The organism is Paracoccus nototheniae (assembly GCF_004335005.1).
Taxonomy (GTDB): Bacteria; Pseudomonadota; Alphaproteobacteria; order Rhodobacterales; family Rhodobacteraceae; genus Paracoccus; species Paracoccus nototheniae.
The window spans coordinates 1-45320 of sequence record NZ_RQRT01000034.1 but is presented as its reverse complement, the minus strand read 5'-3'; the positions used below and the strand labels follow the sequence as shown (position 1 = coordinate 45320).

Here is a 45320-nt window from a genome sequence, read left to right as displayed (position 1 = left end):
TTGCGCCCCATCTTGCGGGCCGCGCAGATGCTCGATGGTCACGATATGGGTGGCATGGCAGGCCGCCAGCAGCCGGATGCAGGCATTCACCGGCTCATAGACCAGACCGTCCGGCGTCAGCCGCCCCGACAGCACCGTGCAGGCCCCGCAATCACCCTCGGCGCAGCCCTCCTTGGTGCCGGTCAGGCGGCGGACCAGACGCAGATGGTCCAGAAGCGTGTCCGAGGCCCCCACATCGCTCAGGCCCACCGGGCGGTCGTTCAACAGAAACTGCAGCTGCGTCATCGCGTGGCCTTTGTCGCATCGCCCGGGCCAATAAGCCGGAGCTTGGGTTGAGGGGCCGGATCACCGGGCCGGTCGATCGGGCCCGGAACGGAGGGGCCCGGAAGACGGAGGGGCCCGGAAAACGGAGGGCCCGGAAGACAGGGGGCCCGGGTGGCTGGCCCCAGTCAATGCACCCCAGTCAATGCGCCCCGGTCGGCAAGCCCGGCCGCATCCGGCGCCCGTGACGCGTGGCCCTAGGCAATGCAGCCGCTCGGACAGACCAAGAGATCGCCCCCATCCCTGCCGCCCGGGCGGCACCAAGATCGCCGTCCCACACCCGATGCTAGGCCCAAATCCACCCTTGCGAAATCCGCCCCAACATAGAAGACTTTACACGTCTCATTGAAAGCGGACCAGTTCCATGTCCTATCTCGAAAGCCTCCGCGTCTTCGTCCGCGTTGTCGAACTCGGATCAATCACCGCAGGAGGACGCGATCTGCGGCTGTCCCCGGCAGTTGCCTCGAACCGCATCAAGGATCTGGAAAACCGCTATGGCGTGCGGCTGCTGAACCGCACCACGCGCAAGCTGACCCCGACCGAAATCGGCCGCGCCTTCTATGACCATGCCCGCCGCGTGATCGAGACCCTGGACGAGGCCGAGGCGCTGGTCTCGGGCTTTTCCGGGCGCCCGCAGGGGGTGATCCGGCTGACCGCGCCTCTGGGCTTGGGGCGACGGCTGATCGCGCCGCTGATCCCGGCCTTTTGCGCGGCCAATCCCGGCGTGGACATCCGCCTGCGTCTGTCGGACCGCAGCGTCAATATCGTCGAGGATGCCATCGATCTGGCCTTCTTTCTGGGCGAGCCAGAGGATTCGGCCCTGAAATGGCGCCGCATCGCGCCCTGCCCGCGCGTGCTGGTCGCCGCACCCGCCTATCTGGAAGCGGCGGGCACGCCCGCCCATCCCGACGATCTGGCAAGCCATAATTGCCTGCTGCTGCGCTATCCGCGCAGTCCGGAATATTACTGGACGCTGCAGACCCCCGAAGGGCCGCGCAAGATGATGGTGCAGGGCCGCTTCGACACCGATGACGGCGATGTGCTGACCCATTGGGCACTGGAGGGCCACGGCATCGCCAACCGCCCCGCCTATGAGGTCAGCGCCGATATCGAGGCCGGGCGACTGGTCCGCGTCCTGCCCGACCATCCGCCCCTGCCCTCGCAATTCGGCTGCCTGACCCCGCATCGCCGGTTGCAGGATCCCAAGGTGCGCCTGTTCGCCGATTACGCCATGCGCGAATTGAAACCGCTCTTCTGACGGCCGGTGCGCAGGCCTTGGGAACCTTGCCTGGGGCGCGGATCATCGGCGCGGGGGATCGCCTCCCGCGGCTGCGCCTGACGGAGAGGGGAGGATCAGGGGCTGCCGCCCCCATCGCGTTTCGCGATCCCCCGCGGATATTTAAGTGAAGAAGAATGGGGCCCGGCGGCCTTTCTTCTTCACTCAAATATCCATCTTGTCAGGTCGCGCCAAAAAGCCCCCGGCATTGTGCCGGGGGCTTTCGTCGTCACGGGCCCCGATCAGGCGGCGGCCTGGCGCCGTTTCGCGTCCCTAAAGCCCTGCGACCCCGGCGGCGCCGACCTGCCGGAACCAGCGGCGGATCAGGGCGCGTTCCTCATCCTCCATCCCGGTGATGTTGGCGGGGGGCATCGCATTGGTCAGACCGGCCTGCACATGGATCTCTCGTGCGGCACGGGCGATGTCCGAGGGGGTTTCCAGCAGCAGGCCCTTGGGGGCGTGATGGATCCCCTCCCACACCGGTTCGCGGGCATGGCACATCGAACAGCGCCCGATCACCGCATTCGCGGCCTCCTGAAATTCCGGCGCTTCGGCGAACCGCGCCTCGACCCCGGTCAGCGGGCGGGCCATCGCCTCGTCATAGCTGTCGCGGTTCGCGCCAAGCGCCGACAGCCACATCACCGCCACGAACAGCATCGCCGTCACCGCCCAGGTCCACCAGCGATAGCCCCCCCGGGCATGCATCGTGTTGAAGAAATGCCGGATCGTCACCCCCATCAGAAAGATCAGCGCCGCGATCAGCCAGTTGTATTCGCTGGCAAAGGCCAGAGGGTAATGGTTCGACAGCATCAGGAAGATGACCGGCAGCGTCAGATAGTTGTTATGGGTCGATCGCAGCTTGGCGATCTTGCCGTATCTGGGATCAGGCGCCCGGCCCGCCTTGAGATCGGCCACCACGATGCGCTGGTTGGGCATGATCACCAGAAACACGTTCGCGGTCATGATCGTCGCGGTGAAGGCCCCCAGATGCAGCAGCGCCGCGCGGCCTGTGAAGACCTGATCATAGGCCCAGCCCATCGCCACCAGCGCCGCGAACAGCAGCAGCATCAGCGCGGTGGGCCGGTTGCCAAGCGGCGATTTGCACAGCCCGTCATAGATCAGCCAGCCCAAGGCCAGCGACCCCGCCGAGATCCCGATCGCCTGCCACAGCGCCAGGTCGGCCTTGGAGGGCTCGATCAGATAGAGGCTCGCCCCGGCCCAATAGGTCACCATCAACAGCGCCGCGCCCGACAGCCAGGTGGCATAGCTTTCCCATTTGAACCAGGTCAGGTGTTCGGGCATCCGTTCGGGCGCCACCAGATATTTCTGGATGTGATAGAAGCCGCCGCCATGGACCTGCCATTCCTCGCCATGCGCGCCGGGTGGCAGATGCGCGCCCTTCTGCAGCCCCAGATCCAGCGCGATGAAATAGAACGACGAGCCGATCCAGGCGATCGCCGTGATGACATGGGTCCAGCGGATCGCGAACGCCACCCACTCCCACAGGATGATACCGTCGGGGACCATCTCAGCTGCCCCGATAGGTCGAAAAGCCGAAGGGCGAGACCAGCAGCGGAACATGGTAGTGGTCGTCCCGCGACATTCCGAAGCGGATCGGGATCACGTCCAGAAAGCGCGGATCCTCGGCCGGAATGCCGGTCGTGTCCATCCAGTCGCCGGCGTGGAATTCCAGCTCGTAGATGCCGGTCGCGAAGGCATCCCCGGGCAGGATCGGGCCGTCGGTGCGGCCGTCCTGATTGGTCACCATCCGGGCAACCTCGCGGCGTTCATGGCCAACCAAGGCATGCAGGACCACAACCATCCCCGCCGCGGGCAAACCCCGCGACACGTCCAGAACATGAGTCGTCAGATATCCAGCCATCGCAAATCCCTCGCTGTCCGTCAAAGCCCGCCCGACCATAGCCGATCGCGGGAAAGCTGCGACCTCTGTCATCGGAAAGGCATTCTTTAGAAAATCGGTGTAATCGATCGGGGGTCCGCTGCCTAATGATCGGACAGGCGCCCGGCTTCGGCCAGCTCGGCCTCGTCCGCGGGGGCCGCGCCGTTATAGAACCAGTTCAGCGCCACCGCCGAGACCGCCGCCAGAAGAATGCCCGAATGGATCAGCGGATGGATCGCATGGGGCAGCCATTGTTTGAAATTCGGCGCGACCAGCGGGATCATCGCCATGCCGATGCTGATCGCCACCACGAACAGGTTATGGCGGTTCGCGGTGAAATCGACGCGAGACAGGATGCGCACGCCGGTGGCCGCGACCATGCCGAACATGACCAGACCCGCGCCGCCCAGAACGGTCGTCGGCAGGCTTTCGACCAGCGCGCCCATCTTGGGGATCAGCCCCAGCACGATCATGATCGCCCCGCCCGCCACGCAGACAAAGCGCGACCGGATGCCGGTGACGCCCACCAGCCCGACATTCTGGGAAAACGAGGTATAGGGAAAGGTGTTGAAGATCCCGCCCAGCATCGTGCCCAGACCATCCGCCCTCAGACCCGCCGCCAGCGATTTCGAATTGACCGGACGCTTGCACATGTCCGACAGGGCCAGAAACATGCCGGTCGATTCGATCATCACCACGATCATCACCAGCACCATCGTGGCGATCATCACCGGATCAAAGGTCGGCAGGCCGAAATGGAACGGCTTGATCAGCGCGAACCACTGGGCCTCGCCCACCTTGTCGAACTGCATCAGCCCCATCAGGGCCGCCGCGATCCCGCCCACGGCGATGCCCAGAAGCACGGCGATATTGGCCATGAACCCCCGGCCAAAGCGCGAGATCGCCAGGATCGTGCCCAGCACCAGCACCGCGATCATGATATTGGTCCCCGAGGCATAGGCCGGGTTCTGCACGCTCGGCGCCAGCCGCAAGCCTTCCGGCGCGCCGCCTTCCGCCACGGCCTGATCCAGCCAGGCCTGCTGCGCGGGATCGACCAGCAGGGGCGCCGTCGGTCCCGCAGGCAGACCAAAGATCCAGTTGATGCCGATGGGCATCAGGCTGATGCCGATGGCCAGAATGACCGTGCCGGTCACCACCGGCGGAAAGAACCGCAGCACCCGACCGATCAGCGGCGCCAGCAGCATGGCGATCAGCCCCGCGGCGATCACCGCCCCGAAAAGCGCGCGCGCGCCCTCGGTCCCCGGCTCTTGCCCGGCAATGGCGACCATCGGCCCCACGGCGGCAAAGGTCACGCCCATCATCACCGGCATGCGGATGCCGAAATACTGCGTCATCCCCAGACTTTGGATCATCGTGGCCAGCCCGCAGACGAACAGATCGGCCGAGATCAGGAACGCCACCTCTTCGGGCGGCAGCTGCAGGGCGCGGCCCACGATCAGCGGCACCGCGATGGCGCCCGCATACATGACCAGCACATGCTGGAACCCCAGGGTGATCAGCCGCCCGGCGGGCAGCATCTGATCGACCGGATGGATGCCGGTCGGCGCTGGATGATCTGTCATGGTGTCTCCCCTTTGGATGATGGCGGTTTGGGACCGCTCTGTCTTCAGGGCTAGCCTCAGTGGGGCAATTTCCGAAATTGATTTTCACCGCGGACCTTGCGCATGCCCCCCGGCTGCATGAAAAGATGGCATGAAAATGGGCCATTTCACCGCTGCCGGATTTTCCATTCGCACAAGGAAAACCGCGCCCGGACCTGAAAGCCCCATCAAATCGGGGCCTTGGCTTTTCCACTTGCGAGCGGCGATTTTCGCCCGCATCTAAAGACAGCATTAACAAGGGACGCAGAATGGCTGAACCCATCCGCCGCCGTGGGCGCCCCCCGAAGGTTGGCGCCCTGAAAGCCGACCCCGAGGCACCCGGAACCGTGCAGGCGCTGAACCGCGCGCTGGACCTGCTGGACCTGCTGGCAGCCCATCCCGGCCTGACCCTGTCCGAAGTGGCCAGCGGCGCCGGTCAGCCCGCCTCGACCGTGCACCGCGTTCTGCACACGCTGGCGCTGCGCGGGATGGTGGAAAGCGATCCGGCGACGCAGGCCTGGACGATCGGGCCGCAGGCCTTCCGGCTTGGCGCGGCCTTCATGCACCGCGCGGGCATCGTCGACCGCGCACGCCCGATCCTGCGCGCGCTGATGGATCACACCGGAGAGACCGCCAATCTGGGCATCCTGCAGGGCGACAGCGTGCTTTTCCTCAGCCAGGTCGAAACGACCGAGACGATCCGGGCGTTTTTCCCACCGGGCACCCGCGCGGCGCTGCACGCCTCGGGGATCGGCAAGGCGCTGCTGGCCTTTGGCCGCCCGGATCTGTTCGACATGGTGACGGCGCGCGGCCCGCTGGCGCGGTTCACCGACCAGACCCTGACCGATCCGCAGGCCCTGCAGGCCGATCTGGCCCGCATCCGCCATCGCGGCTTTGCGCTGGATGACGAGGAGCGCAGCCGTGGCATGCGCTGCATCGCGGCCCCGGTCTTTGATCTGGGCAGCGAGGCGGTGGCGGGCCTGTCGGTCAGCGGGCCCGCCCATCGGATCGGGGCGGAACATGTCAAGACCCTGGGCGCCGTGGTCACCGCCGCCGCGACCGCACTGACCGAGGCGATGGGCGGGCGGATGCCCTGACAGGCGCGCCCGCCAATCCGTCCCGCCGCTGCACCTTTGGCAAGCGCCCACGATCTTAGCGAAATCCTTGATACAGCATTCGCCGCCTGCCCGCTTGCCGTCGCGCGCGTCCCGGGCTTTTGTGGCATCACGACATTCACGCCCGGAGGCCCCGATGCGCTACAGCCGCGATCTGACAGGATATGGCGAAACCACCCCCGACCCGCGATGGCCCGGCGGTGCCCGGATCGCGGTTCAGATCGTGGTGAATTACGAAGAGGGCGGCGAGAACAGCATCGAACATGGCGACCCCGCCTCCGAGGCGTTCCTGTCCGAGATCATCGGCGCCCAGCCCTGGCCCGGCCAGCGGCACTGGAACATGGAATCGATCTATGATTATGGCGCGCGGTCGGGTTTCTGGCGGCTGCACCGGTTGCTGAAAGACATTCCCGTCACCGTCTATGGCGTCGCCACCGCGCTGGAGCGCAGCCCCGCACAGGTCGCGGCCATGCAGGACGCGGGCTGGGAAATCGCCACCCATGGCCTGAAATGGATCGATTACCGCAACGTCCCGCGCGAGGTCGAGGCCGACCATATCGCGCAGGCCGTGGCCCTGCACGAGGCGGTGACCGGCGAACGCCCCCACGGATTTTATCAGGGCCGCACCTCGATGAACACGGTCGCGCTCGGCTGCGAGGAAGGCGGCTTTGCCTATCTGGCCGACACCATCGCCGACGATCTGCCCTATTGGCACGTGCATAACGAACGGCCCCAGCTGATGGTGCCCTATACGATGGACGCCAATGACATGCGGTTTTCGTCGGGTCAGGGGTTCGGCACCGGCACAGATTTCTTCGACTATCTGCGCGACAGCTTTGACATGCTGTATGCCGAGGGCGCGGCAGGTGCCCCCAAGATGATGTCGATCGGCCTGCATTGCCGGCTGGCAGGCCGTCCCGGTCGCGCCATGGCAATCCAGCGCTTTCTGGATCATGCCCGCGCGCATGAGGGCGTCTGGTTCGCCAGCCGTCTGGACATCGCCCGCCACTGGGCCGAGGAACATCCGTTCCAGCCCCGCCTGCGCCCCTCACAGATGCCGCGCGCCGATTTCGTCGCCCGCTTTGGCAGCATCTATGAACATTCGCCGTTCATCGCCGAACGGGTCTGGGACGCCGAGATGGGCGCCGTCCATGACAGCGCGCAGGGTCTGGCAGCCCGCATGGCGCAGATCTTTCGCCAGTCGTCCGATGCCGAACGCCTTGGCGTGCTGAACGCCCATCCCGATCTGGCAGGCAAGCTGGCACAGGCTAAGCGCCTGACCGCAGACAGCAGCGCCGAACAGGCCAGCGCCGGTCTGGACGCGCTGACCGACGCGGAACGGCAGGATTTCACCCGACTGAACGACGCCTATGTGGCCAAGCACGGCTTTCCCTTCATCATCGCGGTCCGCGATCATGACAAGGCGGGCATCCTTGCGGCCATGCAGACCCGTCTGGACAATGACACCCGAACCGAACGCGCCACAGCCGAGGCGCAGGTCACCCGCATCGCCACCCTCCGCCTCAAGGAACTTCTGACATGACCGACACCGGCCCCCACCAGACTGGCCCCAAACAGACCGGCCTCATCCAGACTGGCCCCGCAGGCGCCCCCACCGGCGACATCGCCCAATTGCCCGCCGAAGATGCGACCACCGCGCGCATCCGCTATGCCGGTCCCGTGGCGGGACTGCCGCCGCAGACCGGCATGACCACCGACACGGCGGTCTTCACCGATGCCTATGCCGTCATCCCGCGCACGGTGATGCGCGACATCGTGACCAGCTATCTGCCGGGCTGGCAGGGCATGCGGCTGTGGATGCTGGCCCGGCCCCTGACCGGCTTTGCCGAAACCTTCAGCCAGTACATCGTCGAACTGGCCGAAGGCGGCGGCAGCGACACCCCCGATGACGATCCCGAGATCCAGCACGCGATCTTTGTCACCGGCGGCGACATGCAGGTCGTCATCGACGGCACCGAACATCGGCTGACGCCCGGAGGCTTTGCCTATATCCCCCCCGGCACGCCCTGGCAGATCCGCAACCGCACGGCGGGGCCTGCCGGCTTCCACTGGTGGCGCAAGCGCTGGCAGCCCGCCGCAGGGACCGACCGGCCCGACCCGATCGTGGTGCAGGAACAGGATATCGCGCCCTCGATGATGCCCGACACGGATGGCGCGTGGGGCACGACCCGCTTCATGGACCCCGCCGATCTGCGCCACGACATGCATATCACCGTGGTGACGTTCAAACCCGGCGGCTCGATCCCCTTTGCGGAAACCCATGTGATGGAACACGGGCTTTTCGTGCTGGAGGGCAAGGCCGTCTATCGCCTGAACCGGGACTGGGTCGAGGTTGGCCCCGGCGATTACATGTGGCTGCGCGCCTTCTGCCCGCAGGCCTGCTATGCGGGCGGCCCCGGTCCGTTCCGCTATCTGCTTTACAAGGATGTGAACCGCCACGCGACCCTCTGGCCGCATCGATAAAAGCGCGCCGCTCCCTCTCGGCCCCGATATCCTGCGGGGGTCGCCGGCTGGTCCGCCATCGGACCAGCCGGCGACGGGGCACACCCCCCCCCAACCTCCGCGCGGCGCGGGAAACTCCACCCCGACCTGTGCGTTTCTTCCCGACATGCACAGAAAAAGGCCGGTCCCATGATCCGCACCCTCGCTGCCACGATGCTTGCCATTCTGCCGGTCACCCCGTTGCTGGCGCAGGATGTGGCGCCCTATCTCGACGACCGCTCGACGGCAGAACGGGTGGTAGCGTCGCTTTACAACGCCATAGACCGTCAGGAATACCTGCGCGCCCACAGCTATTTCGACCCCGAGACCGCACCCGATTACGACGGCTTCCGTCAGGGCTATGCGACCACGCAAAGCGTCCGGCTGCGCCATGGAGAACCGATCTCGGATGGCGCTGCGGGCACGCTGCACCACGCCCTGCCGGTGGCCATCGAGGCGGTCACCGACGAAGGCACGACCGTCTATACCGGCTGTTATCGCCTCAGTCAGGTCCAGCCCGCCGCGCAGGAACTGCCGCCCTTTCGCCCCATAGCCATCGATGCCGGGGATCTGACGGAAACCGACGCCCCCTTCGACACGGCGATGGGCACCTGCGATCTGTAACCCCGGCAAGGCGGCGCGACGCCGGTCTCAGATCTTCGTCGCGCCCACCGCTGGCGTCACGGCCCGCGCCCGCACCCGCGCCTCGCGCCAGGTGATATAGCTGATCGCCGCGATCATCAGCCCGCCGCCCAGAATGACCCACCCGTCCAACGGCTCGTGAAAGACCAGAACCCCCACCAGACTGGCCCAGATCAGCTGCAGGAAGGTCACCGGCTGCGTCACCGCCAAAGGCGCCGCCGCAAAGGCCCGGGTCATTGTGTAATGGCCGGCGGTGGCAAAGACCGCAACCAGCCCCAGCCAGCCCACCTGCACCAGACTGGGCGGCACCCATTGCGCGATCGCCAGCGGCGCCAGCCCCACCGAAACCATCAGCGACATCATCGCCACGACCACCGCCGCAGGCACCCGGCCCGACAATTGCTTGGCCACCAGATAGGATGCCCCGAAGGCCACCGAGGCAAACACCTGCGACAGATGTCCCGGATCCAGTCCGCGCAGCCCCGGCCGCAGCACGATCAGCGCGCCCAGCAGCGCCACGCCCACAGCCGCCATCCGCCGCGCCGCCAGCCGCTCGCCCAGAAACAGCGCCGCGCCAAGCGTCACGATGATCGGGTTCAGAAACCCGATCGCCGTCACCTCGGCCACGGTGATCCGCGACATGGCATAGAACCACGCGACCACCGCCACCACATGCAGCGCCCCGCGCAGCGCGAACAGACCCCAGATGTCTTTGGGAAACCCGCCGCGCAGCGCGCCGACGATCACCGGGGCCAGAAACACCATCCCGAACAGAAACCGGATGAAGGCCGCCTGCGCCGCAGGCAGCGCGCCCTCCAGCCCCCGCACGATGGTGTTGACGGCAACAAAGCAAAAGCCCGTCGCCAGCATCCAGCCCATGCCGACCAGATCCCGGCGCGTATGAGGTTCAATCTGCATCATCTGCAAATGTCGGCTTTTCCCCGCCGAAGCAAGCCCCAGAAAGCGCCCCCGCGCCCATTCACCTTGGCGATCAATATCCCGGGGTGAGCCGCGTCCGCAAAAAGGTCCGGTGGACCTTTTTCAACGGCGAACGGGCAGAGCCCCGGTTCCCAAGCGTCACAACTGCGCCGCAACCTCTTCCGAAATGTCGAAATTCCCGGTCACGGTCTGCACATCGTCATCGTCTTCCAGCGTGTCGATCAGGCGCATCAGCTTTTGCGCGGTCTCCAGATCGGTGACCTCGGTCGGCGCCTGCGGCTTCCAGATCAGCTTGGCGGTCTCGGATTCGCCCAAGGCTGCCTCAAGAGCAGACGACACCTCGGCCAGCGCCGTATCCGCGCAATAAATCCAATGACCCTCGTCATCGCTTTCCACATCGTCGGCGCCCGCCTCCAATGCTGCCATCATGACCGTGTCGGCATCCCCTGCCGAGGCCGGATAGACGATCTCGCCCACCCGGTCGAACATGAAGCTGACCGATCCGGTCTGACCCATATCGCCGCCCGACTTGGTGAAATAGCTGCGCACGTTCGACGCGGTGCGGTTGCGGTTGTCGGTCATCGCCTCGACCACCAGCGCGATGCCATTGGGGCCATAACCCTCATAGCGGATCTCGTCATAGCTTTCCGCGTCGCCGCCCTGCGACTTCTTGATCGCGCGGTCGATCACGTCCTTGGGGACCGATTTCGCCTTGGCCTCCTTGACGGCCATCCGCAGACGCGGGTTCTTTTCGGGATCGGGATCGCCCATCTTGGCGGCCACGGTGATTTCTTTCGCCAGCTTGGAAAACAGCTTGGAGCGCAGTTTATCCTGCCGCCCCTTGCGATGCTGGATGTTGGCCCATTTGGAATGACCTGCCATGTCGGGTCGTCCTTCGTCATGCGGTAAAACAGGAATGTCGCGCGCTTTTAATCCAGCCTGCCCCCCCATCGCAAGGCGAACCGAAGCGCGGGTCGCAGCGTTCCCCAGAACGGTGCCTCGCCCTGATGCCCCCGACCCCAATCCGGAGCCATGATGACCACAGACCAGATGATGCTGTTCGCCCTGCTGGGCGCGATCGTGGCCCTGATGCTGTGGGGGCGGTGGCGGTATGACCTTGTCGCCTTTGCCGGGCTGATGGCGGCGGTGCTGTTGGGTCTGGTGCCGACCACCGAGGCGTTTTCCGGCTTTGGCAACCCCACCACGCTGATCGTCGCGCTGGTCCTGATCGCGACGGCGGGGCTGACGCGGTCGGGCGCGGTGGCGCGGCTGGCGCGCCTGATGTCAGGACGCGACCGGGGCACGACCGGCCATATCATGCTGTTCGGGGGCGTCGGGGCGCTGCTGTCGGGCTTTATGAACAACATCGCCGCGCTGGCCATGCTGATGCCGGTGGATCTGCAGACCGGGCGCAAGCTGGGCCGCGCGGCCGGGCTGACGCTGATGCCGCTGGCCTTTGCCACGATCCTTGGCGGCATGCTGACGCTGATCGGCACACCACCGAACCTGATCGTCTCGGGCTTTCGCGCCGATGTGCTGGGCGAGCCCTATCGCATGTTCGATTTCCTGCCCGTGGGCGGCGCGGTGGCGCTGGCGGGTCTGAGTTTCATCGCCCTGATCGGCTGGCGCCTGATCCCCCGCACGCAGGATGACGAAGGCGGCGGCGACAGCGACGGGCCGCAGCGCCGCTATGTCACGACGCTGGTGGTGACCGAGACCAGCCTGACCGCCGCGCGGCTGATCCGCGACGCCCGTACCGAGGCCTCGGGCGCCGGGGTGCGCATCACCGGCGTGATTCGCCGCGGCCATGACATCGAAGGCCCGCTGGACGATCAGATGCTGGAGGATGGCGATATCCTGATCCTGCGCAGCACCCCCGGCGCGCTGGACGAGTTCCGCTCGACCTCGAACCTGGCCTTTCCGGACGGGCGGCAGGAGCCCCGCGCCCGCAAGGATGCCGAGGGGCAGCAACTGATCGAATGCCTCGTCTCGGTCGCGGCCGAGATCGCGGGCCGCTCGGCCCAATCCTTCGGCCTGGCCAACCGCCATGACAGCGTGCTGATCGGATTGCGCCGCGACGGGGTGGCGTTGCGGCGCGGTCTTCCGCGGCAGGAACTGCGTGCGGGCGACATGATGCTGATGCTGGTCCCGGAAAGCCGGGTGGACGACATGCTGGCCGCGACCGGCCTCTTGCGTCTGGACGGCGGCAGTTTGCCGGTGCAGCGCGAACGCCATATGCGCACGGCGCTGTTGATCTTCGGGCTGGCCGTGCTGGCCGCCACCTTCGAGCTGACGACCATGCCCATCGCGCTTGGCTGCGTCATCATCGCCTATGTTCTGTTCGGCGTGCTGTCGGTGCAAGAGCTGTATGATCACGTGGACTGGCCGATCATCGTCCTGCTGGGATCGATGATTCCGCTTGGGCTGGCGCTGGATGCGACGGGGGGATCGGCGCTGATCGCACAGGCACTTGCGCAGGTCACGCAAGGCTATCCGGCCTGGATGGCATTGGCCCTGCTGATGGGCGGTACGATGTTCCTGTCGGACGTGCTGAACAACAATGCCACCACGATCATCGCCGCCCCGGTCAGCATCCGTCTGGCCGAACAGCTTGGCGTGAATCCCGATGCCTTCCTGATGGGGGTCGCGGTCGCGGCGTCCTGCGCGTTCCTGACCCCGATCGGACATCAGAACAACACGCTGATTCTGGGGCCGGGAAATTACCGGTTCGGCGATTACTGGCGGATGGGTCTGCCGTTGGAGATCATCGTGATGATCGTCGCCGTGCCCCTGCTGCTGATCGTCTGGCCGCTGTGATGGGACGGGGCGCGGGTTCTGACAGATCAGCCATCCGACGCGGCCCACCCCGAAACGCAAAACGCGGCCCCCCGGGGGCCGCGATGCAGCGGGGCCTTTTGGCCCGATCCGTACAAAGACGGATTACAGTGCGGCAGCGCCGCCCAGAATGCGACGGACTTCGCCGTCACGCGTCAGGCCTTTGGCCGACAGGTCTTCATCCGACAGCTGGCTCAGACGGTTCAGAGCCTTCATCTGCGGGCTGGCTTCGGCCAGCATGATCATGAAACGTCCGACGGCGCGGAACGGTGCCAGCAGTGCGGAACCCGAAAAGCCATTGGACGGACGGTCGACAGAAGCGATGGTTGCCATGTGGAAACTCCTTGCAAAGCAGAAAGGTCGTTTCCTCCCCTGACACCTAGATCGGCTTTCCGCGGCCGAATCACAACCGACGATGCTGCATGGCAGCATTGCGGCTGGATCAACTGCGACAGCATGGCTTACCCATGCAGCGGCCAGACCAGCGGGATCACGATCGCCGCCACCAGCGCCATCAGCAGGTTCAGCGGCAAGCCGACCTTGATGAAATCGGCAAAGCGATAGCCGCCCGGACCATAGACCAGCGTGTTCGTCTGATAACCGATCGGGGTGGCGAAACTGGCGCTGGCGCCCATCATCACCGCCACGACCAGCGGACGCGGATCGACCCCAAGCGTCAGACCCAGACTGATCGCCACCGGGGTCACGATGACCGCGACGGCGTTGTTCGTAACCGTCTCGGTCAGGACCGTCGCCAGCATATAGACCGCCAGCACCAGCGCCCAGGGCGGCAGGTTGACCATGCCCGGCGCGACCCAGTTCACCACCAGTTGCACCGCGCCGCTGCTTTCCAGCCCAGCCCCCACGGCCAGCATGGCAAAGATCAGCGCCATCAGGCGGCCGTCGACAAAGGACAAGGCCTCATCCGCATCGATGCAGCGCGTGCCCAGCACGACCGCGACACCGATAAAGGCCAGCAGCAGGATCGGCGCGATCTCAAAGGCCGACAGAACAACCACGCCCAGCAGCACCCCCACCACGATGGGCGCATGGCGGCGGCGATAGGCGCGGTCGGACGGCGCGTTGACCTCGACCATCTCCATGTCGCTGGCCAGACGCTGAATATCGGCCGAGGCCCCCTCCAGCAGCAGCGTGTCGCCGACGCGCACGACCAGATCATCCAGTTGGCGGCCGATATTCTGATTCTTGCGATGCGCCGCCAGCACATAGACGCCATAGCGCCTGCGCAGCCGCATCGAGCCAAGCGATCGCCCGATCATGTGACAGCCCGGCGTGATCAGAACCTCGACCGTCGAGGTCTCGACCGAGCTCAGCTTGTCGACCATCCGCAGCCCCTTGTGGTTCTGCAGGCCCAGCACCTCGGACATGGGGGTGCGCAGCACGACGCGGTCGCCCTCTTCCAGCTGCACCGAGGTCAGATCGCGCCGCAGCGAGGCGTCGCCGCGCAGCACGTCGATCACCCGGGCGCTGTCTCGGGCAAAGATGTCCACATCGTCCAGCCCCTTGCCGATCAGGGTCGAGCCTTCGGGAATCGCCACCTCGGTAAAGAACTTCATCTTGCTGCGCCCGGACAGCAGCTGCGACATCGAATCGCGGTCGGGCAGCAGGCGCGGGGCAAAGATCATCAGATAGATCACCCCCACCACGGCCATCGGCAGGCCCACCCAGGTGATCTCGAAGATGGTGAAATGCTCCATCCCCGAGGCCCGTGCCACCCCATCCACCAGCAGGTTGGTCGATGTGCCGATCAGCGTCATCGTGCCGCCCAGAATCGACAGATAGGACAGCGGGATCAGCAGTTTGGACGGAGATTTCCCCATCTCCTTGGCCAATTGCATGAAAATCGGCATCATCACCACGACTAGCGGCGTGTTGTTCACAAAGGCCGACATCACGCAGACCAGACAAGAGACCAGCCCAAGCGTCAGCATCGGATGGGCGCCCGCATGCCGCGCCGCGCGCTGACCGATCCAGTCCAGCGCCCCGGTCCGCACCAGCCCGCCGACGATGATGAACATGAAGGCGATCGTCCAGGGCGCCGAATTCGACAGCACCCCGGCAATCGCCGTCGTATCCAGAATCCCCAGGGAAAGCAGGGTGACCGCACCCAGAATCGCGGTGACCTCGGGCGGATAGGTTTCGCGGATGAACAGGGTCAGCATCGCGATGATGATGAAGATGGTGACAACCGCACTGGTCGTCCCGGTCAATTCAAATCCGAACATTCACAACCCGATCCTGAGGTGGCTTCGCGCACCTTGCGCCGGAACCCCGACGCCCTGCAAGCCGTCTTCGCAAGCGCAGCAAAGCCTTGGGCCCCGCCTTTTCGTCTTCATAAATAACCTGCAGGGGGTTGCCGTCTGACGCCCCATTGGTCCGCGGACCAGCGGGCGACGGGGACGCAAAGTCCCCCCGGTCCAGCGCCGCCAGCCGCGTGGGCGTCGACGGTCCAAGACAGACTGCACCGCCGCCATGTCCGCACCGCCCCGGCTATTCTCAGACCGGATGCGTGGCCGCCAGCCGCCCGCCATCCTGCACCGGGGCGATGCTTCGGGCCAATCCTGTGCGGTCATCGGTCTCGACCAGCACGCCCGACAGGGTCGCCTCGCCCTCGGCAGGGGTAAAGCGGTCGCGGGCCATCCCGGTGATGAAGCGCCGCAGGGGTTCGGTCTTTTCCATGCCGATGACGCTGTCGTAATCGCCGCACATGCCCGCATCCGACAGATAGGCCGTGCCGCGCGACAGGATCTGCGCATCCGCCGTCGGTACATGGGTATGGGTGCCCACGACCATCGACGCGCGGCTGTCGCAGAAATGCCCGACGGCCATCTTTTCGCTGGTCGCCTCGGCATGGATATCGACCAGCGCGGCCTGCACCATGCCACCCGCCGGATGGGCGCGCAGCACGCCGTCCAGCGCCGAGAACGGATCATCATAGGGCCGCGACATGAACACCTGACCCAGTGCCTGCACAATCAGCAGTTTGCGCCCGCGCGCATCGCTGATAATCGTATGGCCACGCCCCGGCGCCTCGCGCGCGAAGTTCAGGGGCCGGACGATTCGCGGCTCGCGCTCGATAAAGGTCAGCATGTCCTTTTGATCGAAGGCATGGTCGCCAAGCGTCAGCGCATCGGCGCCCGCCTCCAGCAACAGCTGCGCATGACCCGCAGTCACGCCGCGCCCGCCGCTGGCATTTTCCGCGTTCACGACCACAAGGTCGGCCTTCAGCCGGGCCCGCAGCCCCGCCAGCCGTTCGGTGATCGCCCGACGCCCCGCGCGGCCCATCACATCGCCAAGAAAGAGAATTTTCATCTGGACCTGCTATGTCAAAGCCCGCCACGGCTCAAGCCCCGTCGCAACCGGCGGGACAGGGGCGGCAGGCGGACAGCAAAAAGGGCCGCCCGAGGGCAGCCCTTTCCGTTAGCTCGCAATCAGCGTCGGTTCAGACGAACTGCACGTTGGTTGCCGATTCGCGACCGTCACGGCCACGCTCCAGCTCGAACGTCACTTTTTGGCCATCGGCCGGAGCCGACAGGCCCGCGCGCTCAAGAGCCGAAATGTGCAGGAAAACGTCCTGACGGCCGCCTTCCGGTTGAATGAAGCCGAAGCCTTTGGTGCTGTTGAACCATTTCACGGTGCCGTTGGCCATCGTGAGATCTCCTGTCTTAGGTTACCACCCGCAGAATGCAGTGGCTTGGCCGTCAGATTAACAAAGCAGACTGAAGGCAGAACCAGACAGGATGCAGAGAATTTAACGTAGCCAAGCCTTAGTAGCCCCGCCTGATCATCCTTGCAAGAGAAATCTGGTGCCGGCTGAGGGATTTGAACCCCCGACCCCCTGATTACAAATCAGACGCTCTACCACTGAGCTAAGCCGGCATCTTTCGCCCGGTTACCGCGAGACAGGCCTTTGCGCAAGTCATGCGTGGCGCCGCCCGGCCCCGCCCAGATTGGTGCGTGCCAGCAGGGCCACGGCCAGCAGCCCCACCGCCACGACCAGCAGGGCTGCGGGCGCGGCATTGCCCAGATCTTCCAGACTGGCGCGCTCATGCGTGCGGGTGGCCAGCGTTTCGAAATTGAAGGGCCGCAGCAGCAGCGTCGCGGGCAGCTCTTTGACGCAATCGACAAAGACCAGCAGCAGCGCCGCCCCCACCGATCCGCGCATCATCGGCAGATAGACGGCGCGCAGCACCCCCGCATTGGCCCGCCCCAGGGACCGCGCCGCCATCGGCAGCGACGGCGGCACCCGGGTAAAGGCCGCGTCGATCGCCCCCTGCCCGATCGCAAAGAACCGCACCAGATAGGCCAGAACGATGGCCGTGCCGGTGCCGGTCAGAATCAGCCCCGGATCGGTGCCGGTCAGCGCCAGCCAGCCATCGGCCACCCGGTGATCCAGGCCCGCCAGCGGGATCAGCAGCCCCACCGCCAGCACCGCCCCCGGCGCGGCATAGCCGATGGTCGTGACCGGCATCAGCAGGCGCGGCAGCGCGCTGCCCGACAGCCGCGCGCCATAGACCATGATCAATGCCAGCACGACCGTCAGCACGGCTGCGACGCCGCCAAGCGACACGGTATGCCAGGCCGCCCGCGCCAGACCCGGCGACAGCCAACCCTGCGGATAGGACGCCGCATAGGTCGCGATCACCCCCACCGGCAGCACGAAGCCCATCGCAAAGGGCAGCGCACAGGCCAGCATCGCAGCCAGCCCTGGCAGCAGGCGCAGGCGCTGACGCTGGATCGGGCGCGGCTGGCGGGCGCTTTGGTGATAGCGGGCGCGCCTGCGGGCGAATCGCTCCCACAGGGCCAGTGCCATGATCAGGGCCAGCATGGCGCAGGCGATCTGGGCCGCGCCGCCCGCATTGCGCCGTTCCAGCCATGTGGTGAAGATGCCGGTGTTCAGCGTCTGCACGCCGAAATAGCTGACGACGCCGTAATCGGCGACCGCCTCCATCATCGCGATGGCACTGCCCGCCACGATTGCCGGACGCGCCAGCGGCAGACCGACGCGGGCGAACAGCCCCCAGGGGCCGGTCCCCAGCGCGCGGGCGACCTCATACGCGCTGCCCGATTGTTCGTGCAGCGCCGCGCGGGTCAGCAGATAGACGTAAGGGTAAAGCGCTGCGGCCAGCACCACGATCGCCGCCTCGATAGAGCGGATGCGCGGGAACCAGTAATCGCGCGCGGTCTCCCATCCGAACCAGCCGCGCAGGGCGATCTGCACGGGGCCGGAATAATCCAGAAAATCCGCCAGCGCATAGGCGCCGATATAGGCCGGCACGGCCAGCGGCAGCAGCAGCAGCCATTGCAGCACCCCCCGGCCTGGAAAATCATACATGCTGACCAGCCAGGCCGCCCCCGTGCCCATCGCGGCGGCCAACAGCCCGGTGCCCAAAGCCAGCGCAACCGTGTTGCCGAAATAGCGCGGCATGACCGTCGACAGCAGATGCGGCCAGATGTTGTCCGTGGGGTTCAGCGCCAGCCAGGCCACCGACAGGACCGGCATCAGGACCAGCCCCGCCACAAGCACCGCCGCCAGCGACCAGCCGCGCCCGCCGCCCTGCCGCAGGGCATGATCGGGATGACGGCTGCGCTGTGGCTCTGGGGCGGTCCGGGTCATGGCCCGGCGATAGGGCAAAGCGGTTTGACTGTCCACGCCGGACAAGTAATCTGCGCGCCACATGGGCCACCGGGCCCGATCAGAACAAGAAGACGGGGACAGACATGCAGATGGTTTTCCACATGGGGGTGCACGGCACCGACGGCGACCGGCTGCTGACCACCCTGCTTGAGAATCGCGACACCCTGCATGCGGCAGGGACCGAGGTGGTGGTCCCCGACCGCCATCGCGGCATCTTCGACGAGGCCACCAAATCGCTGAACGGCGGTTCCGCCACCCCCGAGATGGAAGAGATCATGCTGGATGCGATGCTGGACAGCGACCAGCCGTCCCGTGTGGTGATGTCGACCTGGACCTTTCAGGGGGCGCCGGGCCGGGCGGTCGGACGCACGGGGCTTTACCCCAAGATCGTGCAGCGGACCTCGGCGCTGGCGCAGCTGTTCCCTTCGGCCCAGACCGAGTTCTTCCTGGCGATCCGCAACCCGGCCACGCTGCTGGCCGAGGTGCTGCCGCAGTTCAGCGGCAACGGCTATGAGGATCTGATGCAGGGCTGTCATCCGCTGGACCTGCGCTGGCGCGATGCGATCCAGCGGCTGATGCAGGCCGCCCAGGGGCGCCGCGTGGTGATCTGGTGCCACGAGGACGTGCCGCTGATCTGGCCCGAGGTGGTGCGCCTGATCGCAGCCCTGCCCGCCGATGCGCCGCTGACCGGCATGCTGTCCTATATGCACGATCTGGTCGGCGATGCCGGGCTGGAAGCGCTGAGTGGGGCGATGGCCGGGCGCGATCAGACCAACGTGGCGCAGCGCCGCAAGGTCTATGCCGATATTCTGGCCAGCCATGCCCTGCCCGGCGTACTGGATCAGGACATCGACCTGCCCGGCTGGACGCAGGATCTGGTCGATGAGGTGACCGAGAATTACCGCAGCGACGTGGCCGAGATCACCGTGCTGCCCGGCGTTGAATTCATCCTGCCGTAAGGCCAGGACAAGGCGCCTTCCGCGCCGGACGACCAGGGCGACGACTGTCAAACAGGACCAGGGGGGCGGCGCCCGCCCCCCCGACCGTCCGCCCGCCCTCAGACCATCCCGAGCGCGGCCTTGTACATATCCAGAATCGCCTCTTCCTCGGCGATGTCGTCCTTGTCGCGGCGGCGCAGGGCGATGATCTGCTTCATGACCTTGGTGTCATAGCCGCGGGCCTTGGCCTCGGCCATCACCTCTTTCTGGCGTTCGGCAATGTCCTTTTTCTCGGCTTCCAGCTGTTCGAACTGTTCGATGAACTGGCGCAGCTCGTCGGCGGCGACTCCATAGGCTTGATCGTCCGGCATGGGTTGGGTTCCTTCCTTATGGTTCGGCCCGCAACGGGGGTCCGCATCTCAGCCCTGCCTGTTAGGCGGTCTTGTTGCGCGGTGCAATCGCCGCTAGGGGACGGCGCAAGGCGGCCTGCGCGAAAGGCCGCGCGCCACCCTGACCGAGCCCCAGCCAGAAGGAAAATCCCATGACCCTCTATGACTGGATCATCTGGACCGGAGCCGCCCTGACCCTTGCCGGCCTTGCGGCCCTTGTCTGGTGCATCTGGACCGTCACCCGCGCGCGGCGCCGGGGGATGGACGACGCCGCCCTGCGCGACAAGATGCGCGGCGTGCTGGCGGTGAACATGGCGGCGCTGGCGGCATCCACCATCGGGTTGATGGCGGTGGTGATCGGGATCATCCTGAAACCCTGAACCGCGATTGCCGATGTCCGCGGGGCCGGAGCCCTTGACTTTCGCGGCAACTTCCGCCATCTGACCCCTATCGCCGTCAACTGCCGCGTGAGCAGCCACGGGCCCTGCCCGACCGACGCCGACATTCATTCCAGTTTCCCATTCACGCGGGGAGGCAGCAGGCATCCTCGTATCACGCCTGCACCCCTGCCACGTGCCGCGCACAAGATGTGCGGCCCCTGCCTTTGCGTCCGATACGAGGGATGCGAGGGACGAAAGATTTCATGGAACAGAACAACACCCGTCGCCGCCCGAACCGTGGCGGCAAGTCCACCCCAAGCCGCGCGCCCCATGCCGCGTTTTCGAACGAAGGCCGCAGCGCCCCGGCGCGCGAACCGATCACCGTCGGCCCCTTTGCCGATATGGGCATCGATCACCGCATCAACGCCAATATCATCGCCATGGGCCTGACCACGCCCACCCCAATTCAGGAACAGGGCATCCCGGCCATCGTGAACGGGCGTGACGTGCTGGGTCTGGCCCAGACCGGCACCGGCAAGACGGCGGCCTTCGGCCTGCCGATGCTGACCCGGCTGATCAACTATGGCAAGAAGCCCGATCCGCGCACCTGCCGCGCGCTGATCCTGGCACCGACCCGCGAACTGGCCACCCAGATCGCCACCAATATCGATGCCTATGCCGAAGGCACGCCGATCCGGTCGTTCCGGGTCGTCGGCGGCGCCTCGATCAACACCCAGACCGAGCGGCTGTCGCGCGGCGTCGACGTGCTGATCGCCACGCCCGGCCGTCTGATGGACCTGATCGAGCGTCGCGCGATCAGCCTTGAGGCCACCACCTATCTGGTGCTGGACGAGGCCGACCAGATGCTGGACATCGGCTTCATCCACACGCTGCGCAAGATCGCCCGGATGCTGCCGCGCGAACGTCAGACGCTGATGTTCTCGGCCACCATGCCCAAGCTGATGTCGGAACTGTCCGACACCTATCTGACCAACCCGCTGAAGGTCGCCGTGAACCCCCCGGGTCAGGCCGCCAAGAAAATCGAGCAGGGCGTCCATTTCGTGGGTCAGGGCGAAAAGGCCAAGCTGCTGGCCGATTACATGTCCAAGCACACGACCGAGATGGCGATGGTCTTTGGCCGCACCAAGCATGGCTGCGACAAGCTGGCCAAGCTGCTGGACAGCTGGGGCTTCGCGGTCGCCGCGATCCACGGCAACAAATCGCAGGGTCAGCGCGAACGCGCGCTGGAGGCGTTCCGCAAGGGCGAGACCAAGGTTCTGGTCGCGACCGACGTGGCGGCGCGCGGTCTGGATATCCCCGATGTGGCGCATATCTATAACTATGATCTGCCCAACGTGCCGGAAAACTATGTCCACCGCATCGGCCGGACCGCCCGCGCCGGTCGCGACGGTCGCGCCGTGGCGTTCTGTTCCCCCGCCGAGCTGGGAGAGCTGCGCGCCATCGAAAAGGCGATGAAGAACACCATTCCGGTGATCGGCGGCGACGTGCCCTCGGCCGCCGCAGCAGCAGCGGCGGGTTCGCCCGGCGGGCCGCAGCGCGGTCGCGGCAAGCCGATGGGTGGTGGCAAGACCATGGATGCGGGTGCGGGCCGTCGTCCGGCGCGTCGCCCTTCGCGCGCGCCCAAAAGCCGCATCGCGTAAGCGGCGCCCATCCCTGCCCCGGCCTTGGTCGGGCGGCGCTGTCGCGTCGTGGATATTTGAATGAAGAAGAAGCCGCGGGATGCCAATCCTGCGGCTTTGGCTTGTGGGGGCGGGGGCTAGTGGGTATGCGGCGGCGTCATGGCGAAACTGTATTTCCATTATTCCACGATGAATGCGGGCAAAAGCACCCTGCTGTTGCAGGCGGCCTATAATTACCGCGAGCGCGGGATGGAGGTGCTGCTGCTGACGGCGGCACTGGACGACCGGGCGGGCATGGGCCGGATCGGCAGCCGGATCGGCATTGCCCAGGCCGCGGCGACATTCGACAGCGGATCGGACCTGTGGGGGGTGATTGCCGAATGCGCACCCCGCCCGGCCTGCGTGTTTCTGGACGAGGCGCAGTTTCTGACCCCCGATCAGGTCTGGCAACTGGCGCGGGTGGCCGATGATCTGGGCATTCCGGTCATGTGCTATGGGCTGCGGGTCGATTTCCGGGGCGAGCTGTTTCCCGGCTCGGCGGCGTTGCTGGCGCTGGCGGATGATCTGCGCGAGGTGCGCACGATCTGTCATTGCGGGCGCAAGGCCACGATGGTGATCCGCCGCGATGCCACGGGCCATGCGACCGCCACGGGCGCGCAGGTGCAGGTTGGCGGGAACGAGACCTATGTCTCGCTCTGCCGCCGTCACTGGCGCGCGGCGATGGGCAACTGACGAATTCTTGACCCATCGGCGCCCGCGTCCGTTGCGGGCCTGCGGACCATGATGTAACCATCACGCTAAACCTGCAGGGGATACGGGATGCGCGCAGTATGGCTTTGGATTGCGACGGTGCTGGCTTTGGCCGCCCCCGCGCAGGCGTTCGACACCAATGCGACCTCGGCCTGGGTCTATGACGTGCAGACCGGCACGGTGCTGATGGAAAAGAACGCGGACGTGCCGCTGCCGCCCGCCTCGATGTCCAAGCTGATGACGCTGACCATGCTGTTCGAGGCGATCCATGACGGGCGCTATACGATGGAGAGCACCTTTCCCGTCTCGGTCAAGGCCTGGCGCATGGGCGGATCGAAGATGTTCGTGGAACCCGCAGACACCCCCACCGTGGGCGAGCTGATCAATGGCATCATCGTCAATTCCGGCAATGACGCCTGCGTCGTGGTCGCCGAAGGCATGGCCGGCACCGAAGAGGCCTTTGCCGAGCGGATGACGGAGCGTGCCGCCCAGCTGGGGATGACCCATACGAACCTGACCAATGCCTCGGGCTGGCCCGACCCGGAGCATCGCATGTCGATGCATGATCTGGGCCTGCTGGCCGCCTATATGATTCGCGAATTTCCCGAACTTTATGAAAAGTTCTCCATGACCTCTTATACCTACAAGGGCCGGGTGCCGTCGAATGCGAACAACCGCAACCCGCTGCTGCGGCTTGGGACCGGCGAATGGGTGGCCGACGGGCTGAAGACCGGCCATACGCAAGAGGCCGGATACGGGCTGGTCGGGTCGGCTATTCAGGACGGACGGCGGATCATCTTTGTGATTTCGGGGCTGGACAGCGACCGCGCGCGGGCCGAGGAATCGGAACGCATCGTCAACTGGGCCTTCCGCGAATTCTCGATGAACACGCTGGTTCCGGCGGGTGAGACGGTGATGGAGGCGCCGGTCTGGCTGGGCACCGAAAGCCGCGTCGGCCTGACCACCGAAGGCGGCGTCAACGTGCTGGTGCCCATCGCCGTGCGCGATCAGGTCCGGGTCGAGGTCGTCTATGACGGGCCGATCCCCGCGCCGATCGCCATGGGCGATCCGATCGCGCGGCTGGTGGTCACCGTGCCCGGCCGCCCCGATACGGTGACCCCGCTGATCGCCGCCGCCGACGTTCCCGAGGCCGGGTTCATCGGCCGGATGCGGGGTGCCGTGATGCAATTGGGCCAGCGTGCGATCAGCGCCGTCACCGGCTGATGCTGATCAGTTTCGAAGGCATCGACGGCTGTGGCAAGTCCACGCAGGCCCGGCTGCTGGCCGACGCGCTGCGGGCCGAGGGGCGTGATGTCGTCCTGACCCGCGAGCCCGGCGGCAGTCCGGGGGCCGAAGAAATCCGCCGCCTGCTGGTCGAGGGCGCGGGCGAACGCTGGTCGCCCGAGACCGAATGCCTGCTGTTCACCGCCGCGCGGCGCGATCATCTGGAACGCACCATCCGACCGGCTCTGGCGGCGGGCCGGACCGTCGTGACCGACCGCTTTGCCGACAGCACCCGCGTTTATCAGGGGGCAGCGCGCGGCGATCTGCGCGCCATGGTCGACCGTCTGCATGATCTGATGATCGGGATCGAGCCCGACCGCACCTTCGTGCTGCAGATCGAGCCCGCGACCGGGCTTGCACGCGGCGCGGCGCGCGGCGGGGCCGAGGACCGGTTCGAAAGCCTGGGCCTGAGCTTTCAGGAACGGCTGGCGACGGGGTTTCGCGCGCTGGCCGGGGACTATCCCGACCGCGTGCGGCTGATCGACGGCAGCGGCGGTCAGGCCGAGGTCGCGGCCCGCATCCGGGCCGCCCTGTGAAGACCGAGATCACCGATATTCCCGAACCCGACCGCGTGCCGGGCGCCCCTCATCCGCGCCACGCCCCGCGCGTGATCGGTCAGGGCGCGGCCATCGCGGCCTTTACCGAGGCCGCGCGCGGCGGTCGTCTGCATCACGCCTGGCTGCTGACCGGGCCGCGCGGCGTGGGCAAGGCGACGCTGGCATGGTCCATCGCGCGCTGGCTGCTGGCGGGCGGCGACAGCGCCGATCTGACCGTCGATCCCGCCACCCCCGAAGCCCGCCGCATCAGCGCCCTGTCCGAGCCGCGCCTGCAGCTGATCCGCCGTCCCTGGGACGACAAGGCCGGGCGGTTGCGGGCCGAGATCACCGTGGACGAGATCCGCAGGCTGCTGTCGTTCTTTCACCTCTCGGCGGCGGAAGGCGGGCGCCGCGTCGCGATCATCGACGCCGCCGACGACATGAACACCGCCGCCGCCAATGCCCTGCTGAAGGTGCTGGAGGAACCGCCCCGCGACGCGCTGATCCTGCTGATCGCTCATCAGCCTGCGGGGCTGTTGCCGACGATCCGGTCGCGCTGCCGCACGCTGCGCCTGTCGCCGCTGGCGCCGCGTCAGATGGCGGGCATTCTGGCCGATCTGGGAATCGACGAGGATGCCGAGGCGCTGGCCGCCCTGTCCGACGGCTCGGTCGGCGAGGCGTTGCGTCTGGCCGGTCAGGGGGGCCTCGACCGCTATCAGGATCTGGTCGATCTGTTCGCCACCCTGCCCCGCATGGACCGGCTGGCCGCGTCCCGCTTTGCCGAAGCGGCGGCGGGCCGGGCGGGGGCCGGGGGCGATCCCTTCGATCTGACGATCACCGTGCTGGACCGGTTTCTGACCCGCATGGCGCGGGCGGGCCTGATGGGCGCCCCCCTGCCGCAGGCCGCGCGGGGCGAGGGCGCGCTGATGGCCCGCCTGTCGCCCGATGACATCGCCGCGCGTCTGTGGGCCGGGGCGCAGGCGCGGCTGTCGGCCCGCGCCCGCGCGGGCCGGGCGGTCAACCTTGACCCTGCCGCGCTGGTGATGGATATGGTGCTGGAGTTGGCACAGCTGCCGCCCGCCCAATCCGCCCCACCACCCAGAGGTTGACCGATGCAGGACGCGACCCCCTTGTCGCTGGTAGACAGCCATTGCCATCTGGATTTCCCCGATTTCGACGGCGAACATGACGCCCTGATCGCGCGCGCCCATGCGGCGGGGGTGACCCGGATGGTCACGATCTGCACGAAACTGCGGCAGGAACCCGCCGTCCGCGCGCTGGCCGAGGCGCATCCCGGCGTCTTCTACGCGGCAGGCACCCATCCGATGAGCGTGGCGGATGAACCCATGGTCACGCTGGACCAGCTGCTGGCGCTGGCCGATCATCCCAAATTCGTGGCGATCGGCGAAACCGGCCTCGATTATCACTACACTGCCGAGAGCGCGCGCGTACAGGCCGACAGCCTGCGCATCCATATCGAGGCCGCGCGCCGGACTCGCCTGCCGCTGATCATCCATGCCCGCGACGCGGATGCCGACATGGCCCGCATCCTGACGGAAGAACATGGCGCCGGGGCCTTCACCTGCGTGATGCATTGCTTCAGCTCCACCCCCGCGCTGGCGCAGGCGGCGCTGGATCTGGGGTTCTATCTGTCGATGTCGGGCATCGCGGCCTTTCCCCGGTCGTCCGATCTGCGCGCAATCTTTGCCGCAGCCCCGCTGGACCGCATTCTGGTGGAAACCGACAGCCCCTATCTGGCCCCGCCTCCGCATCGCGGACGCCGGAACGAGCCCGCCTATGTCGCCCATACCGCAGCCATCGGCGCGCAGGTCTTTGGCCTGTCGCTGCCGGATTTCGCGGCCCGCACCACGGCCAATTTCGACCGGCTGTTCTGGAAGGCCGCCGCGTGACGACGCCCCCGATCCACCCGACGATCCGCGCCACGATCCTGGGCTGCGGATCGTCGGGCGGGGTGCCGCGCCTTGGCAACCGATGGGGCGATTGCGACCCGTCCGAGCCGCGCAACCGCCGCCGTCGCTGTTCACTGCTGGTCGAACGGGACGGGCCGGACGGCACCACGCAGGTGCTGATCGACACCGGCCCCGATCTGGTCCCGCAGATGCTGGACGCGCATGTCGCGGTGCTGGATGCGGTGGTCTATACCCATGCCCATGCCGATCATGTCCATGGCATCGACGATCTGCGCCAGCTGGTCTTCAACGCGGGCCGCATCCTGCCGCTGCATGCCGACGCCCCCACCGCCGATGCGCTGACCACCCGCTTCGGCTATGTCTTCGAAACACCCGAAGGCAGCCAGTACCCGCCCATCTGCGCGCTGCGTCCGATCACCGGCGCGATCACCATCGACGGCCCCGGCGGAGCCATCACCCTGATCCCCTTCCGCGTCCAGCACGGAGAAATCACGGCCCTGGGGTTCCGCATCGGCGGCCTCGTCTATCTGCCCGACGTGTCCGCCATCCCCGAACCCGCATGGCCGCTGATCGCGGACGCGCCGGTCTTCATCTGCGACGCGCTGCGCCCCCAGCCCCATCCCAGCCACGCCCATCTGGCACTGGCGCTGGACTGGATCGAACGGTCGCAAAGCCCCCGCGCCATCCTGACCAACATGCATATCGAGATGGACTACGCCACCATCGCGGCCACCACGCCCGCGCATGTCACCCCCGCCCATGACGGGCTGCAGATCACAACGACTGCCACGACGCCCGATCTGCCCGCCGCGCTATGAGCACGCTGTTCACGATCATCCTGCCGGTCTTTCTGATCGTGGGCTTTGGCTATCTGGTGGCCTGGCGCGGCTGGTTCGGGGCCAGCGCGGTCGACGGGCTGATGAGTTTCGCGCAGAATTTCGCTGTCCCGACGCTGTTGTTCGTGTCGATGGCGCGGCTGGATCTGGGGACCGAGTTTCGCGCCCAGCTGCTGATCCCGTTTTACGCGGGTGCTTTCGCGGCTTACGGGTTGGGCTGGGCGGGCGCGCGCTATCTGTTCAAGCGCCCGCCGATGGATTGCGTGGCGATCGGCTTTGTCTGCCTGTTTTCCAACAGCCTTCTGCTGGGCGTCCCGATCACCGAACGCGCCTATGGGCCGGATGCACTGGCAGGCAACTGGGCGATCATCGCGATGCATTCGCCGCTGCTGTACACCTTCGGGATCACGGTGATGGAATTCACCCGGGCGCGCGGCAGCGGGCTGTCGGTCGGGCGCATCTCGCTGCGGGCGCTGACGGGCGTCTTGCGCACATCGCTGGTCATCGGCATCCTGTCGGGGCTGGCGGTGAACCTGCTGACGCAGGCCGGTCTGGTCCTGCCGCAGGGCTTTTGGGACGCCGCCGACATGATCGCCCGCGCCGCCCTGCCCGCCGCCCTTTTCGGCCTTGGCGGTGTCCTTTATCGCTATCGCCCCGAGGGGGATATGGGCGCCATCGCGCTGTGCTGCGGGGCGTCGCTGATCCTGCACCCGGCCATCGCCTTTGGCACCGGCCATCTGCTGGGGCTGGACCGCGACGGCATGCGATCGGCGGTCATGACCGCCTCGATGGCGCCGGGCGTGAACGCCTATCTCTTCGCCAATATCTACGGTGCCGCCCGCCGGGTCGCCGCCTCCAGCGTCCTGATCGCCACGGCGCTGTCGACCCTGTCCATCTGGATGTGGATCAACCTGCTGCCCTGACCCCCTTTCTTCTTCATGACAATATCCCGGGGGTCCGGGGGCTGACCCCCGGCACTCGCGGGACGCAACATTTCCTCAGATCGGCACCCGCAGCGCGCCCAAAGGCTCTTCCAGCACCCGCTCTTCATAGCCGAAATGCGACCGGATCGCCCGGTCCAGCGCCGCAAACCGCGCCCCGCACAGATCGAAACCCTCCGGGTCCGGCCTGCGGACCAGTGCCTCGGCCGCGCGGCGCAGATCATCAATCAGCGCGTGGATCACCCGGTGCTCGGCCATCAGACGCGCGATGACCGGCGCCAGCGCCCGTCCCCCGGCGGACGACAGGGCCGGGAACATCCATTCCTCTTCGATATCGTGATGGTTCTACAGCAGCGCGCAATCGCGCCCGCAGGCGGTCCCAAAGGCCGCCATGTTCCGCGCCAGACGCGTGCGGGCGATGGCGGGGGCCAACGCCACCGCCTCTGCCCTGCCCGAACGGATCTGCCGCAGCAGATGCGCCACCCCGTCCAGCTCGGCCCGATACATGTCATGGATCGCGGCCAGCCGGCGGCCATGCGCCCGCTCGGCCCGGGTGATCCCCGGATAGGCCGGAGCGGCGGGACGCGCGGTCTCGTCCTCCAGCTCTTGCGGGGTCAGGATCATCGCGGGGTGACGCCCCGGATGCGTTCCGACCGGCGGCGCAACAGCTCGACCGTGGTCAGCAGCGCGATAGAAAAGATCACCAGCAGCGTCGCCACGGCAAGGATCGCCGGGCTGATCTGTTCGCGGATGCCGTTCCACATCTGGCGCGGAATGGTCTGCTGATCGGGGCCTGCGATGAACAGCACCGCCACCACCTCGTCGAACGAGGTGACAAAGGCGAACAGCGCGCCCGACACCACGCCCGGCAGAATCAGCGGCATCGTCACCTTGAAGAAGGTCCGGCGCGGATTGGCGCCAAGCGACGCCGCCGCCCGGTTCAGCGACTGATCGAAGCCCACCAAAGTCGCCGTCACGGTGATGATGACAAAGGGAATGCCAAGCGTCGCATGCGCCAGGATCACCCCCAGATAGGTGCCCGCCAGCCGCCCGCATTGCGGATCCACGCCCAGAAAGGTCAGCAGCTCGCAGGGGTTCGAATAGAAAAAGAACATCCCCGTCGCGGTGATGATCAGCGGCACGATCATCGGAGAGATCAGGATCGCCATGATCGCGCGGCGATAGGGCATCTCGGGGCGCGACAGGCCAAGGGCGGCCAGCGTGCCAAGGCCGGTGGCCACGATGGTCGAACAGATGCCGATGATGATCGAGTTCTTGGCCGCCTTGACCCAGTTCGCATTGGTCCAGGCATCCGACCAGAAGGCCCAGCCCGTGGCCGTCGGATCCTGCATCCCGAAGGTCAGCAGGCTTTTGTACCAGCGGGTGCTATAGCCTTCCGGGTCAAAGGACAGCATCCGGTCGGTAAAGGTGAAATAGGGCTCGGCATTGAAGCTCAGCGGGATGATGACGATGATCGGCGCAATCAGGAACACGAAGATTAGTGCGCAGACGGTCAGATAGGTGTAATGCCACACCCGCTCCAGCGGGCTTGCATAGGTCGGAAGTGCCATTCGCTTACCCCAGTTTCAGGTTGTCGACGCCGACAAGGCGATCATAAAGCCAATAGAGGATCAGCACCGATCCCAGAAGCAGCGCGGCCAGTGCCGCCGCCATCGACCAGTTCAGCGTGCCGGTCATGTGCTGGGCAATCATGTTGGAAATCAGCTGCCCCGAAGATCCGCCGACCAGCGCGGGCGTGATGTAATAGCCGACCGCCAGAATGAAGACCAGCATCGCCCCCGCCCCCAGCCCCGGCAGCGTCTGCGGGAAATAGACCCGGCGGAACGCGGTCCAGCTGGTCGCGCCCAGACTGCGCGCGGCGCGGACATAGGTCGGGTTGATCGTGCGCATCACGGAATACAGCGGCAGGATCATGAAGGGCAGCAGGATATGCGTCATCGCGATGATCGTGCCAGTCCGGTTATAGATCATCTGCAACCGCTGATCGCCCAGGATCACCCCGAGCCAGACAAGGATGTCGTTGATCACGCCCTGCTGTTGCAGCAGCACCATCCAACTGGTCGTGCGCACCAGAAGCGAGGTCCAGAAGGGCAGCAGCACCAGGATCATCAGCAGGTTCGACTTGCGCATCGGCAGCGTCGCCAGCAGATGCGCGATCGGAAAGCCCAGGATGAAGGTCAGCGCCGTGATCACCGCCGACAGCCAGAAGGTCCGCCAGAACAGCGTCGCATAGATGCGCTGCTGGGGTTCGACCTGCTGGATGGCGCCGGTCTCGTCCCGGGTGCGGTCCACGGCGGCAAGATAGAAATTCGCGGTCAGCGGGGTCGAGGCCTCTCTCATGACCGACCACAGACGGGGATTGCCCCAATCCTCGTTGATCTCCAGCAGCGCCGCCTCGTATGGCGGCTCCAGCCCGCCCCGCACCTGACGCCCGGTCGAGGTGAACAGCGACCGTGTGCCCGGCATGTCATAATTGATCCGGGTGCCGACCACGCCGATGCTGCGCACCTCGGCGCTGGCGACCAGATCGGTGGCCAGTGCCGTCCATGCGGCCTCGTCGGGCGGCGTGCCGCGTTCGGTTTCGGCGAACCAGGCCGAGACCTGCGGCATGTTCGCCGAAAACCCGTCATTGTGGAAGGATCGCGACAGCATCTGCCCGATCGGCACCACGAAGGTGATCAGGATGAAGGCCAGCAGCGGCAGCACCAGCAGAAAGGCCCTGCGGCGGGCGCGGCGCTGGCTGCGCACCAGCGCGCGCGCAAGGGGCTGGCCGTCGCTGGTCGTCAGCAGACCGGACCCCACGCCCGATGCGGTGGTGGCGATGGCGGCATGAGGGTCAAGTGCGGCATTGGCCATGATGTTTCCCGGCAGTCAGGGCCGCCGCACCCCCAAACGGGGCGCGGCGGCGTTTCAGGTCAGGATCAGGACGAGGCCAGCCAGCTGTTGAACCGCTCGGTCAGTTCGGCGGCATGGTCGGCCCAGAATTCGGGATCGTCCATCACCGCCGTTTCCAGCGCATCGGGGCTGGTGGGCATATGCGGGCCCATCTCGGTCGTGCCATCCTGATACAGCCCCACCAGAGAGGCCGAGGATTGCCGCGCCGGGCCATAGGCGATGTATTTCGCCTGATCGGCCAGCCGCTGCGTGTCGGTGGCGAATTTCAGATATTCCATCGCCGCTTCGGGGTTCGGCGCATCGACCGGGATCACGAACATGTCCATGTCCATGTACTGGCCGTCCCAGATGATCTCGAAGGGCTGGTTCTCGGCCACCATCGCATCGAAGACGCGCCCGTTATAGGCGGTGGTCATCGTCACCTCGCCATCGGCCAGCAGCTGCACGGGCTGGGCACCGGCCTCCCACCAGACGGTCTGGTCCTTGATCGTGTCCAGCTTGTCGAAGGCGCGCTGCACACCCTCATCCGTGCCCAGCACATCATAGACCTCGGCGGCAGGAACGCCATCGGCGATCAGTGCCAGATACAGCGTGCGCTTGGGGTTGCGGGGCAGGCCACGCTGGCCGGGGAAGGTCTCGGTATCGAAGAAATCCGCCGCGGTACTGGGCGCCTCGCCCTCGAACTTGGTGGTGTTGAAGGCGATGACCGTGCCCCAGACGATGTTCGCCACGGCGCAATCCAGCAGCGCGCCGGGCACGAAGTCATCGGCGGCGGGGGTGCCATCGGGCGCTGCGGGCAGCATCGCCGGGTCGATCTCGACCAGCGCGCCCTCGTCGCACATGCGGATGGCGTCGCTGACCTCGACGTCGAACACATCGCCGGTGACGTTGTTCGCCTCGACCTGCGCGCGCAGCGGGGTGGCGGGGTTGTCGGCGGCGATCATGTTGACGGTGATGCCGGTTTCTGCGGTGAAGGGCTTGTTATAGGCCTCGACCTGGCTGACCTCATAGGCTCCGCCCCAGGACACGACGTTCAGGTCCTGCGCCGAGGCGCCAAAGGCCAGTCCGCTCAGCGCGGTGGACAGGATCAGGGTGGTTTTCATCATAGCTCTCCCGGTTGGTTGGATCGGACATTGGTGTCCGTTGTGATTGGCCCCCTTGGGGGGCTGAGGCCGGGCGAGAGGCCTCGCCCGGCCCGGATGCGATCAGCTGGCCAGCCAGCTGTTGAAACGCTCGTTCAGTTCGGCGTCGCGGTCGACCCAGAATTCCAGATCGGAAGCCAGCGCGCCGCCCATATTCGCCTCTGTGGTGGGCAGGTTGGGGCCCATCGGTTCCTCGGTGCCGTCGATATTGCCGACCATCGCGGCGGCCGACCGGCGCGGCGGGCCATAGCTGATGAATTCGGCGGCACGGGCCTGCGGCGCGGGGGCCGTGGACCATGCGACGAATTCCAGCGCCTCTTCCAGATTGGGGGCGCCTGCGGGGATCACCCAGCCCTCCATCTCATAGATCTGGCCGTCCCAGATGATCTCGAAGGGCTGGCCGTCGGCCTGCGCCGCGTTGAAGATCCGCCCGTTGAAAGCATAGGCCATGCTGACCTCGCCATCCGCCAGCAACTGCGGAGGCTGGGCACCGGCTTCCCACCAGATCACCTCGGATTTGATGCTGTCCAGCTTGGCAAAGGCGCGGTCCACGCCCTCGGGGGTGGCCAGAACCTCATAGACCTCGGCGGCAGGCACGCCATCGGCCATCAGGGCCAGTTCCAGATTGAACTTGGCCCCGTTGCGCATCGTGCGCTTGCCGGGGAAACCTTCCAGATCAAAGAAGTCGGCAGGGGTCGCGGGCTTGGCATCGGCAAAGGCGTCGTCGTTGAAGGCCAGAACCATCGAGTAGACGTCGGTGCCGACGAAACATTCGGTCACCGCGCCTTCGATGAAATCATCCGCCGCCGCCGTGCCATCCTCGGCGGGCAGCAGGATCGCGGGGTCGATGACCTCCAGCGCGCCCTCGTCACACAGGCGCACCGCATCGGCATATTCGACCGAGGCGACGTCGATGGTCACATTGCCCGCCTCGACCTGCGCCTTGATGGGGGTCGCGGGATTGTCGGCATCCGACATCCGCACCGCGATGCCGGTTTCCGCGGTGAACGGCTTGGCATAGGCCTCCAGATGGCTGTTGCCATAGGCGCCGCCCCAGGACAGCAGGTTCACATCGGCAAATGCCGGGCCGGACACAAGACCAAGGGCGGTGCCCAGAGTAAGCAGACGTTTCATCATATTCTCCAACTGAGACGCAAAAGCGGGGCCGCATGACCATGCGGTGGGGCGGCGCGGAATGGCCCCGCGCCGCCGATCTGTCAGACCGGATCCAGCGCGCGCGCATCCTGCGGATGCCAGCCGATGCGGATCGCCTGCCCCGGCTCCAGCCGCGTCTGGCCGATCGTGTTGCGCATCTTCATCACGAAATTGTCGCTGCCCGCGACCTTCAGCCGGGCGCGCAGGATGTCGCCCATATAGACGACCTGCAGCACCTCGGCCTCGATCGTATGGGCGCCTTCGGACATCATCTCGGGCTTGAACTCCACCCGCTCGGGACGGATCGAGACGGTGGTGCGCTGGCCGGTTTCGCGGATGTTCACGGCGGTGGCGTCGATCACCCCGCCGCCGTCCAGCCGCACGAGGGCCTTGTCGCCCTCCAGCCGCTCGATCGTGCCGGGCAGGGCATTATTCTCGCCGATGAAGCCCGCGACAAAGCTGTTTTCCGGGCGTTCGTACAGGTCCGAGGGCGCGGCCAGCTGCTGGATGCGCCCGTCATTGAAGACGGCGATGCGGTCCGACATGGTCAGCGCCTCGCCCTGATCATGCGTCACATAGACGACGGTGATTCCCAGTTTCTCATGCAGGCTTTTGATTTCGAACTGCATATGTTCGCGCAGCTGCTTGTCCAGCGCGCCCAGTGGTTCGTCCATCAGCACCAGTTCCGGGTCGAACACCAGCGCCCGGGCCAGCGCGATCCGCTGTTGCTGGCCGCCCGACAACTGCGCGGGGCGGCGGTTGGCGAACTTGCCCATCTGCACCATGTCCAGCGCGCGCGAGATGCGGGTATTGCGCTCGTCCGAGGACATGCCGCGCACCTCCAGCGGAAAGGACAGGTTTTCCCCCACCGTCATATGCGGAAACAGCGCATAGTTCTGAAAGACCATGCCGATCCCGCGCTTGTGCGGCGGCACCTGATTGATCGGACGCCCGGCCAGACGGATCTCTCCGTGGGTCGCGGTCTCGAACCCTGCCAGCATCATCAGGCAGGTCGTCTTGCCCGACCCTGACGGGCCCAGCATGGTCACGAATTCCCCCTTGGCAATCGAAAGGTTCAGGTCTTTGACGACAAGCGTCTGTCCGTCATAGCTTTTTTGCACATGCTCGAAGGCGACGAATGCGTCGCCGTGGCGGTCGTCCAGCAAAAGGCGCTCTCCCTGTTGTCATTGGTTATCCAGCGCAAGGGAAAGGTTAAGCGCCGCTTCACGCGGCTGGCAACACCAATTGCGACATTTCATGCCGCCAACGCGTCGCGCCCGGCAACCCTTTCAAGGTTACCGGGCGCGCAGCTGCACTGTGTGCAGAATTGGCCGAAGGCTGCCCGTTAATCAGGCAGTACGAAACGGTCAGGCCGGACGCTTGGGCCCTTTGCGATGGGTCTTGGCGGCACCGGGGGCCTTGTCGGCGGCAGGACGCGACTTGGCCCAGGCAGGCTTGGCACCGGCATCGGACGAGGATTTCTTCTTCCACGCCTTGACCGCACCATGCGGACCTTCGCTGCGCGCCTCGACCGGGGCTGCGGCATCATCGGGGATCCAGCCACCGCGAGCGGACTTGACGCGGGCCTGATGGCCCTCTTCCGCCTGCACGGGGCGCGGCGCACGGGGGGCGGGCTTGCGCCCCTCGGAGCGGTTGTCGGTCCGGGTCTCGCCGCGCGGCGCACGGGGTGCGCGTTCGGGCTGCGCGTCCAGATCGGGCTCGCCTTCCATCCGGCGCATGGTCACCTCGGGGGTGATTTCCATGAAATCGCCGAACCGGGCAGCCTGATCGGCTGCGATCTGCACATAGGACAGATCCTGCTTGACCCGGATCGCGCCGATGCCGTCACGGGTGATCCCGCCCGCATCGCAGATCTTGGGCAGCAGCCAGCGCGCTTCAGCGCGGCCCGAATGGCCGACCGACAGGGTGAACCAGACCGAGGCCCCGAATTCACGCTGCACGCGCGGCGCCATGGGTGCGGGGGCGGCATGCGCCTCGGACAATTCCTCGGCGGCGGGACGGCCTTCGCGCCACATCTTCAGGAAGGCGGTCGCGACCTGTTCGGCCCCGAACTTTTCCAGCAGCTGCGCGGCCAAAGCCGCATCCTCGCCCGCCGGTTCGGTCAGGCCGGGATGATCCAGCATGCGCTGGTCGTCACGGGCGCGAACCTCGTCTGCGGTCGGGGCCTCCAGCCATTCGGCGGTGACGCGGGCATTCTGCAGCAGACGCTGTGCGCGACGATAATCGGCCGAGGGCACGATCAGCGCCGAGATGCCCTTGGACCCGGCCCGGCCGGTGCGGCCCGAACGGTGCAGCAGCGTGTCGGGATTGGTCGGCAGATCGGCATGGATCACCAGCTCCAGCCCCGGCAGATCGATGCCGCGCGCGGCAACGTCAGTGGCGATGCAGACGCGGGCACGCCCGTCGCGCAGCGCCTGCAGGGCATGGGTGCGTTCGGCCTGGGACAACTCGCCCGACAGCGCCACGCATTTGAAACCCCGGTTCGACATGCGGGCCAGCAGATGGTTCACATTCGCCCGGGTCTTGCAGAAGACGATGGCATTGGGCGCCTCGTGGATGCGCAGCAGGTTGAAGATCGCCGGTTCGCGGTCGCGCGCCGTCACCGTATAGGCGCGATAGGCGATGTCGCCGTGCTGGCGGGCCTCGCCCATGGCGGCGATGCGCAGCGCGTCACGCTGAAAATCGCGGGCCAGTTTTTCGATGGCCGAGGGCACCGTGGCCGAGAACATCAGCGTGCGGCGTTCCACCGGAGCGGCGCCGAGGATGTATTCCAGATCTTCGCGGAACCCCAGATCCAGCATCTCGTCGGCTTCGTCCAGAACGGCGGCGCGCAGGTCCGACAGATCCAGGCTGCCCCGGTCGATATGGTCGCGCAGACGGCCCGGCGTGCCGACGACGATCTGGGCGCCGCGCTGCAGCGCGCGCTTTTCGTTGCGGTAATCCATGCCGCCGACGCAGGTGGCGATCTGCGCGCCGGTTCCGGCATACAGCCATTCCAGTTCGCGGGCGACCTGCAGTGCCAGTTCGCGCGTGGGGGCGATGGCCAATGCCAGAGGCTGGTGGCCCTGCAGCATCTGTCCCGCGTCGTCCAGCATCTCGGCGCCGATCGCCAGACCAAAGGCCACGGTCTTGCCCGACCCGGTCTGGGCCGAGACCAGCACGTCGCGGCCCTGAGCCTCGTCGGCCAGAACGGCGCTCTGCACGCTGGTCAGACTTTCATAGCCCTTGCCGGCCAACGCCGCCTGCAACGGTGCGGGGATATTCAGATCATTCATGTGATTCGCCAAATGCGGGGATGCAAGCCTGGTGCCGACACCCGATGGGCGGCACCTATCGTCGCTGCGACCGGCCCACCCTGCACCCGCCGCCCCGGACATTCAGGGGCCAAAGACGGTGCATTAGGCGACCCGGCGCGCAAAGTCCATGCCCAATCTTGCACGCCTTGCGGCATGCGGATCAGGGCGCGGTGCGCGCGGCCTCCTGCCGGGCGGCGATTTCCCGGCGCATGGTGCGGCGGATCTCGGCGGCGCGCCAGCGCTTGGTGTCGACGTCGTCCTGCGGATCGGCGCGCGGCACCGGCACGGGATGGCCGTCGGCATTCACCGCGACCATGGTGAAATAGCATGAATTGGTGTGGCGGCGATTGCCCGAACGGATGTTTTCCGCCTCGACCCGGATGCCGACCTCCATCGAGGTGCGGCCGGTATGGTTCACGCGGGCGCGGAAAGTCACCAGCTCGCCCACATGGATCGGCTCCTTGAAGGTCACCTGATCCACCGACAGCGTCACCGCATACTCCGCCGACCAGCGCGACGCGCAGGCATAGGCCACCCGGTCCAGCAGCGCCAGCAGCGCGCCGCCATGCACCTTGCCGCTGAAATTCGCCATATCGGGCGTCATCAGCACCGTCATTTCTAGCCCGCGCTTGTCCATGATCGTCCCCGTCCTTTGTCGTGCTTCGGGTGTAGTGACGGCCCCGTGACATCGCCACCAAAAAAGCCGCAGGGCGCTTGACGCACGGCCCCCTGCCCGCCACCAAGGCAGCGACATCAAGGGGACCATCATGCCGCCACCGATCACGCCGACCCTGCGTCAGTCCCTGTGGGTCTGGGCGCGCATCGCCGCCCTGTCCTTTGGCGGGCCTGCGGGCCAGATCGCCGTCATGCACCGGATTCTGGTCGATGAACAACGATGGATCGACGAGCCGCGCTTTCTGCATGCGCTGAACTTCTGCATGCTGCTGCCCGGTCCCGAGGCACAGCAGCTGGCAACCTATGTCGGCTGGCTGACGGCGGGCGTGCGCGGCGCGCTGATCGCCGGGGTGCTGTTCATCCTGCCCGGCGCCGTCTCGATCATGGCGCTGTCATGGGTCTATGTCACGCTTGGCGATCTGCCCGCAATCGAGGGGCTGTTCTTTGGCCTGAAGGCCGCCGTGCTGGCGATCGTGGTGCAGGCGGTGATCAAGCTGGCGCGGCGCGCACTGCCCGGTCCGGGACTGCGTCTGCTGGCGCTGGCGGCGTTTCTGGCGCTGTTTCTGTTTCAGGCGCCCTTCCCGCTGGTCATCGCCGTGGCGGCGCTGACCGGGGCGCTGACCCTGCGCGGCGCGCCCGGCCCGGACAGCGCGCAGGCCCTGCCCCAGCCCGATGCCCGCGCCGCCCGCATCGCGGCGGTCTGGGCGCTGGCCTTGTGGCTGGTGCCGGTCGCGGCGCTGCTGATGCTGGCGCCGGACAGCGTCTTCACCGATATCGCGGTGTTCTTTTCCAAGCTGGCCGTGCTGACCTTTGGCGGCGCCTATGCGGTGCTGGCATGGGTCGCGCAAGAGGCCGCGGGCCCCCTGGGCTGGCTGGCCCCCGGCGAGATGCTGGACGGTCTGGGCATGGCCGAAACCACCCCCGGCCCGCTGATCATGGTGCTGCAATTCGTGGGCTTTCTGGCCGCCCTGCGCGAGGCGGGCTGGGCCAATCCCCTGCTGGCCGGAACGGTGGGCGGGCTGCTGGCGACATGGGTGACCTTTGCGCCCTGCTTTGCGTGGATCTTTCTGGGGGCGCCCTACATGGAGCGTTTGCGCGCCAATGTCCGGCTGGCGGGCGCGCTGCGGGCCGTGACGGCGGCGGTGGTGGGGGTGATCCTGAACCTTGGCCTGTGGTTCGCCATCCATCTCATCTGGCGGCAGACGGTGATGGTTCAGTCAGGCCCCCTGCAGGCGGAACTGCCCGTCTGGTCCTCGCTGGACCCGGCGGCGGCGGGTTTGTCGGCGCTGGCCCTGCTGGCGGCGCTGCGCTTTCGTGTCGGCATGGTGCCTTTGCTGGCGGGCGCTGCACTGGCCGGGATGGCGCTGCATCTGGCGGGGCTGACCAGCGCCTGAACCACCCCCCTTGCGCAACGCGACGCGCATCGCTAGCTTTCGATCTGCAAACCGTTGGGGTGTCCCGTTCAGGGGCTGAGAGGCGTCAGCCAACCCATCGAACCTGATCCGGGTCATACCGGCGGAGGGAACGGTGCAGATGCCAGCGGCCCCACCCGTGGTCCGCCTTTTGTCCCCGCCCCCTGTGCCCGGTCATGACCCCGACCATGCCAAGGGGGACGACGTGACGACAGCCATTGCCCTGACCATCGCAGGCTCTGACAGCGGGGGCGGCGCGGGGATTCAGGCCGATCTCAAGACATTCTCGGCGCTTGGCTGCTATGGCGCCAGCGTGATCACCGCGCTGACCGCCCAGAACACCCGCGCCGTGACGATGATCGACCCCGCCCGCCCGGCGATGATCGCGGCGCAGATGGCGGGGGTGCTGGACGATCTGGACGTCGCCGCGATCAAGCTGGGGATGCTGGGCGGAGCCGACGCCATCCGCACCGTCGCGCAGGGGCTGGCGGACTATCACGGGCCGGTGGTGCTGGACCCGGTGATGGTCGCCAAATCCGGCGATGCGCTGCTGCCGGATGATGCCATCGCCACGCTGCGCGAGGTGATGCTGCCCTGCGCCACCCTGCTGACCCCGAACCTGCCCGAGGCCGCGCGCCTGCTGGGCACCGCCCCGGCCCAAGACCTTGATCAGATGGCGCGGCAGGGTGCCGCGCTGCGGGCGATGGGCGCACAGGCGGTGCTGATGAAGGGCGGTCATGCGACGGGGTCGGTCTGCACCGATCTGCTGGTGACCGCGCAGGGCGTAACGCCCCTGACCGCGCCCCGGCAGGCGACCCGCAACACCCATGGCACCGGCTGCACCCTGTCGGCGGCGATCGCCGCAGGGCTGGCGCAGGGGATGGACCTGCCGGGCGCGGTGGCCATGGCCCATCGCTATTTGCAGCGCGCGCTGGCGGCGGCGGACGATCTGCACGTCGGGTCCGGGCATGGCCCGGTGCATCATTTCCACGCGGTCTGGCCCCATGGCTGATGTCACCATCATCGGCGCCGGGGTCGCGGGCCTGTTTGCCGCGCATGAGTTGACCCGGCGGGGTCTGGCCGTGCGCATCCTCGACCGGAATGGCCCGCCGGGGCCGCATGGCTGTTCATGGTGGGCGGGCGGCATGCTGGCGCCCCTGTGCGAGGGCGTGACGGCAGAGCCCGTCATCACCCGCCTTGGTGCAACAGCCGCCGACGCATGGGCCGGGGTCACCCCGGTCACCCGCCACGGCACGCTGGTGCTGGCACTGGACCGCGACCGGGCCGAGCTGGCCCGCTTTGCCCGCCGCGCCAGCGGTCATCAGCCCTGCGACAGCGCCGATCTGGAACCAGACCTGCCCCCCCGGCAGGGGCTGCATTTCCCGTCCGAGGCGCATCTGGACCCCCGCCGCGCCTTGGCGGATCTGGTCGCCGCGCTGGCCGCGCGCGGCGTCACCGTCGAACGGGCCGAGGCCGATCCTCGCGACATCGCAGGCCCGGTGATCGACGCGCGCGGGCTGGCCTCGACCCTGCCCGGCCTGCGCGGCGTGCGGGGCGAGATGATAGTGCTGCACGCGCCCGACATCACCCTGTCGCGCCCGGTCCGCCTGCTGCATCCGCGCCATCCGCTGTACATCGTGCCGCGCGAGGGCGGGTTGTTCATGCTGGGCGCCACGCAGATCGAAAGCGCATCCCGCGCCCCCGTCAGCGCCCGGTCCGTGCTGGAGCTGTTATCGGCGGCCTATGCGCTGGACCCGCGCTTTGCCGAAAGCGCGGTCGTGGAACTGGGCACCGACCTGCGCCCGGCTTTTGCCGATCATATCCCCCGCGTGACCCTGCGGGGCGGGGTGATCCATCTGAACGGCCTCTTTCGCCACGGCTATCTGATGGCGCCCGCACTGGCGGCCACCGCCGCCGATTACCTGACCACCGGAACAAAGGGAGCGTTGTTTCATGAGGATTGAGGTGAACGGAGACCCCCGCGACATCAAAGCCACCACCGTGGCCGATGCGCTGGCGGAACTGGGCTGGGCCAAGGCCCGCGTCGCCACCGCGCTGAACGGCGACTTTCTGCCCTCGGCAGCGCGTGCGGGTCAGACCCTGCGCGACGGCGACCGGCTGGAAGTGCTGGCGCCCATGCAGGGGGGCTGAGCGAATGCGCGATTTCTATGGCATCACCCTGCCCGGCGCGATGATGCTGGGCACTGCGCAATACCCCTCGCCCGCGATCATGGAGGCGGCGTTCCGCGCCAGCGGCGCCGCCGTCGCCACCGTGTCCCTGCGCCGCGAGGCCGGGATGGGTGGGGCGGGAATGGGGGCCGGGATGGGGACAGGTCAGGCCTTCTGGGACATCATCAGGGGGCTGGGGCTGCGCGTCCTGCCCAACACCGCAGGCTGTCACACCGCACGAGAGGCCGTGACCACCGCCCGCATGGCCCGCGAGGTGTTCGAGACCGACTGGATCAAGCTGGAGGTGATCGGCCATGCCGACACGCTGCAACCCGACCCCTTCGGCCTGCTGGAGGCGGCAGAAACCCTGTGCGCCGACGGCTTCCACGTCTTCCCCTATACGACCGAGGATCAGGTGCTGGCGCAGCGGCTGGTCGATGCGGGCTGCCGGGTGCTGATGCCATGGGGCGCGCCGATCGGGTCGGGGATGGGCCTGAACAACCGCCATGGCCTGCGCAGCCTGCGCGCCGCCTTTCCCGACATTCCCATGGTCATCGACGCGGGTCTGGGCCTGCCCAGCCATGCTGCCGACGCCATGGAAATGGGCTTTGACGCCGTGCTGCTGAACAGCGCCGTCGCGCAGGCGGGCGATCCGGTCGCCATGGCCCGCGCCTTCGGACTGGCCGTGCAGGCGGGCGCTTTGGCGCGGGGCGCCGATCCGATGGGGGTGCGGGATATGGGCGTGCCCTCGACGCCCCTGCTGGGAAAGGCATGGTTGTGATGCTGCCGCGATTTTATCCGATCTTCGACGATGTGGCCTGGCTGGACCGCGCCCTGCCCCTGGGCGTGCGGCTGGTCCAGCTGCGGCTGAAAGACCGCGCGCCCGACGATCTGCGCGACCAGATCCGGCGCGGGCTGGCGCTGGCCCGCCATCATGGCGCGGCGCTGGTCGTGAACGATCACTGGCAGATCGCCATCGACGAGGGCGCCGACTGGTTGCATCTGGGGCAAGAGGATCTGGACGGCGCCGATCTGGCCGCCATCCGCCGCGCCGGGCTGCGGCTTGGGCTGTCCACCCATGATCACGCCGAACTGGAGCGCGCGCTGGCGCTGGCGCCCGATTATGTGGCCCTTGGGCCGGTCTATCCGACGATCCTCAAGCAGATGAAATGGCACAGCCAAGGGCTGGACCGGGTCACCGAATGGAAGCGGCTGGTCGGTCCGATCCCGCTGATCGCCATTGGCGGCATGTCGGTGGCCCGCGCGCCGGGCGCCTTTGCGGCGGGCGCGGATGTGGTCTCTGCCGTCACCGACATCACCCTGCATCCCGACCCCGAGGCGCGGATCGCAGACTGGATGGCGGTGACGGCATGAACCGCTATGCCCGCCAACTGCCCCAGATCGGGCCCGCAGGACAGGCGCGTCTGGCCGATGCCCATGTGCTGATCGTGGGGGCCGGGGGGCTGGGCTGCCCGGCGCTGCAGTATCTGGTGGCGGCGGGGGTGGGCCGGATCACGCTGGTCGATCCCGACCGGATCGAGGTCACCAACCTGCACCGCCAGCCACTGTATCGCAGCGATCAGACGGGCCAGCCCAAGGCCCTTGCCGCCGCCGCCACCATGGCCGCGCTGAACCCCGATGTGCAGGTCATCCCCCGCGTGGAATGGCTGACCCCCGCCAATGCGCCCGCGCTGATGGAGGATGCCGATGCGGTGCTGGATTGCGCCGACAGTTTCGCGGTCAGCCTGACCCTGTCGGATGCCTGCATGGCGGCAGGCAAGCCGCTGATTGCGGGATCGGCGCTGGCCCTGTCGGGCTATGCGCTGGCCTGCGGGGCGGGGGCGCCCAGCCTGCGGGCGGTGTTCCCCGACCTGCCGCTGCGGGGCGCCAATTGCGCCACCGCCGGGGTGCTGGGGCCGGTCGTCGGCATGATTGGCGCGCTGCAGGCGCAGATGGCGCTGGCATGGCTGGTGGGGCTGGACCCCTCGCCCTTGGGGCGGCTGATCAGCTTTGACGCGGCCCGCTGGCGGATGGGCGGGTTTCGCTTTGACCGTGCGCCCGAGCCTGTGGCCCCGCTGCCCTTCATCGCCGCCAGCCAGATCGACCCCGGCGATCTGCTGATCGACCTGCGGGCCGAGGCCGCGCCCTTTCCCGGCGCAACCCATATTCCGCCCGACCGCATCGGCGACCTGGAGCCCGGCACGGCCCCGCGAGTCGTGCTGGCCTGCCGCACCGGCCTGCGCGCGCAGAATGCCGGGCAGATCCTGCAATCGCGCTGGCCGGGGTCCATCGCCCTGCTGGCCCTGACCGATCCCGACCTAGGAGAGACCCCTTGAAAGCCCTGACCCTTGCCTTGGCCGCACTGGCCCTGCCCGTCCCGACGGCCCATGCCCAGACCAGCGAAGGCCAGACCACAGAAAGCCAGACCACCCAAAGCCAGAGCGCCGATCGTCAGGCAGTCGGGGCCCGGACGGAACCGACCGATCTGACCGTCATGCTGGACTGGTTCGTCAATCCCGATCACGCCCCGATCGTCCTGGCCGAGGAACTGGGCTATTTCACCGATGCCGGGCTGGCGGTCGAGATGGTGACCCCCTCGGACCCCAACGATCCGCCGCGCATGGTGGCGGCGGGGCGGGTGGATATCGCCGTCAGCTATCAGCCGCAGCTGCATCTGTCGCGCCATCAGGGCCTGCCCGTGACCCGCGTCGGCACGCTGGTCGAGACACCCCTGACCTGCCTTGTCGTGCTGGCGGAGAGCGGGATCGAGACCCCCGCCGATCTGGCGGGCCACAAGGTCGGTTTTGCCGTCGCGGGCGTGCAGGAGGTGATGCTAGACGCGATGCTGGCCGATGGCGGTCTGGCACCGGGCGATGTCGAACAGATCAATATCGGCTGGTCGATCGCGCCGGCGCTGATGTCGGGGCAGGTGGACGGCGTCATCGGCGCCTTTCGCAATTTCGAGCTGAACCAGCTGCGGCTGGAGGGGTTCGAAGGGCGGTGTCTTTACCCCGAAGCGCATGGCATCCCCGCCTATGACGAGCTGATCTATCTGGCCGATCCCGCCCGCATGGACCGCGCGGCGGTGGCGGCGTTTCTGGGGGCCACCGAACGCGCCACGGCCTTCATCAAGAACGACCCGGATGCGGCCTGGGCGATGTTCGCGGCCACCGCATCCGAATTGCAGACACCCCTGAACGAGGCCGCATGGGCCGATACATGGCCCCGCTTTGCCGCCCGCCCCGCCGCGCTGGATGCGGGCCGCTATCTGCGGTTCGAGGCGTTTCTGCACGATCGCGGCGCCACGCCGGGCGGGCTGCCCCTGTCCGATCTGGCCATCGACGTGAACGCGCCATGAGCCTGCCCGATTACGGCCGCGCCTTTGCGCTGTGGCGAACGGCGGCGGGGGCGGATTGGGACCGCTATGTCGGCCATGATTTCGTGTGCCAGCTGGCGGCAGGCACCCTGCCCCGCGCCAGCTTCCTGCATTATCTGCAGCAGGATTACGTCTTCCTGCTGCATTTCGCGCGGGCCTGGGCGCTGGTCTTTGCCAAATCCGACCGGCTGTCGGAAATGCGCGCGGCATCGCTGATCGCGCATGGCCTGCTGCATGACGAGATGCCCCTGCATGTGAGCCTCTGCGCGCGTGAGGGGATATCCGAGGAGATGCTGCAGGCGACCCCGGAATCGCCCGCCAACATGGCCTATACCCGCTATGTGCATGCCACCGGCTATGCGGGCGATCTGCTGGATTTGCTGGCGGCGCTGGCCCCCTGCGTGCTGGGCTATGGCGAGATCGGGCGGCGGCATGCGGCCAGTGTCGGGCCCTATGGAGACTGGACCGCGACCTATGGCGGGGCGGATTACCAGCGCCTGTGCGTTGAGGTGGGCGCGCTGACCGATGCGGCGCTGGAAGCGCGGCTTGGGCCGGACTGGCCCCGCCTGCCCCGCGCGGTGGCGCTGGCGCGCCATTTCAGCCAGGCCACCCAGCTGGAGGCGGGGTTCTGGCAGATGGGGTTGGACCGGGCATGAGCGGGACGTGGTGGCGCGGGTGGAAGGGGGGCGCTGCCCCCCGTCCTGCGGACTCCCCCCGGGATATTTTTGTGAAGAAGAAGGGGG

Annotated in this window: 45 protein-coding genes, 1 tRNA gene, 1 pseudogene and 1 riboswitch; of the genes and pseudogenes, 25 read left to right on the top strand and 22 right to left on the bottom strand. The window is 67.1% G+C overall.

The window, feature by feature from the left end:
• On the bottom strand, nucleotides 1–285 hold a 285-nt coding region (locus EG885_RS13155; protein ID WP_341352761.1), incomplete at its 3' end, for a 2Fe-2S iron-sulfur cluster-binding protein.
• A 400-nt stretch (nucleotides 286–685) separates the two neighbouring features.
• On the opposite strand from EG885_RS13155, the gene EG885_RS13150 reads away from it, so the two are divergent.
• A complete protein-coding gene (locus EG885_RS13150; RefSeq protein WP_131575286.1) occupies nucleotides 686–1579 on the top strand; it encodes a LysR family transcriptional regulator in 894 nt (297 codons plus the stop codon).
• 291 nt (nucleotides 1580–1870) lie between these two features.
• Here the strand turns inward: EG885_RS13150 and EG885_RS13145 are convergent, their stop codons facing one another.
• The 3 genes from EG885_RS13145 to EG885_RS13135 form a co-directional block, all read right to left on the bottom strand.
• The gene (locus tag EG885_RS13145) at nucleotides 1871–3124 is read right to left on the bottom strand and encodes a urate hydroxylase PuuD (RefSeq protein WP_131575284.1); all 1254 of its coding nucleotides are present in this window, start codon (nucleotides 3122–3124) and stop codon (nucleotides 1871–1873) included.
• Between the two features lies 1 nt (nucleotide 3125).
• Nucleotides 3126–3479 carry a hydroxyisourate hydrolase gene (gene uraH / locus EG885_RS13140; RefSeq protein ID WP_131575281.1) on the bottom strand — a complete coding sequence of 118 codons (354 nt, stop codon included), beginning with the start codon at nucleotides 3477–3479 and terminating at the stop codon, nucleotides 3126–3128.
• 122 nt (nucleotides 3480–3601) lie between these two features.
• A complete protein-coding gene (locus EG885_RS13135; RefSeq protein WP_131575279.1) occupies nucleotides 3602–5080 on the bottom strand; it encodes a nucleobase:cation symporter-2 family protein in 1479 nt (492 codons plus the stop codon).
• Nucleotides 5081–5367: 287 nt separating this feature from the next.
• Here EG885_RS13135 and bhcR point away from each other — a divergent pair, with 287 nt between their 5' ends.
• The 4 genes from bhcR (at nucleotide 5368) to EG885_RS13115 (ending at nucleotide 9339) form a co-directional block, all read left to right on the top strand.
• Nucleotides 5368–6195: an HTH-type transcriptional regulator BhcR gene (bhcR, locus tag EG885_RS13130; protein WP_131575277.1), complete on the top strand. Its 828-nt coding sequence runs from the start codon at nucleotides 5368–5370 to the stop codon at nucleotides 6193–6195.
• Nucleotides 6196–6349: 154 nt separating this feature from the next.
• Nucleotides 6350–7756: an allantoinase PuuE gene (gene puuE / locus EG885_RS13125; RefSeq protein WP_131575275.1), complete on the top strand. Its 1407-nt coding sequence runs from the start codon at nucleotides 6350–6352 to the stop codon at nucleotides 7754–7756.
• A complete protein-coding gene (locus tag EG885_RS13120) occupies nucleotides 7753–8697 on the top strand; it encodes a bifunctional allantoicase/(S)-ureidoglycine aminohydrolase (protein ID WP_131575273.1) in 945 nt (314 codons plus the stop codon). Before puuE ends, EG885_RS13120 begins: the two co-directional genes overlap by 4 nt.
• Before the next feature lie 168 nt (nucleotides 8698–8865).
• On the top strand, nucleotides 8866–9339 hold the full coding sequence (locus tag EG885_RS13115; RefSeq protein ID WP_131575271.1) for a hypothetical protein: 474 nt from the start codon (nucleotides 8866–8868) through the stop codon (nucleotides 9337–9339).
• Between the two features lie 27 nt (nucleotides 9340–9366).
• Here the strand turns inward: EG885_RS13115 and EG885_RS13110 are convergent, their stop codons facing one another.
• On the bottom strand, nucleotides 9367–10275 hold the full coding sequence (locus EG885_RS13110) for a DMT family transporter (protein WP_242679647.1): 909 nt from the start codon (nucleotides 10273–10275) through the stop codon (nucleotides 9367–9369).
• Between the two features lie 159 nt (nucleotides 10276–10434).
• Nucleotides 10435–11178 carry a YebC/PmpR family DNA-binding transcriptional regulator gene (locus EG885_RS13105; protein WP_131575269.1) on the bottom strand — a complete coding sequence of 248 codons (744 nt, stop codon included), beginning with the start codon at nucleotides 11176–11178 and terminating at the stop codon, nucleotides 10435–10437.
• A gap of 153 nt (nucleotides 11179–11331) precedes the next feature.
• Here EG885_RS13105 and EG885_RS13100 point away from each other — a divergent pair, with 153 nt between their 5' ends.
• The gene (locus EG885_RS13100; RefSeq protein ID WP_131575298.1) at nucleotides 11332–13113 is read left to right on the top strand and encodes an SLC13 family permease; all 1782 of its coding nucleotides are present in this window, start codon (nucleotides 11332–11334) and stop codon (nucleotides 13111–13113) included.
• Nucleotides 13114–13236: 123 nt separating this feature from the next.
• On the opposite strand, the gene EG885_RS13095 is transcribed toward EG885_RS13100, so the two are convergent.
• From EG885_RS13095 to EG885_RS13070, 6 genes are all read right to left on the bottom strand, one after another.
• Nucleotides 13237–13464: a hypothetical protein gene (locus EG885_RS13095; protein WP_131575267.1), complete on the bottom strand. Its 228-nt coding sequence runs from the start codon at nucleotides 13462–13464 to the stop codon at nucleotides 13237–13239.
• Between the two features lie 128 nt (nucleotides 13465–13592).
• Nucleotides 13593–15377 carry an SLC13 family permease gene (locus EG885_RS13090; RefSeq protein WP_131575265.1) on the bottom strand — a complete coding sequence of 595 codons (1785 nt, stop codon included), beginning with the start codon at nucleotides 15375–15377 and terminating at the stop codon, nucleotides 13593–13595.
• A gap of 271 nt (nucleotides 15378–15648) precedes the next feature.
• A complete protein-coding gene (locus EG885_RS13085) occupies nucleotides 15649–16464 on the bottom strand; it encodes a TIGR00282 family metallophosphoesterase (RefSeq protein ID WP_131575263.1) in 816 nt (271 codons plus the stop codon).
• 130 nt (nucleotides 16465–16594) lie between these two features.
• Nucleotides 16595–16801: a cold-shock protein gene (locus EG885_RS13080; RefSeq protein WP_042248736.1), complete on the bottom strand. Its 207-nt coding sequence runs from the start codon at nucleotides 16799–16801 to the stop codon at nucleotides 16595–16597.
• Nucleotides 16802–16956: 155 nt separating this feature from the next.
• Nucleotides 16957–17031, bottom strand: a tRNA-Thr gene (locus EG885_RS13075).
• A gap of 40 nt (nucleotides 17032–17071) precedes the next feature.
• The gene (locus EG885_RS13070; protein WP_131575261.1) at nucleotides 17072–18769 is read right to left on the bottom strand and encodes an ABC transporter permease; all 1698 of its coding nucleotides are present in this window, start codon (nucleotides 18767–18769) and stop codon (nucleotides 17072–17074) included.
• A gap of 104 nt (nucleotides 18770–18873) precedes the next feature.
• On the opposite strand from EG885_RS13070, the gene EG885_RS13065 reads away from it, so the two are divergent.
• Entirely contained in the window at nucleotides 18874–19749 is an 876-nt protein-coding gene (locus tag EG885_RS13065; RefSeq protein ID WP_131575259.1) for a hypothetical protein, read from the top strand.
• Between the two features lie 98 nt (nucleotides 19750–19847).
• Here EG885_RS13065 and EG885_RS13060 read toward each other — a convergent pair whose 3' ends face one another.
• On the bottom strand, nucleotides 19848–20099 hold the full coding sequence (locus EG885_RS13060) for a DUF2312 domain-containing protein (RefSeq protein WP_131575257.1): 252 nt from the start codon (nucleotides 20097–20099) through the stop codon (nucleotides 19848–19850).
• 170 nt (nucleotides 20100–20269) lie between these two features.
• Here EG885_RS13060 and EG885_RS13055 point away from each other — a divergent pair, with 170 nt between their 5' ends.
• The 9 genes from EG885_RS13055 to EG885_RS13015 all read left to right on the top strand — a co-directional run bounded on the left by EG885_RS13055 (nucleotide 20270) and on the right by EG885_RS13015 (nucleotide 28397).
• Nucleotides 20270–20497 (top strand): hypothetical protein, encoded by a 228-nt coding sequence (locus EG885_RS13055; protein WP_131575255.1) that lies wholly within the window; start codon nucleotides 20270–20272, stop codon nucleotides 20495–20497.
• A 263-nt stretch (nucleotides 20498–20760) separates the two neighbouring features.
• The gene (locus tag EG885_RS13050; protein WP_165571134.1) at nucleotides 20761–22158 is read left to right on the top strand and encodes a DEAD/DEAH box helicase; all 1398 of its coding nucleotides are present in this window, start codon (nucleotides 20761–20763) and stop codon (nucleotides 22156–22158) included.
• Nucleotides 22159–22296: 138 nt separating this feature from the next.
• Entirely contained in the window at nucleotides 22297–22869 is a 573-nt protein-coding gene (locus EG885_RS13045) for a thymidine kinase (protein ID WP_131575250.1), read from the top strand.
• An 87-nt stretch (nucleotides 22870–22956) separates the two neighbouring features.
• Nucleotides 22957–24111 (top strand): D-alanyl-D-alanine carboxypeptidase family protein, encoded by a 1155-nt coding sequence (locus tag EG885_RS13040; RefSeq protein WP_131575248.1) that lies wholly within the window; start codon nucleotides 22957–22959, stop codon nucleotides 24109–24111.
• Nucleotides 24111–24707 carry a dTMP kinase gene (gene tmk, locus EG885_RS13035; RefSeq protein WP_131575246.1) on the top strand — a complete coding sequence of 199 codons (597 nt, stop codon included), beginning with the start codon at nucleotides 24111–24113 and terminating at the stop codon, nucleotides 24705–24707. Before EG885_RS13040 ends, tmk begins: the two co-directional genes overlap by 1 nt.
• Nucleotides 24704–25816, top strand: coding sequence for a DNA polymerase III subunit delta' (locus EG885_RS13030; RefSeq protein WP_242679644.1), 1113 nt, complete (start codon nucleotides 24704–24706; stop codon nucleotides 25814–25816). The genes tmk and EG885_RS13030 overlap by 4 nt, the downstream gene beginning before the upstream one ends.
• Nucleotides 25817–25819: 3 nt before the next feature.
• On the top strand, nucleotides 25820–26617 hold the full coding sequence (locus EG885_RS13025) for a TatD family hydrolase (RefSeq protein WP_131575244.1): 798 nt from the start codon (nucleotides 25820–25822) through the stop codon (nucleotides 26615–26617).
• Nucleotides 26614–27456, top strand: coding sequence for an MBL fold metallo-hydrolase (locus EG885_RS13020; RefSeq protein ID WP_242679643.1), 843 nt, complete (start codon nucleotides 26614–26616; stop codon nucleotides 27454–27456). The genes EG885_RS13025 and EG885_RS13020 overlap by 4 nt, the downstream gene beginning before the upstream one ends.
• Nucleotides 27453–28397: an AEC family transporter gene (locus EG885_RS13015; RefSeq protein ID WP_131575242.1), complete on the top strand. Its 945-nt coding sequence runs from the start codon at nucleotides 27453–27455 to the stop codon at nucleotides 28395–28397. The genes EG885_RS13020 and EG885_RS13015 overlap by 4 nt, the downstream gene beginning before the upstream one ends.
• A 75-nt stretch (nucleotides 28398–28472) precedes the next feature.
• Here EG885_RS13015 and EG885_RS13010 read toward each other — a convergent pair whose 3' ends face one another.
• The 9 genes and pseudogenes from EG885_RS13010 to EG885_RS12970 all read right to left on the bottom strand — a co-directional run bounded on the left by EG885_RS13010 (nucleotide 28473) and on the right by EG885_RS12970 (nucleotide 37582).
• Nucleotides 28473–28748 carry a hemerythrin domain-containing protein gene (locus tag EG885_RS13010; RefSeq protein WP_278248481.1) on the bottom strand — a complete coding sequence of 92 codons (276 nt, stop codon included), beginning with the start codon at nucleotides 28746–28748 and terminating at the stop codon, nucleotides 28473–28475.
• Between the two features lie 12 nt (nucleotides 28749–28760).
• The gene (locus EG885_RS13005) at nucleotides 28761–29039 is read right to left on the bottom strand and encodes a hypothetical protein (RefSeq protein ID WP_131575237.1); all 279 of its coding nucleotides are present in this window, start codon (nucleotides 29037–29039) and stop codon (nucleotides 28761–28763) included.
• Complete coding sequence (locus EG885_RS13000) at nucleotides 29036–29986, bottom strand: ABC transporter permease (protein WP_131575235.1); 951 nt, start codon at nucleotides 29984–29986, stop codon at nucleotides 29036–29038. Before EG885_RS13000 ends, EG885_RS13005 begins: the two co-directional genes overlap by 4 nt.
• Nucleotides 29987–29990: 4 nt before the next feature.
• Entirely contained in the window at nucleotides 29991–31292 is a 1302-nt protein-coding gene (locus EG885_RS12995; protein WP_131575233.1) for an ABC transporter permease, read from the bottom strand.
• Nucleotides 31293–31357: 65 nt separating this feature from the next.
• Entirely contained in the window at nucleotides 31358–32434 is a 1077-nt protein-coding gene (locus tag EG885_RS12990) for an ABC transporter substrate-binding protein (protein WP_131575292.1), read from the bottom strand.
• A gap of 102 nt (nucleotides 32435–32536) precedes the next feature.
• Entirely contained in the window at nucleotides 32537–33607 is a 1071-nt protein-coding gene (locus tag EG885_RS12985) for an ABC transporter substrate-binding protein (protein ID WP_131575290.1), read from the bottom strand.
• Between the two features lie 83 nt (nucleotides 33608–33690).
• Entirely contained in the window at nucleotides 33691–34794 is a 1104-nt protein-coding gene (locus EG885_RS12980; protein WP_131575231.1) for an ABC transporter ATP-binding protein, read from the bottom strand.
• A gap of 204 nt (nucleotides 34795–34998) precedes the next feature.
• Nucleotides 34999–36924: pseudogene (locus tag EG885_RS12975) on the bottom strand (DEAD/DEAH box helicase); the annotation flags it as partial.
• 181 nt (nucleotides 36925–37105) lie between these two features.
• On the bottom strand, nucleotides 37106–37582 hold the full coding sequence (locus EG885_RS12970; RefSeq protein WP_131575227.1) for an acyl-CoA thioesterase: 477 nt from the start codon (nucleotides 37580–37582) through the stop codon (nucleotides 37106–37108).
• A 130-nt stretch (nucleotides 37583–37712) separates the two neighbouring features.
• Between EG885_RS12970 and chrA the strand changes: the two genes are divergently transcribed.
• The 9 genes from chrA (at nucleotide 37713) to EG885_RS12925 (ending at nucleotide 45233) form a co-directional block, all read left to right on the top strand.
• Nucleotides 37713–39014 carry a chromate efflux transporter gene (chrA, locus tag EG885_RS12965; protein ID WP_131575225.1) on the top strand — a complete coding sequence of 434 codons (1302 nt, stop codon included), beginning with the start codon at nucleotides 37713–37715 and terminating at the stop codon, nucleotides 39012–39014.
• Nucleotides 39015–39059: 45 nt separating this feature from the next.
• A riboswitch (TPP riboswitch) is annotated at nucleotides 39060–39161 on the top strand.
• 76 nt (nucleotides 39162–39237) lie between these two features.
• Nucleotides 39238–40044, top strand: a complete 807-nt coding sequence (gene thiD / locus EG885_RS12960; RefSeq protein WP_242679642.1) for a bifunctional hydroxymethylpyrimidine kinase/phosphomethylpyrimidine kinase — start codon at nucleotides 39238–39240, stop codon at nucleotides 40042–40044.
• A complete protein-coding gene (locus tag EG885_RS12955; protein ID WP_131575221.1) occupies nucleotides 40037–40996 on the top strand; it encodes an FAD-dependent oxidoreductase in 960 nt (319 codons plus the stop codon). The genes thiD and EG885_RS12955 overlap by 8 nt, the downstream gene beginning before the upstream one ends.
• Nucleotides 40986–41183 (top strand): sulfur carrier protein ThiS, encoded by a 198-nt coding sequence (thiS, locus tag EG885_RS12950; protein ID WP_131575219.1) that lies wholly within the window; start codon nucleotides 40986–40988, stop codon nucleotides 41181–41183. The genes EG885_RS12955 and thiS overlap by 11 nt, the downstream gene beginning before the upstream one ends.
• A 4-nt stretch (nucleotides 41184–41187) precedes the next feature.
• Nucleotides 41188–41982 (top strand): thiazole synthase, encoded by a 795-nt coding sequence (locus EG885_RS12945; protein WP_131575217.1) that lies wholly within the window; start codon nucleotides 41188–41190, stop codon nucleotides 41980–41982.
• Nucleotides 41979–42575 carry a thiamine phosphate synthase gene (locus EG885_RS12940; RefSeq protein ID WP_131575215.1) on the top strand — a complete coding sequence of 199 codons (597 nt, stop codon included), beginning with the start codon at nucleotides 41979–41981 and terminating at the stop codon, nucleotides 42573–42575. Before EG885_RS12945 ends, EG885_RS12940 begins: the two co-directional genes overlap by 4 nt.
• On the top strand, nucleotides 42572–43537 hold the full coding sequence (locus tag EG885_RS12935) for a HesA/MoeB/ThiF family protein (protein ID WP_131575213.1): 966 nt from the start codon (nucleotides 42572–42574) through the stop codon (nucleotides 43535–43537). The genes EG885_RS12940 and EG885_RS12935 overlap by 4 nt, the downstream gene beginning before the upstream one ends.
• A gap of 149 nt (nucleotides 43538–43686) precedes the next feature.
• Entirely contained in the window at nucleotides 43687–44559 is an 873-nt protein-coding gene (locus EG885_RS12930) for an ABC transporter substrate-binding protein (RefSeq protein WP_242679645.1), read from the top strand.
• Nucleotides 44556–45233, top strand: coding sequence for a TenA family protein (locus EG885_RS12925; protein WP_131575211.1), 678 nt, complete (start codon nucleotides 44556–44558; stop codon nucleotides 45231–45233). Before EG885_RS12930 ends, EG885_RS12925 begins: the two co-directional genes overlap by 4 nt.
• Nucleotides 45234–45320 lie beyond the last annotated feature (87 nt).

Coding starts and splice junctions, on each gene's coding strand:
- EG885_RS13000 (WP_131575235.1), bottom strand. CDS start 29,986: ATGGCACTTCCGACCTATGCAAGCCCGCTGGAGCGGGTGTGGCATTAC.
- EG885_RS12995 (WP_131575233.1), bottom strand. CDS start 31,292: ATGGCCAATGCCGCACTTGACCCTCATGCCGCCATCGCCACCACCGCA.
- EG885_RS13040 (WP_131575248.1), top strand. CDS start 22,957: ATGCGCGCAGTATGGCTTTGGATTGCGACGGTGCTGGCTTTGGCCGCC.
- EG885_RS13065 (WP_131575259.1), top strand. CDS start 18,874: ATGCAGATGGTTTTCCACATGGGGGTGCACGGCACCGACGGCGACCGG.
- EG885_RS13055 (WP_131575255.1), top strand. CDS start 20,270: ATGACCCTCTATGACTGGATCATCTGGACCGGAGCCGCCCTGACCCTT.
- EG885_RS13135 (WP_131575279.1), bottom strand. CDS start 5,080: ATGACAGATCATCCAGCGCCGACCGGCATCCATCCGGTCGATCAGATG.
- EG885_RS13090 (WP_131575265.1), bottom strand. CDS start 15,377: ATGTTCGGATTTGAATTGACCGGGACGACCAGTGCGGTTGTCACCATC.
- EG885_RS12935 (WP_131575213.1), top strand. CDS start 42,572: ATGAACCGCTATGCCCGCCAACTGCCCCAGATCGGGCCCGCAGGACAG.
- EG885_RS13060 (WP_131575257.1), bottom strand. CDS start 20,099: ATGCCGGACGATCAAGCCTATGGAGTCGCCGCCGACGAGCTGCGCCAG.
- thiS (WP_131575219.1), top strand. CDS start 40,986: ATGAGGATTGAGGTGAACGGAGACCCCCGCGACATCAAAGCCACCACC.
- EG885_RS13070 (WP_131575261.1), bottom strand. CDS start 18,769: ATGACCCGGACCGCCCCAGAGCCACAGCGCAGCCGTCATCCCGATCAT.
- EG885_RS13095 (WP_131575267.1), bottom strand. CDS start 13,464: ATGGCAACCATCGCTTCTGTCGACCGTCCGTCCAATGGCTTTTCGGGT.
- chrA (WP_131575225.1), top strand. CDS start 37,713: ATGCCGCCACCGATCACGCCGACCCTGCGTCAGTCCCTGTGGGTCTGG.
- EG885_RS12945 (WP_131575217.1), top strand. CDS start 41,188: ATGCGCGATTTCTATGGCATCACCCTGCCCGGCGCGATGATGCTGGGC.
- EG885_RS13110 (WP_242679647.1), bottom strand. CDS start 10,275: ATGCAGATTGAACCTCATACGCGCCGGGATCTGGTCGGCATGGGCTGG.
- puuE (WP_131575275.1), top strand. CDS start 6,350: ATGCGCTACAGCCGCGATCTGACAGGATATGGCGAAACCACCCCCGAC.
- EG885_RS12925 (WP_131575211.1), top strand. CDS start 44,556: ATGAGCCTGCCCGATTACGGCCGCGCCTTTGCGCTGTGGCGAACGGCG.
- EG885_RS12970 (WP_131575227.1), bottom strand. CDS start 37,582: ATGGACAAGCGCGGGCTAGAAATGACGGTGCTGATGACGCCCGATATG.
- EG885_RS13115 (WP_131575271.1), top strand. CDS start 8,866: ATGATCCGCACCCTCGCTGCCACGATGCTTGCCATTCTGCCGGTCACC.
- EG885_RS13150 (WP_131575286.1), top strand. CDS start 686: ATGTCCTATCTCGAAAGCCTCCGCGTCTTCGTCCGCGTTGTCGAACTC.
- EG885_RS13085 (WP_131575263.1), bottom strand. CDS start 16,464: ATGAAAATTCTCTTTCTTGGCGATGTGATGGGCCGCGCGGGGCGTCGG.
- EG885_RS13045 (WP_131575250.1), top strand. CDS start 22,297: ATGGCGAAACTGTATTTCCATTATTCCACGATGAATGCGGGCAAAAGC.
- EG885_RS13005 (WP_131575237.1), bottom strand. CDS start 29,039: ATGATCCTGACCCCGCAAGAGCTGGAGGACGAGACCGCGCGTCCCGCC.
- EG885_RS12955 (WP_131575221.1), top strand. CDS start 40,037: ATGGCTGATGTCACCATCATCGGCGCCGGGGTCGCGGGCCTGTTTGCC.
- EG885_RS13100 (WP_131575298.1), top strand. CDS start 11,332: ATGACCACAGACCAGATGATGCTGTTCGCCCTGCTGGGCGCGATCGTG.
- uraH (WP_131575281.1), bottom strand. CDS start 3,479: ATGGCTGGATATCTGACGACTCATGTTCTGGACGTGTCGCGGGGTTTG.
- EG885_RS13015 (WP_131575242.1), top strand. CDS start 27,453: ATGAGCACGCTGTTCACGATCATCCTGCCGGTCTTTCTGATCGTGGGC.
- tmk (WP_131575246.1), top strand. CDS start 24,111: ATGCTGATCAGTTTCGAAGGCATCGACGGCTGTGGCAAGTCCACGCAG.
- EG885_RS13145 (WP_131575284.1), bottom strand. CDS start 3,124: ATGGTCCCCGACGGTATCATCCTGTGGGAGTGGGTGGCGTTCGCGATC.
- EG885_RS13080 (WP_042248736.1), bottom strand. CDS start 16,801: ATGGCCAACGGCACCGTGAAATGGTTCAACAGCACCAAAGGCTTCGGC.
- EG885_RS13050 (WP_165571134.1), top strand. CDS start 20,761: ATGGAACAGAACAACACCCGTCGCCGCCCGAACCGTGGCGGCAAGTCC.
- EG885_RS12985 (WP_131575290.1), bottom strand. CDS start 33,607: ATGAAACGTCTGCTTACTCTGGGCACCGCCCTTGGTCTTGTGTCCGGC.
- bhcR (WP_131575277.1), top strand. CDS start 5,368: ATGGCTGAACCCATCCGCCGCCGTGGGCGCCCCCCGAAGGTTGGCGCC.
- EG885_RS13120 (WP_131575273.1), top strand. CDS start 7,753: ATGACCGACACCGGCCCCCACCAGACTGGCCCCAAACAGACCGGCCTC.
- EG885_RS13105 (WP_131575269.1), bottom strand. CDS start 11,178: ATGGCAGGTCATTCCAAATGGGCCAACATCCAGCATCGCAAGGGGCGG.
- EG885_RS12990 (WP_131575292.1), bottom strand. CDS start 32,434: ATGAAAACCACCCTGATCCTGTCCACCGCGCTGAGCGGACTGGCCTTT.
- EG885_RS13025 (WP_131575244.1), top strand. CDS start 25,820: ATGCAGGACGCGACCCCCTTGTCGCTGGTAGACAGCCATTGCCATCTG.